At 39.7% G+C, this 57,671-nt stretch carries 47 protein-coding genes and 1 tRNA gene (2 of these 48 cut by a window edge); 18 read left to right on the forward strand and 30 right to left on the reverse strand.

Annotation, left to right across the window (positions count from 1 at the left end):
* Positions 1 to 20, forward strand: partial view of a 2-amino-4-hydroxy-6-hydroxymethyldihydropteridine diphosphokinase gene (folK, locus tag CVP05_RS03830; protein WP_100288260.1) — the end only. 466 nt of this gene lie to the left of the window's left edge; the window shows 20 of its 486 coding nt (coding positions 467-486); its start codon lies off the left edge, out of view; its stop codon occupies positions 18 to 20.
* 4 nt (positions 21 to 24) lie between these two features.
* On the opposite strand, the gene CVP05_RS03835 is transcribed toward folK, so the two are convergent.
* Positions 25 to 1,569, reverse strand: coding sequence for a peptide ABC transporter substrate-binding protein (locus CVP05_RS03835; RefSeq protein ID WP_100288261.1), 1,545 nt, complete (start codon positions 1,567 to 1,569; stop codon positions 25 to 27).
* Between the two features lie 112 nt (positions 1,570 to 1,681).
* On the opposite strand from CVP05_RS03835, the gene CVP05_RS03840 reads away from it, so the two are divergent.
* Positions 1,682 to 2,398: a YwiC-like family protein gene (locus tag CVP05_RS03840; protein WP_100288262.1), complete on the forward strand. Its 717-nt coding sequence runs from the start codon at positions 1,682 to 1,684 to the stop codon at positions 2,396 to 2,398.
* A 57-nt stretch (positions 2,399 to 2,455) separates the two neighbouring features.
* Here the strand turns inward: CVP05_RS03840 and pntB are convergent, their stop codons facing one another.
* Both pntB and pntA read right to left on the reverse strand, forming a co-directional pair.
* A complete protein-coding gene (pntB, locus tag CVP05_RS03845) occupies positions 2,456 to 3,880 on the reverse strand; it encodes a Re/Si-specific NAD(P)(+) transhydrogenase subunit beta (protein WP_100288263.1) in 1,425 nt (474 codons plus the stop codon).
* A 12-nt stretch (positions 3,881 to 3,892) separates the two neighbouring features.
* On the reverse strand, positions 3,893 to 5,425 hold the full coding sequence (gene pntA, locus CVP05_RS03850; protein ID WP_100288264.1) for a Re/Si-specific NAD(P)(+) transhydrogenase subunit alpha: 1,533 nt from the start codon (positions 5,423 to 5,425) through the stop codon (positions 3,893 to 3,895).
* Between the two features lie 245 nt (positions 5,426 to 5,670).
* Between pntA and sfsA the strand changes: the two genes are divergently transcribed.
* Positions 5,671 to 6,387: a DNA/RNA nuclease SfsA gene (gene sfsA, locus CVP05_RS03855; protein WP_100288265.1), complete on the forward strand. Its 717-nt coding sequence runs from the start codon at positions 5,671 to 5,673 to the stop codon at positions 6,385 to 6,387.
* Positions 6,388 to 6,522: 135 nt separating this feature from the next.
* Here sfsA and uvrB read toward each other — a convergent pair whose 3' ends face one another.
* Positions 6,523 to 8,559: an excinuclease ABC subunit UvrB gene (uvrB, locus tag CVP05_RS03860; protein ID WP_100288266.1), complete on the reverse strand. Its 2,037-nt coding sequence runs from the start codon at positions 8,557 to 8,559 to the stop codon at positions 6,523 to 6,525.
* 387 nt (positions 8,560 to 8,946) lie between these two features.
* Between uvrB and CVP05_RS03865 the strand changes: the two genes are divergently transcribed.
* Positions 8,947 to 9,022, forward strand: a tRNA-Asn gene (locus CVP05_RS03865).
* Between the two features lie 133 nt (positions 9,023 to 9,155).
* Positions 9,156 to 10,124, forward strand: a complete 969-nt coding sequence (locus CVP05_RS03870; RefSeq protein ID WP_100288267.1) for a calcium/sodium antiporter — start codon at positions 9,156 to 9,158, stop codon at positions 10,122 to 10,124.
* A 70-nt stretch (positions 10,125 to 10,194) separates the two neighbouring features.
* Here the strand turns inward: CVP05_RS03870 and yoaA are convergent, their stop codons facing one another.
* The 3 genes from yoaA to CVP05_RS03885 are packed head-to-tail and all read right to left on the reverse strand — an operon-like array spanning position 10,195 to position 14,657.
* Positions 10,195 to 12,114, reverse strand: a complete 1,920-nt coding sequence (gene yoaA / locus CVP05_RS03875; RefSeq protein WP_100288268.1) for a DNA repair helicase YoaA — start codon at positions 12,112 to 12,114, stop codon at positions 10,195 to 10,197.
* 54 nt (positions 12,115 to 12,168) lie between these two features.
* Positions 12,169 to 13,254: a lytic murein transglycosylase gene (locus CVP05_RS03880; RefSeq protein WP_100288269.1), complete on the reverse strand. Its 1,086-nt coding sequence runs from the start codon at positions 13,252 to 13,254 to the stop codon at positions 12,169 to 12,171.
* Positions 13,254 to 14,657, reverse strand: coding sequence for a YdgA family protein (locus CVP05_RS03885; RefSeq protein ID WP_165773118.1), 1,404 nt, complete (start codon positions 14,655 to 14,657; stop codon positions 13,254 to 13,256). Before CVP05_RS03885 ends, CVP05_RS03880 begins: the two co-directional genes overlap by 1 nt.
* A 250-nt stretch (positions 14,658 to 14,907) precedes the next feature.
* Here CVP05_RS03885 and dnaK point away from each other — a divergent pair, with 250 nt between their 5' ends.
* Together dnaK and dnaJ are read left to right on the forward strand one after the other, a co-directional pair.
* Complete coding sequence (dnaK, locus tag CVP05_RS03890; RefSeq protein WP_100288271.1) at positions 14,908 to 16,806, forward strand: molecular chaperone DnaK; 1,899 nt, start codon at positions 14,908 to 14,910, stop codon at positions 16,804 to 16,806.
* Between the two features lie 108 nt (positions 16,807 to 16,914).
* A complete protein-coding gene (dnaJ, locus tag CVP05_RS03895; protein WP_100288272.1) occupies positions 16,915 to 18,030 on the forward strand; it encodes a molecular chaperone DnaJ in 1,116 nt (371 codons plus the stop codon).
* Between the two features lie 214 nt (positions 18,031 to 18,244).
* Here the strand turns inward: dnaJ and CVP05_RS03900 are convergent, their stop codons facing one another.
* From CVP05_RS03900 to argR, 5 genes are all read right to left on the reverse strand, one after another.
* Complete coding sequence (locus CVP05_RS03900; protein WP_100288273.1) at positions 18,245 to 22,246, reverse strand: beta strand repeat-containing protein; 4,002 nt, start codon at positions 22,244 to 22,246, stop codon at positions 18,245 to 18,247.
* 117 nt (positions 22,247 to 22,363) lie between these two features.
* Positions 22,364 to 23,185: a hypothetical protein gene (locus CVP05_RS03905; RefSeq protein ID WP_100288274.1), complete on the reverse strand. Its 822-nt coding sequence runs from the start codon at positions 23,183 to 23,185 to the stop codon at positions 22,364 to 22,366.
* 36 nt (positions 23,186 to 23,221) lie between these two features.
* Positions 23,222 to 24,103: an OmpA family protein gene (locus CVP05_RS03910; protein ID WP_100288275.1), complete on the reverse strand. Its 882-nt coding sequence runs from the start codon at positions 24,101 to 24,103 to the stop codon at positions 23,222 to 23,224.
* 506 nt (positions 24,104 to 24,609) lie between these two features.
* The gene (locus CVP05_RS03915; protein WP_100288276.1) at positions 24,610 to 25,497 is read right to left on the reverse strand and encodes a TIGR01777 family oxidoreductase; all 888 of its coding nucleotides are present in this window, start codon (positions 25,495 to 25,497) and stop codon (positions 24,610 to 24,612) included.
* A 48-nt stretch (positions 25,498 to 25,545) separates the two neighbouring features.
* Complete coding sequence (gene argR / locus CVP05_RS03920; RefSeq protein WP_100288306.1) at positions 25,546 to 26,004, reverse strand: transcriptional regulator ArgR; 459 nt, start codon at positions 26,002 to 26,004, stop codon at positions 25,546 to 25,548.
* A gap of 226 nt (positions 26,005 to 26,230) precedes the next feature.
* Between argR and mdh the strand changes: the two genes are divergently transcribed.
* Positions 26,231 to 27,166 (forward strand): malate dehydrogenase, encoded by a 936-nt coding sequence (gene mdh, locus CVP05_RS03925; RefSeq protein ID WP_100288277.1) that lies wholly within the window; start codon positions 26,231 to 26,233, stop codon positions 27,164 to 27,166.
* Positions 27,167 to 27,217: 51 nt separating this feature from the next.
* Here mdh and rnm read toward each other — a convergent pair whose 3' ends face one another.
* The 4 genes from rnm to infC all read right to left on the reverse strand — a co-directional run bounded on the left by rnm (position 27,218) and on the right by infC (position 29,472).
* Positions 27,218 to 28,054 (reverse strand): RNase RNM, encoded by an 837-nt coding sequence (gene rnm, locus CVP05_RS03930; protein ID WP_100288278.1) that lies wholly within the window; start codon positions 28,052 to 28,054, stop codon positions 27,218 to 27,220.
* 142 nt (positions 28,055 to 28,196) lie between these two features.
* Positions 28,197 to 28,550: a 50S ribosomal protein L20 gene (rplT, locus tag CVP05_RS03935; RefSeq protein WP_005596075.1), complete on the reverse strand. Its 354-nt coding sequence runs from the start codon at positions 28,548 to 28,550 to the stop codon at positions 28,197 to 28,199.
* Between the two features lie 57 nt (positions 28,551 to 28,607).
* Entirely contained in the window at positions 28,608 to 28,805 is a 198-nt protein-coding gene (gene rpmI, locus CVP05_RS03940; RefSeq protein WP_005596065.1) for a 50S ribosomal protein L35, read from the reverse strand.
* 100 nt (positions 28,806 to 28,905) lie between these two features.
* Positions 28,906 to 29,472: a translation initiation factor IF-3 gene (gene infC / locus CVP05_RS03945; RefSeq protein ID WP_479928749.1), complete on the reverse strand. Its 567-nt coding sequence runs from the start codon at positions 29,470 to 29,472 to the stop codon at positions 28,906 to 28,908.
* Positions 29,473 to 29,688: 216 nt separating this feature from the next.
* On the opposite strand from infC, the gene CVP05_RS03950 reads away from it, so the two are divergent.
* Complete coding sequence (locus CVP05_RS03950) at positions 29,689 to 30,246, forward strand: DUF5358 family protein (RefSeq protein ID WP_100288280.1); 558 nt, start codon at positions 29,689 to 29,691, stop codon at positions 30,244 to 30,246.
* A 43-nt stretch (positions 30,247 to 30,289) separates the two neighbouring features.
* On the opposite strand, the gene CVP05_RS03955 is transcribed toward CVP05_RS03950, so the two are convergent.
* From CVP05_RS03955 to CVP05_RS03965, 3 genes are read right to left on the reverse strand one after another with little or no spacing between them, the layout of a single operon-like run.
* The gene (locus tag CVP05_RS03955; RefSeq protein WP_100288281.1) at positions 30,290 to 31,510 is read right to left on the reverse strand and encodes an HlyD family type I secretion periplasmic adaptor subunit; all 1,221 of its coding nucleotides are present in this window, start codon (positions 31,508 to 31,510) and stop codon (positions 30,290 to 30,292) included.
* Complete coding sequence (locus CVP05_RS03960) at positions 31,503 to 33,749, reverse strand: type I secretion system permease/ATPase (protein WP_100288282.1); 2,247 nt, start codon at positions 33,747 to 33,749, stop codon at positions 31,503 to 31,505. Before CVP05_RS03960 ends, CVP05_RS03955 begins: the two co-directional genes overlap by 8 nt.
* A gap of 8 nt (positions 33,750 to 33,757) precedes the next feature.
* On the reverse strand, positions 33,758 to 35,017 hold the full coding sequence (locus CVP05_RS03965) for a TolC family protein (RefSeq protein WP_100288283.1): 1,260 nt from the start codon (positions 35,015 to 35,017) through the stop codon (positions 33,758 to 33,760).
* Positions 35,018 to 35,373: 356 nt separating this feature from the next.
* On the opposite strand from CVP05_RS03965, the gene CVP05_RS03970 reads away from it, so the two are divergent.
* The 4 genes from CVP05_RS03970 to CVP05_RS03985 all read left to right on the forward strand — a co-directional run bounded on the left by CVP05_RS03970 (position 35,374) and on the right by CVP05_RS03985 (position 39,929).
* The gene (locus CVP05_RS03970; protein ID WP_100288284.1) at positions 35,374 to 36,969 is read left to right on the forward strand and encodes a lactate permease LctP family transporter; all 1,596 of its coding nucleotides are present in this window, start codon (positions 35,374 to 35,376) and stop codon (positions 36,967 to 36,969) included.
* A gap of 117 nt (positions 36,970 to 37,086) precedes the next feature.
* Positions 37,087 to 37,815 (forward strand): (Fe-S)-binding protein, encoded by a 729-nt coding sequence (locus tag CVP05_RS03975; RefSeq protein ID WP_100288285.1) that lies wholly within the window; start codon positions 37,087 to 37,089, stop codon positions 37,813 to 37,815.
* 3 nt (positions 37,816 to 37,818) lie between these two features.
* Positions 37,819 to 39,231 (forward strand): LutB/LldF family L-lactate oxidation iron-sulfur protein, encoded by a 1,413-nt coding sequence (locus tag CVP05_RS03980; RefSeq protein ID WP_100288286.1) that lies wholly within the window; start codon positions 37,819 to 37,821, stop codon positions 39,229 to 39,231.
* The gene (locus tag CVP05_RS03985; protein ID WP_100288287.1) at positions 39,231 to 39,929 is read left to right on the forward strand and encodes a LutC/YkgG family protein; all 699 of its coding nucleotides are present in this window, start codon (positions 39,231 to 39,233) and stop codon (positions 39,927 to 39,929) included. The genes CVP05_RS03980 and CVP05_RS03985 overlap by 1 nt, the downstream gene beginning before the upstream one ends.
* A 116-nt stretch (positions 39,930 to 40,045) precedes the next feature.
* On the opposite strand, the gene CVP05_RS03990 is transcribed toward CVP05_RS03985, so the two are convergent.
* The 3 genes from CVP05_RS03990 to CVP05_RS04000 form a co-directional block, all read right to left on the reverse strand.
* Positions 40,046 to 40,492 carry a YcgN family cysteine cluster protein gene (locus CVP05_RS03990; RefSeq protein ID WP_100288288.1) on the reverse strand — a complete coding sequence of 149 codons (447 nt, stop codon included), beginning with the start codon at positions 40,490 to 40,492 and terminating at the stop codon, positions 40,046 to 40,048.
* Positions 40,493 to 40,539: 47 nt separating this feature from the next.
* Positions 40,540 to 42,201: a glutamine--tRNA ligase gene (gene glnS, locus CVP05_RS03995; protein ID WP_100288289.1), complete on the reverse strand. Its 1,662-nt coding sequence runs from the start codon at positions 42,199 to 42,201 to the stop codon at positions 40,540 to 40,542.
* Positions 42,202 to 42,285: 84 nt separating this feature from the next.
* On the reverse strand, positions 42,286 to 43,494 hold the full coding sequence (locus CVP05_RS04000; protein WP_100288290.1) for an MFS transporter: 1,209 nt from the start codon (positions 43,492 to 43,494) through the stop codon (positions 42,286 to 42,288).
* Positions 43,495 to 43,749: 255 nt separating this feature from the next.
* Here CVP05_RS04000 and CVP05_RS04005 point away from each other — a divergent pair, with 255 nt between their 5' ends.
* The 3 genes from CVP05_RS04005 (at position 43,750) to tdeA (ending at position 48,401) form a co-directional block, all read left to right on the forward strand.
* The gene (locus CVP05_RS04005) at positions 43,750 to 44,925 is read left to right on the forward strand and encodes an efflux RND transporter periplasmic adaptor subunit (RefSeq protein ID WP_100288291.1); all 1,176 of its coding nucleotides are present in this window, start codon (positions 43,750 to 43,752) and stop codon (positions 44,923 to 44,925) included.
* Between the two features lie 17 nt (positions 44,926 to 44,942).
* Positions 44,943 to 46,874 carry a MacB family efflux pump subunit gene (locus CVP05_RS04010; protein ID WP_100288292.1) on the forward strand — a complete coding sequence of 644 codons (1,932 nt, stop codon included), beginning with the start codon at positions 44,943 to 44,945 and terminating at the stop codon, positions 46,872 to 46,874.
* A 129-nt stretch (positions 46,875 to 47,003) separates the two neighbouring features.
* Positions 47,004 to 48,401 (forward strand): toxin/drug exporter TdeA, encoded by a 1,398-nt coding sequence (tdeA, locus tag CVP05_RS04015; RefSeq protein ID WP_100288293.1) that lies wholly within the window; start codon positions 47,004 to 47,006, stop codon positions 48,399 to 48,401.
* Between the two features lie 56 nt (positions 48,402 to 48,457).
* Here tdeA and pheA read toward each other — a convergent pair whose 3' ends face one another.
* The 5 genes from pheA to CVP05_RS04040 form a co-directional block, all read right to left on the reverse strand.
* Entirely contained in the window at positions 48,458 to 49,618 is a 1,161-nt protein-coding gene (pheA, locus tag CVP05_RS04020) for a prephenate dehydratase (RefSeq protein ID WP_100288294.1), read from the reverse strand.
* 108 nt (positions 49,619 to 49,726) lie between these two features.
* Positions 49,727 to 50,047, reverse strand: coding sequence for a ribosome-associated translation inhibitor RaiA (raiA, locus tag CVP05_RS04025; protein WP_100288295.1), 321 nt, complete (start codon positions 50,045 to 50,047; stop codon positions 49,727 to 49,729).
* Positions 50,048 to 50,256: 209 nt separating this feature from the next.
* Positions 50,257 to 51,024 carry an amino acid ABC transporter ATP-binding protein gene (locus tag CVP05_RS04030; RefSeq protein ID WP_100288296.1) on the reverse strand — a complete coding sequence of 256 codons (768 nt, stop codon included), beginning with the start codon at positions 51,022 to 51,024 and terminating at the stop codon, positions 50,257 to 50,259.
* Between the two features lie 9 nt (positions 51,025 to 51,033).
* Positions 51,034 to 51,750, reverse strand: coding sequence for an amino acid ABC transporter permease (locus CVP05_RS04035; RefSeq protein WP_100288297.1), 717 nt, complete (start codon positions 51,748 to 51,750; stop codon positions 51,034 to 51,036).
* Positions 51,734 to 52,504, reverse strand: a complete 771-nt coding sequence (locus CVP05_RS04040; protein WP_100288298.1) for an amino acid ABC transporter substrate-binding protein — start codon at positions 52,502 to 52,504, stop codon at positions 51,734 to 51,736. Before CVP05_RS04040 ends, CVP05_RS04035 begins: the two co-directional genes overlap by 17 nt.
* 193 nt (positions 52,505 to 52,697) lie before the next feature.
* On the opposite strand from CVP05_RS04040, the gene hflK reads away from it, so the two are divergent.
* On the forward strand, positions 52,698 to 53,966 hold the full coding sequence (gene hflK, locus CVP05_RS04045; RefSeq protein ID WP_100288299.1) for an FtsH protease activity modulator HflK: 1,269 nt from the start codon (positions 52,698 to 52,700) through the stop codon (positions 53,964 to 53,966).
* A complete protein-coding gene (gene hflC / locus CVP05_RS04050) occupies positions 53,966 to 54,853 on the forward strand; it encodes a protease modulator HflC (RefSeq protein ID WP_100288300.1) in 888 nt (295 codons plus the stop codon). Before hflK ends, hflC begins: the two co-directional genes overlap by 1 nt.
* Before the next feature lie 420 nt (positions 54,854 to 55,273).
* On the opposite strand, the gene CVP05_RS04055 is transcribed toward hflC, so the two are convergent.
* The 3 genes in view from CVP05_RS04055 to CVP05_RS04065 are tightly spaced (at most 36 nt apart) and all read right to left on the reverse strand, a layout consistent with a single transcriptional unit that may run on beyond the window.
* A complete protein-coding gene (locus CVP05_RS04055) occupies positions 55,274 to 56,035 on the reverse strand; it encodes an OmpA family protein (RefSeq protein WP_100288301.1) in 762 nt (253 codons plus the stop codon).
* Positions 56,036 to 56,071: 36 nt separating this feature from the next.
* Positions 56,072 to 57,295 carry a glycosyltransferase gene (locus CVP05_RS04060; RefSeq protein ID WP_100288302.1) on the reverse strand — a complete coding sequence of 408 codons (1,224 nt, stop codon included), beginning with the start codon at positions 57,293 to 57,295 and terminating at the stop codon, positions 56,072 to 56,074.
* 17 nt (positions 57,296 to 57,312) lie between these two features.
* Positions 57,313 to 57,671, reverse strand: the 3' end of a protein-coding gene (locus CVP05_RS04065) for a hypothetical protein (RefSeq protein ID WP_100288303.1). The gene runs 727 nt beyond the window's last position; only the last 359 of its 1,086 coding nucleotides appear in the window; the start codon falls outside the window, past its right edge; it ends in the stop codon at positions 57,313 to 57,315.

Raw genomic sequence — 57,671 nt, forward strand, 5'->3', positions numbered from 1 at the left:
AAAAGTGCGGTGAATTTTAAACCTTTATTTTTGACGATAGAGATCTTTACTATATATAATTTGGGTAGGATTTTGTAACTTATAGCCTCCTACACTCGGATCAATATAGACGGGCAAGCGATATTGAAAAATCGGCAAAAAGACATAATCATTTTGTACCAATTGTTCAAGCTGCTGATAAACATTCATTCGCTGCTCCGACGTGAGGTTTGCTTCAAGGCTTTGTTCTAATAATTTATCTGCAATATCATTTTGATAACCCATTTTATTATCTGGGCTACGTGAATAAAGTAGATTCAAAAATGCAGAAGGATCATTATAATCCGCACACCAACCTGAACGAATAACCTGAAAATCGCCTTTATTTCGCTTTTCTTGTAGCTGTTGCCAGCTTACTGGTTCGGCGTTGACACGAATCATATCTGATTGTGACCACATACGAATAATACGCTGAGCAATATTACTATGCATGCCTTGAGTATCATAGGTTAAGCGCAATTGTAATGGTTTGGTTTCACTCACGCCTTGTTGTTGTAATAGCTGTTCTACGACAGTAGGATTCCAACTTTCTTCATTTTCTTGTTGTAAGTTATAGGGTAAAAAATGTCCATCTGCTCGCCCATTGATGCCTTCATTTTGCACAATAGCCGAAGGCGAAATGAGTGAAACTAACGCGTTTCGAACCCCTCTTTCTTTTAACATGGGATCACGAAAGTTAAACTCATAATAATAGGTGCATAGTTGGGGGAAATACTGCGTATTTTCACTGTCTTGAGAAGGAGAAAACAGTAAATCAATCTCTGTGAATAAACTATTCAAGGCCAATTTCTGATAAAAAACCTGCTCAAAATGCACCGCACTTTTTGCCCAATAGTAGGGATTTTGCTGTAATAGAATCTGAGCACCTTCCTGATGTTCGACCCTATAAGCCCCATTACTGATAAAAGCGCCCTCAGAATTATCCAAGTACTGAGGCAATAACGCAACATGGGCCAACATATCGGGTAAATATGGCACTGCTTTATCCAGCTCTATTTGTAAAGTGCGGTCATTTTTTGCTGAAATTCCAAGCTGCTCCACAGGCAATTCATGGGCAATAACCGCTTGGGCATTACGCAAATTGATAAAAGGCAAATAGGCTTTTAACGGACTATCGGATAATGCTAACTGCTGCCAACTGCGTACAAAATCATGTGCAGTTACCGCCTCACCATTTGACCATTTTGCCTCTTGACGTAAAGTAAAAAACCATGTTTTTTTATCTGTACTTTGCCATGCTTCAGCTACGCCAGCCTGAACCTTACCTTCAGTATCCACAATGACCAAGCCTTCAAACAAATCGCGTAAAAACTGAAATTGAGCTTGGCTCTTCGCTTGATATAAATTTGTCGTTAAATCATCGTACACACCACGTGTTAACTTCGTTTCATTCGGTGTTGATGTATCAGCATCAAGGGTAGGTGACGGTGTATGAGGTATAGGTTGAGCCATCTCACTTTGAGGCTCACACCCTGTCAACCCTAACCAAATGGCAGCAAATATCACCGCACTTTTCTTTTTTACTCCCATGAACAGATTAGCCTTATATTATTCGATATTTGTTTATTCTTTATCAATTATACCAATTTCTCACAAAAACAGATAAAATTTCCTAAAATTGATGTACTCATCACGAGGCTATATGAAATTATTAATCTCAAATCAACATGGGGCTATTGTCATGGCTCTCATGCCATTTTTATATGGCATGCTCTCTACAACATTCGTTTGGCAACATATTGCGTTATTATTTGCTTGGTTCTCTCTTTATCTCATGACCTACCCTTTTTTTAATTTATTCAAGGGACGAAACTTGGCTTTATACCAAAAATGGACATGGATATATGGTGTCGCAGCCTTTGTTTTTTCACTTCCAGCCTTATTCTATAACTGGACAATATTATATTTTTTAGTGGCAATGCTTCCTTTTGCCCTTATGCATATTTATTATACGAAAAAGAAAAATGAGCGAGCGCTTCTCAACGATTTTGCAGCCATCGCGATTTTCTCTCTAGCCGGTATGGCCGCCTATTATTTCTCTGCGCAACGCTTTGATCAACAAATTTGGCTTGTTGCTATCTATCCTGCTCTCTTTTTTATTGGCACAACACTCTATGTCAAATCCGTGTTAAGAGAGCGTAAAAATAAGTGGTATTTACGTATTTCCCTTATTTTTCACCTAACCTGCGTGATAGTATTAGTTGCCATATCCCAATATGGATTAGCCGCTACCTTTTTCCCTGCTCTACTGCGTGCATTTTTTATTCCACAACAAAAACTGTCGGCAAAACAAATCGGTTTTATTGAAATTGGGATTTCATTATTATTTTTTATTATGCTGGTTTACTTTTCGGTCTAATCAAATTAAATTGAAAAGATGATAAAAAAGGTGGGCATTGCCCACCTGTATATTGACTTACAGCGCTTTCAAAATACTGTCCACGCTCTCTTTAGCATCACCGAGTAACATCTGAGTATTCTCTTTAAAGAATAACGGATTTTGTACCCCAGCATAACCTACCCCCATAGAGCGTTTAAACACAATCACATTTTGAGCTTTCCACACTTCTAGTACAGGCATACCTGCAATTGGGCTGCTAGGATCTTCCATTGCGGCAGGGTTAACCGTGTCATTTGCACCAATTACCAAGACCACATCCGTATCCGCAAAATCATCATTGATTTCGTCCATTTCCAATACCACATCATACGGCACTTTTGCTTCCGCAAGTAATACATTCATATGACCCGGCAAACGTCCTGCTACTGGATGAATACCAAAACGAACATTCACACCACGCTCACGTAATTTTTGCGTAATTTCTGCAACTGGATATTGAGCTTGTGCCACAGCCATGCCATATCCAGGCGTAATAATCACTGAGCTCGCATTTTTCAACATTTCTGCCGTTTCTTCTGCGGTTGTCTCACGGTGTTCGCCATAATCTAGATCACTTGAAGCCTGTACATCATTACCAAAACCACCCGCAATCACACTAATAAATGAGCGGTTCATCGCTTTACACATGATGTAAGATAAGATTGCCCCTGATGAACCTACCAGCGCGCCTGTTACGATTAATAAACTATTATTAAGCATAAAGCCCGCAGCCGCAGCCGCCCAGCCTGAATAAGAGTTCAACATAGAAACCACTACCGGCATATCCGCTCCACCGATAGAAGCAACTAAGTGCCAACCAAACGCAAGGGCAATGGCCGTCATCACCAACACTGGGAAAATATTGTCAGGATTACGCATAAAAGCAATCATTAATAAAGCCGAAATCACTAATGCAGCCAAATTCAACTTATGGCGATGTGGCAACATTAAGGCTTTTGAATTAATAATCCCACGTAATTTACCAAATGCCACAACTGAACCGGTAAATGTGACAGCACCAATAAAGATCCCTAAAAAGACCTCTGCATTATGAATATTGGCTAATACATTTTGCTCTGCCACAAAAGCGGCTTGTGCAGCTGCATCAAGATGTTCAGGTACAGCAACTGCATGATGTAGGCCATAACTGTTAAAACCCACTAATACAGCCGCAAGACCAACAAAGCTATGCAAAATGGCCACAAGCTCCGGCATTTCAGTCATTTCAACTTTTAATGCACGATGAATACCAATTGCACCACCAATTATCATCGCTAAAATAATCCAAAATGTCCCGTTTGATTCTGGGCCAAAAATAGTCGCGACTAATGCAATTGCCATACCGACAATACCGTAAAGGCAGCCAGCCTTAGCCGTTTCATGTTTAGAAAGCCCTGCTAAACTCATAATAAAAAGTAATGCAGCAATAATATACGCAGCATTAACTAGACTCATAGACATCGCTTTCTCTCCTTACCCTTTCTTAAACATTGCTAACATACGCTGCGTTACTTTAAAGCCACCAAAAATATTGATGCTCGCAACTAAAATCGCAATAAATGCTAATACACTAATAAAGAAGTTATCTTTACCAATTTGGACTAATGCCCCAACAACAATAATCCCTGAAATCGCATTCGTAACCGCCATAAGTGGGGTATGTAATGCATGGCTGACATTCCAAACCACATAGTAACCAATGACACACGATAATACGAATACGGTGAATAGAGACAAGAAAGAAGCCGGAGCCACAGACGCTAACCACAAGAAAGCTAAACCGCCTGCTGTCATTAATCCATATTTCACTTTCGGATTCACAGGTTTTTCTTCTTTTTTGACCGCACTTTCTACTTTAGGAGCGGCTTTAGGCTGGGCAGATACTTGAATTGGTGGTGCAGGCCATGTCACTTCACCCTCTTTGATTACCGTCACACCGCGTAAAACCACATCGTCAAAATCAATATTGATATTGCCGTCTTTTTCTTTACATAACAATTTCAATAAATTCACCAAGTTTGTGCCGTAAAGTTGAGAAGACTGGGTTGGTAAACGGCTTGGCAAATCCGTATAGCCAATAATTTTGACTTGGTTATCTGTAGTGACCACTTCGCCTGCTTTGGATAATTCACAGTTACCGCCGGTTGCCGCAGCTAAATCCACAATAACTGAGCCAGGTTTCATGCTGTCTACCATTTCTTTGGTAATTAAACGCGGCGCAGGTTTGCCTGGAATTAATGCTGTGGTAATAATAATATCCACTTCTTTCGCTTGTTCAGCATAAAGCTCTAAAGCTTTACGGTTAAATTCGTCGGACATGACTTTAGCATAGCCATCGCCACTTCCACCTTCCTCTTTAAAATCAATTTCAAGGAAAGAAGCGCCCATAGATTCCACCTGCTCTTTAACTTCAGGGCGAGAATCAAACGCACGCACAATTGCACCAAGACTATTTGCCGCACCAATTGCCGCCAAACCCGCCACCCCAGCACCGATAATAAGCACTTTTGCTGGTGGTACTTTACCTGCTGCCGTAATTTGTCCGGTAAAAAAGCTGCCAAATTCATGAGCCGCTTCAACGACCGCACGATAACCGGCAATATTCGCCATTGAGGATAATGCATCTAAAGCTTGAGCACGAGAAATTCGCGGAACCGCATCCATTGCCAAAACATTAATTTTTTTGGCAGACAATTTCGCCATTAATTCTGGATTTTGCGCAGGCCAAATAAAACTCACAAGGGTTGCGCCCTCTTTGATCAACGCAATTTCATCTTCTGTCGGCGCATTAACTTTGAAAATAATATCCGATTGCCACACTTCTTGAGTTGAGACGACCTGTGCGCCAGCTTGCACAAATGCCTGATCTTCAAAACTGGCTTTAAATCCTGCACCTTGTTCAACACTAACATCAAAACCTAATTTCAAAATCTGCTGAACAGTCTTAGGCGTTGCCGCCACTCGACATTCGTTATCCAGCAGTTCCTTAGGGATACCAATTCGCATAATGAGAATTCCTTATAGACTTGTTGGTGAATAATTGAGGTTTGCCCTCGTCCTAGAGAATCTAAATTAAGACCAAGTTCAATTTACCACTAAATTTATGAAAATAAAAAAGGTATTTTCGATTAATTAAACAGTTAGCATCTTGGATCAATTTTTTGCAAAAGCGCGGTCACTTTTTGGAAAACTTTACATCACCATATGAAATCTTCTAACATAATCGTTTTTATTTATGACAAGGAAATACTATGCAACTGCCAGCATTACAATCCGCCAAATTAATTCGACGTTATAAACGTTTTATGGCTGACGTAGAATTATCTGATCATTCTCTTCTCACTCTGCATTGTGCCAATACTGGCGCAATGACTGGTTGTGGAGAACAAGGGGATACCGTTTGGTACTCTGACTCAAAAAGTACAACACGTAAATACCCTCATTCTTGGGAACTCACGCAACTTGCCAATGGGCAGTTAGTTTGTATTAATACACAGCGCTCTAACCAGCTAACCCTTGAAGCTTTACAACAAAAAAAGATTGTAGAACTTGCCGACTATGATGATATTCAGGCAGAGGTAAAATATGGTGAAGAAAATAGCCGCATTGATTTCTTGCTGAAAGGCCCAAATTTACCGGATTGTTATGTAGAAGTGAAATCCGTCACCTTAGTAAAAGCCAATATGGGGATGTTTCCTGATGCGGTAACAACACGGGGACAAAAACATTTGCGCGAATTAATCGCCATGAAAAAGCAAGGCCATAGAGCAGTTATTTTTTTTGCGGGCTTACACAATGGTTTTAATCATTTTAAAGTAGCTGAATATATCGATCCTGAATATGCCAAACTCCTTACTTTAGCGCAACAAGAAGGGGTTGAAGTCTATTGTTATGGCTGTGAATTTCAATATCAAGATGGCGTACCGATTACCCTCACGTTAACACATAGCATCGAGATTCAGTCTTAATGTAAATAAGTGTAAATAAATTTGCATACATTAATGATAATAATTATCATCTTCAACACAAAAATAAACATAAATAGATAATCACTCCAACATTTAGCGCCTCTTTCCCCCACAAACAGAGGCGCTTTTTTTTATCTACTCTCCAGTCAACATAAAACGTTCACGTAATTCATGTAATTGATCGCGTAATTTCGCTGCCAATTCAAATTCCAAATCCTGTGCAGCTTTATACATTTGTTGTTCCAATTGTTTAATCTGTTTTTGGTACTCTTTCGGCGTTTGTGGTGCGTGATAAGCTGCTGGCGACTCAGCCACGCTTTTGCCACGTTGTTTACTTTTAGCTTTATAATTCGCGCCTTGTCCAATATCTAGCAGTTCACCTACCTTTTTATTCAACGCCTGTGGCACAATGCCATGTTCTGCATTATAGGCCATTTGTTTTTCTCTGCGACGTTGAGTTTCATTGATCGCTTTTTCCATTGATTTTGTGATGGTATCGCCGTATAAAATCGCCTTACCATGCAAATTTCGTGCTGCACGCCCAATCGTTTGAATTAACGAACGTTCAGAACGTAAAAAACCTTCTTTATCCGCATCTAAAATCGCCACCAACGACACTTCTGGCATGTCTAAACCTTCTCTCAACAAGTTAATTCCCACCAGAACATCAAACTCGCCTAAACGCAAATCACGAATAATTTCCACTCGCTCCACAGTATCAATATCTGAATGTAAATAGCGCACTCGCACGCCATGTTCATTAAGATAATCCGTTAAGTCTTCGGCCATACGCTTCGTTAAGGTAGTCACTAAAACTCGCTCATTTTTGACCGCTCTTTGGCGAATTTCTGACAATAAATCATCAACTTGTGTCATAACCGGGCGGACTTCAATTTCAGGATCCAGTAACCCAGTCGGGCGCACAACCTGATCAATGACTTCTTCCCCTGATTTTTCCAATTCATAAGGACCTGGTGTTGCCGATACATAAATCGTTTGTGGCGCTAAGCGTTCAAATTCCTCAAAACGTAACGGACGATTATCTAAAGCTGATGGCAAGCGAAAACCATATTCAACTAAGGTTTCTTTACGCGAACGGTCACCACGATACATACCTCCGATTTGCGGCACGGTGACATGGCTTTCATCAATAATCAATAGCGCATCTGACGGCATATAATCAAAAAGTGTTGGTGGTGGCTCTCCCTCATTACGACCAGATAAGTAGCGAGAATAATTTTCAATCCCTGAGCAATATCCTAGCTCGTTCATCATTTCGATATCAAATTGGGTACGCTGCGTAATACGCTGTTCTTCCAATAATTTATTATTGGCTAATAAATATTGTTTTCGTTCTGCCAATTCCGCTTTAATTTTTTCAATGGCATCTAAGATCCGTTCTCGTGGAGTAACATAGTGAGTTTTCGGATAAACCGTATAGCGTGGCACAGTCCCAAAATTCGCACCAGTCAGGGGATCAAATAAACTGAGGCGTTCAACTTCTTCATCAAATAACTCAACACGTAAAGCGCGATCATCGGATTCCGCAGGGAAAATATCAATCACTTCCCCACGTACGCGAAACGTACCACGCTGAAAAGCTTGATCATTGCGAGTATATTGCAACTCAGCTAATTGCGCCAAAATTTGGCGTTGATTAATAATCGCCCCTTGCTGCAAATGCAACATCATTTTGAGGTAAGAATCAGGATCACCCAAACCATAAATGGCTGATACTGAAGCAACCACAATAGTGTCTCGTCGCTCTAAAAATGATTTAGTCGCAGATAAACGCATTTGTTCAATTTGATCGTTAATTGATGCGTCTTTCTCTATAAAGGTATCGCTTGATGGTACATAAGCTTCAGGTTGATAATAATCATAATAAGAAACGAAATATTCCACCGCATTTTCAGGAAAAAATGTTTTCATTTCTGCATAGAGCTGCGCGGCAAGGGTTTTATTTGGCGCTAATAACATCGCTGGGCGATTTAATTTCGCCACGACATTCGCCATAGTAAAGGTTTTTCCTGAACCAGTTACCCCAAGCAGCGTTTGATGTGCCAAACCATCATTCAAATTTTCGATAATCTTAGCAATCGCTTGTGGCTGATCGCCTGAAGGCTGAAATTCAGAATGTAGAATAAAAGGCTTTGAATGTTTTTCGTTCATAAGAGATAGGCATTTATTTAAAAATTTTAAATTATTTTAGCACAAAAAGTGCGGTGAATTTTGATAAAAAATTTTAAGTTTTACACAGACTTATCATTGTCAAGATTTTCACTTCACATTTTCGAAAAAAAAAAATTAAAAAATTTACTGGAAAAATATTAACTTATTGATAAATAAGGAAATGTCATTTTACAACCAAATACATATGGATCGCCTCTCAAGCCTTTTAGGATCAGGCTTTATCACTTTGTAAAAAAAATTAATTCACAGAGTTATCCACAGGCATTGTGGATAGAAAATATTTTAAAATTTTTTTTCATGAAGAGTTGACAAATATCATGAAGATCACTATTATGCGCACCTCACTTAAATGATTAACGAATTTATTCCTCCTTAGTTCAGTCGGTAGAACGGCGGACTGTTAATCCGTATGTCGCTGGTTCAAGTCCAGCAGGAGGAGCCAATTTCTTTATTTTTCTTTTAGTGAGTTTTTATTTGTCTCCTTTTATAAAAACTCTAAGTGACTAAAAGATTTTAGCCCATGGCCTGAAATATGGCTATGGGCTTTGTTTTATAAAAACAGTAAGGAATTCCATATGCTTGAAGCCGTTCTTGCCATTGTTGGTGGACTTATTTTATTAATTTGGAGCGCTGATCGTTTTATTGATGGTGCCGCTATTACCGCAAAACACTTCGGTATGCCACAATTACTTATCGGTATCGTCATCATTGGCTTCGGTACATCAGCCCCTGAAATCATCGTATCTACCATTTCAGCCCTAAATGGTAATCCCGGTATCGCGTTGGGTAATGCTTATGGCTCGAATATCACCAATATTGCATTAATTCTAGGATTAACGGCTCTGATTAGCCCGATTATTGTTCATTCACAAGTGCTAAAAAAAGAACTACCGGTTCTTGCCGTAATCACTTTATTATCCGCTGGTTTATTGTATGATGCCACAGTCTCACGCCTTGATGCGACTATCTTATTAGCGCTTTTTACTGTTTATATGATTTGGACGATTTATTCTGGCATGCGTCATCAAAATGACGACTTAGCTCATGATGTGCAAGATGAATTAGCTCAAAAGAAAATGTCGCTCAAAATGGCGATTTTTTGGATTTTTATTGGCTTAGCCTTATTAATCGTGAGTTCACAATTACTGGTGTGGGGAGCTGTCGAAGTTGCCCAATATTTTGGAGTCAGTGATTTAATTATTGGTTTAACCATTGTTGCGGTTGGGACATCTTTGCCCGAACTCGCTTCGTCTTTAATTGCAGCTAAAAAAGGTGAACATGATCTTGCGGTGGGTAACATCATCGGTTCTAACTTATTTAATACTCTCGCTGTTGTCGGTTTGGCAGGTGTCATTCAGCCAATGGAAGTGGATCATGCTATCTTTAATCGTGATATGTTAACGATGACGGCACTGACATTCTCGCTTTTTCTCTTTGGCTACGGGTTTAAAAAGCGTCAAGGACGAATTAACCGTATTGAAGGCGCAATCCTCCTCTTGGCTTATATCGCCTATAACAGTTATTTATTCTACACCGCTATTTAGTCATTATTTATGTCAGATGATGGCAGACAACTGTCTCATCTGACTTCTTCCATTGTTAGTCATCTTAGTATCACGATTTGATCATCTTTAAAAAATCTATCACACGATTTAAATCGCGTGTGCGCTTCGCTGAGGGGAGGCTTTTAAGAAAAGTTTCGCCATAATTGCGCATCACTAAACGATTATCACAAATAATCACCACACCGCGATCTGTGACATCACGGATTAAACGACCGACACCTTGTTTTAAGGTAATAACCGCTTCCGGAATTTGAATATCATTAAACGGCTCCCCACCCTGTAATTTACAATCTTCAATCCGTGCTTTTAATAAGGGTTCATCTGGTGCGGTAAATGGTAATTTATCAATAATAACTAATGATAAGGCCTCGCCTCTTACATCCACCCCTTCCCAAAAACTTGAAGTCGCAACTAAGACACTATTATTTTCACTAATAAATTGCTCTAATAATTTTGTTTTCGCTGTTTCGCCTTGCAATAAAATCGTCAACTCGCTATGCTCACGAAAATATTCTGCCAATCCTCGCATCATGGCATATGATGTACATAACACAAAACAGCGCCCTTGATTTGCTTCAATGACTGGCAATAACAGTTTTCCTAATTGCATTGCCGTTGACTGTTGATTTAAAGACGGCAAATAACGTGGCACACATAAAAGTGCCTGTTCTCCATAATTAAATGGGCTATGTAAAATTTTCTCCTCTGCTCGCTCAATCCCTAAACGCTGAGAAAAATGCTGAAATGTTCCGCCTACCTCCAAAGTAGCAGAGGTAAAAATCCATGCAGCCTCATGGGTTTTAAGTTGTTCACCAAACTTGTCTGCTACAGTCAATGGCGTAATATGTAAACCAAATTGTCTTCCTATGGCTTCATACCAGTAACAATAACCTGTCACATATGTCTCACACAAACGCTGTAACAAGGCTTTTATCACTACAATACGCTCAAAAATACTATCCAAACTCTGTGAACGGCCAAGCACCAATTTAATGACTTCTGAAACAAATTCTAAGCGTTGTTGCAAATTTTCTACGCCTTTTTTAACCGCACTTTGCTGCAACAACTCACGCCAATTTCCCCGCACATTTCCGTCCCCTAATAGCAGTCGGAAATCCTGTACGGCTTTCAGCAAATGATCTGAGGCTGCGCCTAACTGCGCCATATCTTTGACTTCTGTGCGATAAACTATGGTGATATCTTTACAAATATCGGTCAGTTGGCGACCCGTTAAAGATTGACCAAAATACTGACTTGCTATATCGGGTAATTGATGAGCCTCATCAAAAATAATGACTTCAGCCTCAGGAATTAACTCACCAAACCCACTTTCCTTGACCGCCATATCTGCAAAAAATAAGTGATGATTCACAACGACTAAATCTGCTGCCAATGCGCGTTTGCGAGCCAATGCTACATAACAATCGCCATAATTCGGACAATCAGACCCAAGACAACTTTCTGTTGTGCTAGTTAATTGTGGCAAAATCGGACTATCTTCCGCCAATTCAACACATTCACTCAAATCCCCTGTTTTAGTTCCATTATTCCATTTACGCACTTTAGAAAGATCCGCCAAAACACTACGATCCCCTAACACTCCCTGCGCAATTAATTGTTCTAAACGCTCCAAGCACAAATAATTGGCTCGCCCTTTTAATAAAGCAATTTTGCCCGTATAGTTCAGTGCATTTTTAATGGTTGGTAAATCGCGATTAAATAATTGATCTTGAAGATTTTTTGAACCGGTAGAAACAATGGTTTTCTTTTTAGCGATTAATGCTGGAGCAAGATAAGCAAAGGTTTTCCCCGTCCCAGTTCCGGCTTCAACGATCAATTTTCCTTTCGTTTCAATCGCATTTTCTACCGCACAAGCCATTTCGATTTGTTCGTTTCGAGGGTGAAATCCTTTGATATTTGCGCTTAATGCACCATTAGCTGAAAAAATTGTGCGAATGTGATTTGTCATATTAATAATACGCTAATGGGCGGTTAAACGCCGCCCATTGATTTAGAAGATAATTTATTTTGTGCCTACTTGCTGTTGAATTCGGTCAGCAAACATACCGATACTCACAGCAAAATAATTGGAACGATTCCAGTTCAATAAAGTACGATAATTGTTAGAAACCAAGAACGCGCGCCCCGCTTCTTTATCTGGACGTACTAGCCATAGATCCGCATTTTGGGAAGAAAGAGCGGTTAATTTTTCCAATTCTTTTGCACTATTATGTTTCAGTGCTACTCCTTTATTTTGCCAATCTCGCCATTTGCGTTTTTTATTATTTTCAATGCCTGATTCATTTAGATCCATAGGCTGAATTAAAGTGACTTCGACTCCCCAAGGAAGTTTATCGTCCCAGCCAACAGTGGACAAATAGGTCGCAATAGAGGCGAACACATCATAATGGTTTTTCCAAATATCTTTTTCTCCATCATTATTACCATCAGCAGCATAAGTGAGATATGACGTTGGCATAAATTGCGTTTGTCCCATTGCGCCAGCCCATGAACCTAACATTTTTTCGCGTTGAATATGGTCTCGCTCTAGCATTTTCATAGCATTGATAAATTCTTTACTAAATAGCGCCTCACGACGACCATCAAAAGCTAAGGTAGCCAATACCGATAACACATCATAATTACCTTGATAATAGCCAAAACTACTTTCCATGCCCCACAAGGCCATTAGGTAAGATTTTTGTACACCTAATTTTTTACTCGCATTTTCTAAAGCGGGTAATTGTTCCCAATAACGTCGTTCTGCAACATCCACCTTATTTTGAGTCAACACCCGATTGAGGTAATTCGTTACCCCATTTGGATTGATAACCGGTGGTTTACTTGGGTCACGTCGTGCCGCTCGTCCAGCTTGTTGACGATCCAAATCCACCGCTTTTTGAATATAGCGAATATTATTTTGACGATTTAAAGTACTTGCCGATACGCCTTGCCCAGCCGCTTTAGCCTTAAGAAATTGTACATAATCGTCAAAATTATGTAATTGACGAGGTTTATCATAAGTGGCATTTTCATTTAATGCGAATTGTTGTGTCGATGAACAGCCTGCTAATATCATGCAAGCCAATAAAACTGCTTTATTCATCATTAATTTCCCATACTCCCTAAACTCATCATTAACACAAATAACATCATTTGTAATTCACTATCACTCAAAGTGCGGTCATTAATTTGCAATTTATTCTCTTTAACTTGCACATTCAAGGCTAATTGATTCCCTTTATCTTGCACAATAGACTGTGACACCAGCCCTTTTAGCACATCTTCTGAACCCTCAACATACAGTTGTCTTGCTTGCTCTTGTGGCATATTGCCAAATTGCATCATCATTTTGGTGACCAATCGTTCCAATATGTTTTTGTCCGATTCAATATTGATATCCAAATGTTTAAAAATACTCAACGGCTGTTTTTCAACTTGAGCCATATCACCAATCTGCAGATCAAAATTCAATTTTGCTGATGCATTCTCTTTGTTATCGAGATCCATTTTAATCACAAAGTGCGGTTGATTTTGCAAAAGTTTTTGCGTTGCCGCCTCTGCTTCGGCTTCCATTGGATTATGCCCATTTTCGTCCATTAAGGTCGCAGCTGTAATTAACGTATTCAAGGCGGCCATATCAATATGTTGAAAATGCACCAAAGACTTCACTAGCGCATCAAAAGCCATATTATGTGCGTTATCATCCATTTTTAACGCCAATAAGCCGTCTTTTTCACTCACTCGATAGTCAAACTTCCAATCTTTATAAGTCGATTTATCCTGATACTGATCCGTTTCATAATTTAGCCAATATTCATCAGCTGTGCCATTTAATTGGCCTAACTTAATATATTGATATGGCGTATCCTGCCATTGTAATTTTGCTTTGAACTGATTAAAACCCAAATCCACAGCTTTCAATTCAGCATCCATGTTCCAATCTACATTTTGTAATTTCAACGATAGCTGATTTAAATCCCAATCCAGATACTTTTGTGTACCATCAAGCTCATAGGTTAATGAGCCTTTGTCCCACGCGAGTACAGCATTATCTTCCTCAATCTTCGCAGGATTAAAGGTTAATTTTACCTTTGTATTTCCACTGTAGCTCACCGTAGTATCACTATTTAATGGCACTTTCCCCTGCGCATAATCAAACCATTTTTGTGTATTTTCATTTTTCGCAACATCCATCACTTTAGAAAATACGGCAGGAGAAAAATCAAAACTCGCCAAGTGGTTCAATGGTAATGGGCCATGATATAATTTACCGACAAAAGGGATTGCAGTATCGTCAAAGATTAGGGAATAGCTTACATCAGAACTAAACACACCTCGTTCAAATGTTGCATTCTCAATTTGAATTTCATAAGGCTTTAATTGCTCATTAACTTGCGCCAAATAAGTTTGGTATTCTGCTTCGGCTTTTTTACCGGTATACCATGCACCACCAGACCAAACAGCCCCCAATACCACAATAACACTTAATGCAAGCGTTGATTTTTTCATAAAATCTCCATTACCATAACCAAAAATTTCGCCATAAATTAACATAAAGTCCTTTTTTTAACAAAAAATTTTCAATTCCCCCCTTGAACTTCATTGTCTTGACCTTATTTACAAAAACAAGCACGGATTTGACCGCACTTTTTAAGTATCAACAGGAAAGAGGCAAACAAAAATTTTTGTTCTTCCCTTGAAAATAAAAATCAAATCCTCATCTTAGAAACATAACAGAATTTACTTAGGAGAATAAAAAATGGGAAAAATTATTGGTATTGACTTAGGTACAACAAACTCATGTGTTGCTGTAATGGATGGTGATAAACCACGTGTCATTGAAAACGCAGAAGGCGATCGCACCACTCCGTCAATTATTGCTTACACAAATGATGGCGAAACCCTAGTCGGCCAACCAGCAAAACGTCAAGCCGTAACGAACCCGAAAAATACGTTATTTGCAATTAAACGTTTAATCGGTCGTCGTTATGAAGATCAAGAAGTTCAGCGTGATATCGGCATTATGCCATTTGAAATCACTAAAGCGGACAATGGCGATGCGTGGGTGTCAGTAAAAGGTGACAAATTAGCTCCGCCACAAATTTCTGCAGAAGTGTTGAAGAAAATGAAGAAAACGGCTGAGGATTTCTTGGGCGAAACCGTCACAGAAGCGGTTATTACTGTGCCAGCATACTTCAACGATGCACAACGCCAAGCAACTAAAGATGCGGGTCGTATCGCTGGTCTTGATGTAAAACGTATTATCAACGAACCAACCGCTGCAGCATTAGCTTACGGTTTAGACAAAGGCACTGGTAATAATACTATCGCAGTATATGACTTGGGTGGTGGTACATTCGACTTATCAATTATTGAAATTGATGAAGTGAGCGGTGAAAAAACCTTTGAAGTATTAGCGACTAACGGAGATACTCACTTAGGTGGTGAAGACTTTGATAACCGTGTAATTAACTACTTGGTAGATGAGTTCAAAAAAGAACAAGGCGTCGATTTACGTAATGACCCACTTGCAATGCAACGTTTAAAAGAAGCGGGTGAAAAAGCGAAGATTGAACTTTCTTCTGCGCAACAAACTGATGTGAATTTGCCATATATTACGGCTGATGCAACGGGGCCAAAACACTTAAACATTAAATTAACTCGTGCAAAATTAGAATCATTAGTTGAAGATTTAGTGGCGCGTTCATTAGAACCAGTAAAAGTTGCTTTACAAGATGCTGGCTTAAGTGTGTCTGAAATTGACGATGTGATTTTAGTCGGTGGTCAAACTCGTATGCCATTAGTTCAGAAGAAAGTGGCTGAATTCTTTGGTAAAGAAGCGCGTAAAGATGTGAACCCTGACGAAGCTGTTGCTATTGGTGCTGCGGTACAAGGTGGTGTTTTAGCGGGTGATGTAACCGATGTGTTATTATTAGATGTTACCCCACTTTCTTTGGGTATCGAAACAATGGGTGGCGTGATGACAACGTTGATCGAGAAAAATACCACGATCCCAACGAAAAAATCACAGGTTTTCTCGACAGCGGAAGACAACCAAAGTGCAGTAACTATCCATGTGTTACAAGGTGAGCGTAAACAAGCTTCATTAAATAAATCATTGGGTCAATTCAACTTAGAGGGCATTAATCCTGCACCACGCGGTATGCCACAAATTGAAGTAACCTTTGATATCGATGCAAATGGTATTATTAATGTTTCGGCTAAAGATAAAAATACCGGCAAAGAACAACAAATTAAGATTCAAGCATCATCTGGTTTAAGTGATGAAGAAATCGAAAAAATGGTACGTGATGCAGAAGCGAATGCTGAAGCAGACCGTAAATTTGAAGAATTAGTGCAAGCGCGTAACCAAGCGGATCACTTAGTTCACTCTACTCGTAAGCAGTTAGAAGAAGTAGGAGATAAATTATCTGCTGAAGATAAAGCGCCTATTGAAGCAGCAGTGAATGAACTAGAAACCGCTGCGAAAGGCGAAGATAAAGCAGAAATTGATGCCAAAGTTCAAGTATTAATTCAAGTATCTGAAAAGTTAATGCAAGCGGCTCAACCACAAGCAGATAACGCTCAACAAGCTCAAAGCGGAAAACCAAATGATGACGTGGTTGATGCTGAGTTTGAAGAAGTAAAAGATAAATAATCTTGGCTAAAGTGCGGTAAAAATATTGAAAAATTTGACCGCACTTCATTCTAAAGGGCGTTATCGCCCTTTTGGCGTATTAAATAAATAGAGAATGTTGGAATAATAATGGCAAAACGTGATTATTATGAAGTGCTAGGGATCTCTCGCAATGCCGATGAAAAGGAAATTAAAAAAGCCTATAAACGTCTTGCGATGAAATATCACCCTGACCGCACTAAAGGCGATAAAGAGAGCGAAGAAAAATTCAAAGAAGTCAATGAAGCCTATGAAATTCTAGCCGATAAAGAAAAACGAGCCAATTATGACCAATATGGTCATGCCGCCTTTGAACAAGGTGGGGCCGGTGGATTTGGTGGTGGCTTTGGCGGCTTCGGTGGATTTGAAGATATTTTCAGTGAAATGTTCGGTGGCGGTCGTGGCCGTCAACGTGTGGTGCGAGGCGAAGATCTGCGCTATGATTTAGAGATTAGCCTAGAAGAAGCTGTGCGTGGAACAACTAAAGATATTCAAATCAATACATTAGCACAATGTGAAAGCTGTCATGGTTCTGGCGCGGAAAAAGATAGCAAGGTAGAAACCTGCCCAACCTGTCATGGTTCTGGTCGTATTCGTCGCCAACAAGGTTTCTTCATGACAGAACAAGCCTGTCCACACTGTCACGGAAGTGGTAAAAAAATCGAAAAACCATGTCATAGCTGCCATGGCGATGGACGTGTACACAAAAAGAAAAATTTATCAGTCAAAATTCCACCAGGTGTCGATACTGGCAACCAACTGCGTTTATCAGGTGAAGGCGCGGCAGGAGAAAATAACGCCCCTCCAGGCGATTTATATGTTGTGATTCATGTCAAAGATCACCATATTTTTGAACGTGATGGTTCGACTTTATATTGTGAAGTACCAATTAGCTTCACGATGGCGGCTCTCGGGGGCGAAATTGAAGTACCTACTTTAGATGGTAGAGTTAAACTGAAAATTCCAGAAGGGACACAAACTGGCAAACTATTCCGCATGCGCGGTAAAGGCGTTCAAGCAAGAAATGGTTATGCGGGCGATTTAATTTGCAAAGTCATTGTGGAAACACCGGTTCATCTCAATAGTGAGCAAAAAGAATTATTGAGCAAATTAGAAGAAAGTTTGGAAGGACAAAGCAAACAGCGTCCAAAATCCTCTAGCTTCTTTGATGGTGTAAAAAAATTCTTTGATGATTTAACAAAATAAAATTTTTATATTATTCAGTATGGGCGTAAATGCGCTGCCTTAAAAGTTGATAAACTCAACATCAACTTAATTAGATGCAGAACATTTCACGCCCTTTTTACTGGGTATAATGGCCAAAACAAAAGGATTGATTCCCAACGAAGAATCAATCCTTTATTTTTAATCAGCTGCCCATTTTGATAGAAGCAGCTTAATTTATTATCTAATCTAACAATTAGATTACTGTGATACCATCTTGGATGTAGACAGTGGAAGTGCCGCCCGTCCAAATGTTATAGCTAACGCCATCTTCTGTGGTTGAGCCTGTATTGGTGAACGAACCAGTATTTTCTCCTAGCAAGTTCTGAGGACCCAAGTTCACACGATCACCTGCATTACCTTTGATGTGCAAGTTGTTATTGTTAGCTAGGTTCTCACTGGTTACATTAGTCAGGGTGTTGTTACCAGCCGTTAGGTCAATCACATCCATATTTTTCAATCGTTCCAGACTAATAGTTCGATTGCTGTTACCAGTCAGCTCAAGGATGTCTGTGCCAGCACCGCCAACAATTTGCCCCGACGTCATTGCACCAGCCAGTTTTACCGTATTGACATCGCTAGCTGTGTCGGTATTGTTGTCGTTACCTAGGCTAGTGCCTGTCTGATACGTATCAAGATACTCATCAGGTCTTACGCCACTACCTAAATCAATCAGACCGTCAAAGCCACTATTTAGGGTTACTGTGTCGCTGCCGCTGCCAGTATAGATTTTAGCAGCGCTAGAAACAAGGCCACCAACAGTAATCTCATCATTGCCTGCTTCGCCATAGATGTTACCATCAAGTCCTCCACTCAGTCTGTATATATCATTACCTTCACCTAGATACACAGAAGCATTGATACCCTGATAGCCTTTAACCCATAACACATCATCGCCTTGAGCCAAGTCAACCGTTGTGCGGTTGTTGTTATCATCAGTCAAGCGACCGTTTGCGCCATTGCTGATATAAAGCAGCGAAGATATATTACCCGCACCAGAGCTCTCTGTACCACTTTGATAATAGCCCAGATAAACCACATCATCATAATTGGTGAGGAACACTGGCGCCTGACCATTAAATATGACACCCGCTGGGAACTGACCCGCGTTAGTTGGGTTGGTCATAGCCATAATTGCTTCGGTTGGACCAACTTCTAGCGACCAGTCAAGCGTCAATTGGTTCAATGCTTTTGGATCATTATCAATGATAGTTCCCTGCGCAATGCTAGCACCTGTCGCTGGCGTATAACCGTTAGTTGCAGCAGTAATTGTCGCATGTACAGTTTCATCTGGCTCGCCACCAAATGTATCGCTCAGCCCATTAATAGACTCTTCTGTAAACGGATTCACCTTGAATGTCGCAGAAGTCTGACCCGCAGGGATCGTGATTGTCAACGTATTACCAGAAAGCGTGATATTATCCGTAGTTGATAACACATAATCGCCGTTTGTTGGTTGCGCCTGATTGATTGCGCTTGGTACGCTAGCATCATGTACAGTATCATCTTCAGTTTGGCGCAACACGACAGTGACTACTGTATCTGTTGTTGCCACTTTATTTAGCGTGACAGTGAAATCCATGGTCTCGTTACCTTTTTCTTGAACCACTGGATTGGTTACAGAGATAGAAACTGTTGGTGGCACGTCTGTTCCTGCATTGACCGGAGTCGCATCAGCAGTTGCTTTTTGATCGTCAGTACCTTTGGCATTGACAGGCGAGCCGTCTTTCACTGCGTCTTGTGGAATGGTTACCACACCAGTGTCTTTATCAACGGTTGCACCAGTGCCATCTGCATCAGTGATTTCCCATTCGCCAGTTGTCGGATTTTTGGTAACCGTTACAGTCTTAGGCTGCTCATCTTCACCTGTGAAAGTAATGTCTACTTTCTCGTTATCATCACCTGGCTTCACAGTTACAGAGCCGTCGGTATCGCTTGCAGTGATAACTGGTTTGTCAGCTGTGTTTGTTGCAGGTGGTGTTGGCGTGCTGTCAGTCCCCGCATTGACCGGAGTCGCATCAGCAATTGCACCTTGATCGTCCGTACCTTTAGCGTTGACAGGCGAGCCGTCTTTTACGTCATCTTGTGGAATAGTTACCACACCAGTGTCTTTATCAACGGTTGCTCCTGTACCACCTGCATCAGTAATTGTCCATTCGCCAGTTGTCGGATTTTTGGTAACCGTTACAGTCTTAGGCTGATCATCTTCACCTGTGAAAGTAATGTCTACTTTCTCGTTATCATCACCTGGCTTCACTGCTACCGAACCATCAGTCGTGCTTGCAGTGATTTCTGGTTTGTCAGCTGTGTTAGGAGTAGGTGGTGTAGACGCTCCGTCAGTTCCTGCATTTTTCGGATCTGCATCAGCCGTTGCACCTTGTTCGTCCGTACCTGTCGCGTTCACTTCAGAACCGTCTTTTACTGAATTTTCAGGAATGGTAACAACCCCTGTCGTATGATCAACCGTTGCACCACTGTTATCAGGGTCATTGATAACCCATAAATTTGAAGTTGGATCTTTAAAGATAGTAACAGTCTTAGGCTGATCATCCTCACCGATGAACTTAATTTCTACTGTTTCATTATCAGTACCTGGAGTCACCTTAACAGACCCATCAGTCGTACTCGGCGTAATGATTGGTTTGTCTGCAGTATTCGCAGGTGGTGTAGGTGTACTGTCAGTACCAGCATTTACCGGAGTCGCCTCTGCGGTATTGTCAACGTCGTCAGTACCCGTCGCAGTCACTGGAGAACCATCTTTCACGTCATCTTGTGGAATAGTTACCACACCAGTGTCTTTATCAACGGTTGCACCAGTGCCATCTGCATTAGTGATTTCCCATTCGCCAGTTGTCGGATTTTTGGTAACCGTTACAGTCTTAGGCTGATCGTTTTCATCAGTGAACGTGATGTCTACTTTTTCGTTATCATCACCTGGCTTCACAGTTACAGAGCCGTCAGTATCGCTTGCAGTGATGACTGGTTTGTCAGCAAACTTGATTGTTGTGTCATCAGAACCTGATACTGATGTGTTATCTGGCTTAGTAGTGATGGTTGCAGTTACGGTTGCAGGGCCATCAGTCGCTTCTGGCGTCCATGGTACGGTAATTGAACCATTGTCAATATCAGCTTGAGTTAAAGGACGATCTAGTAATACGTTGCCTTTGTCATCAACGATCTTAATGGTATCACCCGCTTCATAACCAGCATCTTTAGGGAAGTCAACAGTAACATTTACCTCACCTTTTGGCATATCATTAGCAGTGATTGTACCATCACCGCCATCATTAATTGTAACGATTGGCGCTTTTAATGACGGGGTTGGTGTTGGAGTTGGCGTAACTGGTGCCGTAGATGTATCATTAATCGTCGCTTCATTACCCGCAACACCGCCAACGGTGTATTTCACGGTTTCCGCACCTTCAGTGACCGTATCTGCTTTTACTGGTGTCGTAATAGTAAAGCTCGTTACACCGACTGGGACGTTCAATGTACCATCTGCATTGCGCGTTACTCCATCTGAGTAGGTAGTCGCAGTGTCATCAAAATCATCATTATTTGCACTGTCTGTAGAGCGAAGAACTGGTAAGTTATTCACACCGTTATTATTGGTGAGTTTCACTGTAGTTACGATGTTTTCGCCTTCATTCACGGACGGTGTGGTACTCACTCCACCATTCGGATCGACTGCTGCAGGAGCGGTATTAAGGGTATTCGCGCTATCATCAGTTGCTTTTACCTTGCCGTCGTTTGCCGTAGCTTCGACACTAATTGGGCCATCTGCTAATTCAGACAAATCCGCAGTTGTTTCATAAGTTCCATCAGACTTAATGGTTGCTGTTTTTTGTACTTCCTTACCATCTTTATCTTTAATGGTAATGGTTATCACCGTACCTTCTGGTAACTGAGTGCTAGTTCCGTTGATTGGAGCATTACTAACATTGGTTTTATCAATGTTATCGACCAAATCCACAGTCAACGTGGCAGGATCCATCAAATCTGCAATGCCGTCGCCGTCTTTATCGGTGATTGTGCCTGAGTTTTCGTCAGATTCGTCGCCATCGGTGATGCCGTCGCCGTCGCTGTCTTCGTCGCCATCAGGCGTGCCATCACCATCGCTGTCTGTATTTTTCGGATCAGTACCGTTGGCTTTTTCGTCTTCATTGTTAACGCCGTCATTGTCATCATCAGTATCCAATTCGGTGCCTGGTGGTACTTTTGTTGGATCTGAGTCATGATCAGGTTTACCATCACCATCAAAATCATCATAATCAGGCGTGGTGACAGTGGCCGGTGTAGAATCCGGTTTACCATCTTATTTACCCACGACACTCACTTCCTCTCCGTCAGCTAAAGCATCAGGTGTAAATGTAACAGTACCCGTCGTTGGATCAATGCTAACACCATCTGGTGTATTATCTAATGTCCAGTTACCATTAGCATCTTTGGTCGCAGTGATAGTATGCTCAACACCCTTTTCGTCCTTAAAGGTGATAGTCACTGCGTTATTACCTGCTGCAGGAGTAACTTGCGCACCACCTGTTTGATTACCATTAACTGCGGTCAACTCGACTGTCGGTTGATTAGCCGCTGTTGCTGGAGTTGGTGTAGGTGTTGGAGTAGGCGTAGGTGCAGGCGTATTATTGTCGCCACCACCACTGCTGCCACCGGCTAAAAGTGCAGCAGCACCCGCGATTGGAATTAATGCTAATAACCACCATGGGCTAAATACCCATAATCCACTAATTTCATCACCACCTAATGCTTGTGGAGCAGCATCACCGGCATCTAACATACTCACAGCATCCGGTACTTGACCTGATTCTGGAACATAAGCGTATATTTTGCCGTTTTCGTGCTGACCAACTAATAAGTTAGTGACATCTTCTGGTTTCTCAGCTGAACCATAATAGTTTTTGATGATAATATCCGGTAAAGTATCACCATCTTCTAAAATCACTTGGAGATTATTGCCATCACGTTTTGCAATAATATTTTGTGGACCTAAGCCTGTACTATTATCTACAAGCTGATAATTAACTTTATCTTGCGCATCAATAATTAATGCTTGCCCCTTCTGAACTTGATAACTTGCGATTTCAGTTTTCGCATCTAACACTTTTAAAGTTGCACTCATTCTCTTTTTCCTATGTATCTTAAATTAACGAACAAATTATTTACCATAAAGTGTAATTTCTACACGGCGGTTTGGTAAATTACATTCTGTCTTGGCCGCGACATTATGTGGATGTAATGCTTCGCAGTTTGAAACCACTAATTCTCTTTTACCTAAACCAACAGCCTTAATCGGCAGTGTCACACCTTCTTGTTCAAGCGCATGTTTTACAGTTTCAGCACGCTTTTGTGACAATACTTGGTTATAAGCATCAGAGGCGACCGGATCCGTATGCCCACTAACTGTGATGCTACCGAGTTTACTTTTATCCATCGCATTAACTCTCTGTGCAAACTCTGCGATTTCAGCACGACCTTGTGGCAAAATATCGTTATAATCCGATTTATTAATCGCAAACAAGGCGTTAGCTGAAAGAGACTCGCTTTCTAACACCGGTGTACCACAATTTTCTGCCGGTTTTACGCGGGATAAATTTTGTGTTGCGGTAGCTAAACCGGCAATCTCTTGCTCTGCAATCGCCGGTTCTACACGAGTGAGCATGGTTTTACCTGTATTATCTTGCGCAACCTTGATATAGGTAATTTGTTTTGCAGGTAATGTAAATTTAGCCCCCCCATGACGTTGGCCAAATTCAGTATTTGAAACAAAGGAAGAACTAAATTGATGTCTATCTGCACATAAGGTAACAGGACTAATTGAACTAGGGAAAAGGGCGGCATGATAATCGCCATCAACAAAGATTTCGACATTTGGCCCAGCCACATCGCCTTGACGATAAAATACGGTAAGTGCCTGATTGTCTTTTAATGTGTTTACGTTAACAGATGATGACGCAAAATTGGTCCAATGTTCATGAGTTCCCGTTGTACAAGCAGCTAGACCTAATACTAACGATAAGCTCAATAAAGTTTTTTTCATAAATCAGCTCTCCTGACATAAAGCTTAACTAAGAATGATTCATAAAACGATTTGATTTAACTGCCACTCCTTGTACAACCATCAAACAGCTTTACAAAATAATGCATTAGCTATTTATCCATAGCTAAAGTTGCATTTTGATAGGCCAATATTTTTACTATAACTGGTCTATCCTGCTGCCTCATTATAACTTAGTACATTTTTTTGCCAACTATCAAAAATTTAACATCATGTTAAATTATCTTTTAAAATAAACATATGAAAATTATTGTAAGCAAAGCTTCATTTGGTCATTCAACAACACTTATTTCTCCACGCAAAAAAAAAAAGCATTTCAATGACTTAATCACAAGTCAATAACTTAATTTATAATAAAAAAATGAAACAGGAGAGAGAAAAAAAAAAAGATAAAATACATAAATGTAAAATAATGAAAATATTTTAACGAAAATGCAATTCAGTAGAAATAAATTGTTAACGAAATGTTAGAACTAGATGAGAAATATCTAGCTCACTACAGCGTGTAATGCTGTTTGAATTTGAGGATGTTGAAATTGAAAACCGGCTTCTTGCAATCCAGTAGGTAGGATTTTTTGACTATCTAAAACTAATTGCGCCCGCTCCCCCAATACCCATTTTAATGCAAATGCTGGTACAGTAAAAACAGTAGGACGTTTTAATACTTGCCCTAAAGTGCGGTTAAATTCTTGGTTTTTTATAGGAGTCGGCGCGACCAAATTAAACGCACCTTGACAGTGATGGTTATGCAACAAAAAAAGCAATCCATTTACCATATCTTCAAGATGAATCCATGCCCAATATTGCTGCCCATTTCCAATCTTTCCACCTAATCCTAAACGATAAAGAGGTAATATTTTTTGCATCGCGCCTCCCAAATGGGACAGAACAATACCTGTACGCGACACACAAACACGGGTATTCGCAGCAAAAGCAGCCTGTTCCCATTGTAAACAAAGCTGCGCAGGAAATTGAGAACCTGCTGGATGCGTTTCATGGATTTCTTGTTCTCCGCAGTCTCCATAATATCCGGTTGCAGAACCTGAAATAAAAGTATGAGGGGGATGGCTACTCTGATTAATCAACGTTGTGAGTGTTTTGGTTATCTGTAAACGGCTTTGAATGAGTTTCTGTTTTTGCTCTACGCTCCATGCATGATCAAAAATAGGCTCTCCTGCCAAATTAATTACCGCATCAAATTCATTGAAATCTGTTAACATCTCTAAGGAAGGAATAATATTCACTGCAAACGGTAAACGTTCCCTTGCTTTTTCAGGAAAGCGACTTAACACAGTAACCTCATGTGATTGTGCTAACAATGCTTGTGTTAATGCCGAACCGATTAGCCCTGTTGCACCGGTGATAAAAATCTTCATCGCTCCTCCTGTCGCCACATTGAAATCTACTATTCGAAATAAAAAATCTTATAATGATGTTTCAAAGAGTTGCTGAATATTTTTCATCAGCTGCTCTATTTCTACTCCTTTGGTTGGGGTGATAAAAATTGTATCATCTCCTGCTATTGTACCTAAAATACCATCACTTTTACCCAACGAATCCAGCAAACGAGCGATTAACTGTGCAGCGCCCGGACTCGTTCGAATCACAATCAACATGGCATTATGATCAATATCCAGTACCAAATTTTTTACAGGGCTAGCGGTATTCGGCACACTGAACTCATTAGGCAAACAATAAACCATTTCCATACGTGTATTACGTGTACGCACCGCCCCAAATTTACTCAGCATACGTGAAACTTTTGATTGATTAACTTGAGTAAATCCTAATTCTTGCAAAGCCGTGACGATTTCACTTTGGGAACCAAATCGTTCTTGCGCAAGTAATTCCTTAAATGCACTATATAAATTATCTGGTGTCATAGTATCCTTGAGTTTACCTTTATTATTTTTGAATAAATTCTGCATAAAAATTCAATTAAAATCAATTATTATTTAATTATCTAGAAACTTAACCGCACTTTATGTCAGATTTTTTCTAAAAAAATTTGCTCTAGATCTCAATATTGAATTTATCTCATTGAATTTATTTTGCTAAAAGCATACACTCTACCCCATTAATGTTAATTGATTAATTAAGGAGTATTCCATGAAAGTTGCAGTTTTAGGTGCCGCTGGTGGTATTGGTCAAGCATTAGCCTTGTTATTAAAATTACAGCTACCCGCAGGTTCAGAATTATCTCTATATGATATCGCGCCTGTCACACCAGGTGTTGCTGCTGACGTCAGCCATATCCCAACGGCCGTTAAAGTACAAGGATTTGGAGGAGAAGACCCAACCCCTGCTTTAGAAGGTGCGGATGTAGTATTAATCTCTGCCGGTGTAGCGCGTAAGCCTGGCATGGATCGCTCCGACTTATTTAATATTAATGCGGGTATTGTTCGCAATTTAATTGAAAAAGTTGCTGCAACCTGCCCAACAGCCTGTATTGGTATTATTACCAATCCTGTCAACACCACTGTGGCTATTGCTGCTGAAGTGCTGAAAAAAGCAGGTGTATACGACAAGCGTAAATTATTTGGGGTAACAACCTTAGATGTATTACGTTCTGAAACATTCGTAGCTGAATTAAAAGGTTTAGATATTGATAGTATCAATGTGCCTGTTATTGGTGGGCATTCTGGTGTCACAATTTTACCATTATTATCACAAGTTAATTATGCTGATTGGAAAGCGGACGAAATCGCGCCATTAACTAAACGTATCCAAAATGCCGGTACTGAAGTCGTTGAAGCTAAAGCCGGTGGCGGTTCTGCAACTCTATCTATGGCGCAAGCTGCAGCGCGTTTCGCTCGCGCTCTTGTAAAAGGATTAAGTGGAGAATCCGTTATTGAGTGTACCTATGTAGAAGGCGATGGTAAATATGCTCGATTCTTTGCACAACCTGTCCGTTTAGGCCCTGAAGGTGTAGAGGAAATTTTACCAATTGGTCAATTAAGTGACTTTGAACAAAACGCGTTAGAATCAATGTTAGAAACATTACGTGCAGACATTGAATTAGGTGAGAAGTTTGTCAATCAATAATGCTTCAACCTTTAGTAGGGCGTATACTCACGCCCTACTGTTATCCTAACTCTATCGACTTTCTAATACGAATCGACACCCCTCTGGCAACCATAATGATTTTCCCAATTCAATCCATCCACATGGGAAATGAAAATCAGATCCCATAGAAGCCATTAGCCCATATTCATTTGCCCAACGGGCTAATACTTGACGCTGATCTTTCGTCTGGCCACAGCCTGCAACTTCCATTGCATCTCCTCCCCATGACTTAAAATCTGCAATTAATTTTTTAATCCAACGATTTGTCATTGTGTAACGTAAAGGGTGAGCTAACACAGCCAACCCACCAGCTTGATGAATCACATCTATAGCTGTTTTAATATCACACCATTGTGATTTAACATAAGCTGGTTTGCCTTGTGATAAGTATTTTTTAAATGCCTGCTGTTCATTAGACACCTTACCAATTTGCACTAAGTAACGAGCATAATGCGCTCTTGTTACCTCCCCGGTGGCTAAACTCTTCGCGCCTTCAAATGCGCCAACCAAGCCCATAGCTGCTAATTTTTCACCTATTTGTAAAGCTCTTTGATAGCGTAACTCTGCTTGCTCTGCTAAAAGTGCGGTCATTTTTGGCGAAGTTTCATCAAAATCCAACCCTACAATATGAATACCCCGATTCTCCCATTGCGTTGAGATTTCAACCCCGTTAATCAGTCGAATTCCTGCAGCTTGAGCCGCTAGTTTCGCTTCTTCAAGTCCTGCGATACTATCATGATCTGTCAAAGCTAAAACATCGACACCATTTTCTAAAGCTCTGTTGATCAATGCGGTAGGAGATAATACCCCATCTGAAGCAGTACTATGGCAGTGAAGATCATATTTTAAAGGCGGGATTATATTCATTGTATGCTCAATCTTTATTTTATACTCTAGACTTAGCGCGTATCACCAATCTAAAACAGAAAATTTCATTTTTCAGCTCAAGATAACATTTTTAGTACATATGAAAAAGGGAGCCTAAGCTCCCATTTTCACACTCTAACAATTAAAGTGCAGATTTTGCTTTTTCAACTAAGGCCGCAAAAGCTACCTTGTCAAATACTGCAATATCAGCAAGAATCTTACGATCGATCTCAACTGATGCTTTTTTCAAGCCGTTGATGAACTTGCTGTATGATAAACCGTTTTGACGGGCTGCTGCGTTAATACGAGCAATCCATAATTGACGGAATTGACGTTTACGTTGACGACGGTCACGGTAAGCATATTGACCAGCTTTAATTACCGCTTGGAAAGCAACGCGATACACGCGTGAACGCGCACCATAATAACCTTTAGCAGCCTTAAGAACTTTCTTATGGCGTGCTCTTGCAATAACACCACGTTTTACACGAGCCATTATCTAATCTCCTATTGATATCTTAAACTAAAATTGAACTAATCGTACGACTCATGCTTACGCGTATGGTAAACATGCTACAACTAAAACTTGGTCAGCTTTTGCCACCATAGATTTATGACGTAAATGACGTTTACGTTTAGTTGTTTTTTTAGTCAAAATATGACGTAAGTGAGATTGTTTACGTTTGAAACCGCCAGAAGCCGTCTTTTTAAAACGCTTAGCAGCACCACGTACTGTTTTAATTTTAGGCATTGTTTAATAACTCCGCATTGTTTAAGTTAATACATAATAATTAGGCGAATTAATATAGACAAAACGTGTTCTGTCCGTATAAATTACTTGCTAGCGCTAATTATTTCTTTTTCGGGGCGAGTACCATAACTGCTTGGCGACCTTCCAGTTTACCCGGTGCTGATTCAACAACGGAAATATCTGCAAGGTCATTCTTTACACGCTCTAACACGTCTAGACCAATGTCTTGGTGGGCCATTTCACGTCCGCGAAAACGAACAGTGATTTTGGCTTTATCCCCATCTTCTAAGAAGCGAATCAGGCTGCGTAGTTTTACCTGATAGTCGCCTTCATCTGTACCAGGACGGAATTTAATTTCCTTCACTTGCACAACTTTTTGCTTTTTCTTCTGCTCTTTTGCTGCTTTATCTTTTTCATAAAGGAATTTACCGTAGTTCATAATACGACATACGGGTGGCTCCGCATTTGGGCTAATTTCAACAAGATCCAAATCAGCATCTTCTGCTTTTTGTAATGCTTCCTGAATAGATACGATACCTGCTTGATCACCATTTTGGTCAATTAAGCGGACTTCTTTCACTCGAATTTCTTCATTAATACGATTCGGGCGATTAGTAACTGGGGCACGTTTTGCGGTTTTAATAGTCTTTTCCTCTATAATGATTATAAGCTATGCCAGAACACAATAAAGTCTAAAATAGGCTCTCGGTTTCAAGCAGTCGAAAATGTTGCCTTTCTATATGACAAAACGCATGAATTTTAAAGAAAAATATGCCACTTGGCAAGGATATTTTTTCATCTATTGGCTGATATGACTAAATTTGACGAAATTAATTTTCAAATTAAAATAGTCAGTATCATTTTTTATTATTAAAGGCTTACTATGTGCAATAAAGGATTTCTTTTTATTACGCTATTATCTCTAACGGCTTGTACTTTTTCAGATAATTCTCAATCCCCTATCCCTGCACAATTTGCAGGCGCAGATTATCAATTATCCGATCAAGATGCTAAGCGTTGGGTAATTGCCGGTAATCAAGTAGAACAATGTGTTTATCCCAATTTAACCCGTATTCAACAAGAACATTTTTCTCAAGAAGACTCATTTATCTACTCCCAATATGTTTTTTTCTATCCTCTAGAAGACATTGTTGGTCGAGATAATTTACAGATCATTAAGAACGATCAAAAGTCGATGGATTACGTTACTTACCAACGTAAAAAATTCAAAGATATAAAAGCGAAACCATTAGATGAAGAAAAATGTGCCATACTCCAAAAACAAGCACGAGATGATCTTGCGGTTGTAAAAGGTGAGTATCGTAATGCGATGGTTGAAGAAGATAAGCATGAAAATAAAACCGATAATGGTAAAAACCTTGAAAAAAGTCGCTTCTCTTTTGATATTTTAAAATGGGGAATCGGCTTAATGCTATTGTGATAATAACAAAAATGACATAAGGGCGAATATGCCCCTATATTAATTAACGTTCTTGTAACGCTTGTTTCATTCGCGTAATAGGTTTAATTAAATATTCAAACACGGTTTTTTCACCGGTTTTAATATCAACAGAAGCAATCATACCCGGAATAATCGGCATAGAATTACCGTTCTTATCCACTAGAGTATTATTATCTGTGCGAACAAGTACACGATAATAAGCTTCACTTGGGTCAAGTTTTAAATCACTCGGACGCTTTTGATCTTGCAAGGTATCTGGGCTCAGCAAAGTAACAATCCCATCTAATCCACCATATATAGCATAATCATAAGCCGTCAATTTTACCACTGCAGGCATACCCGGTCGAACATAAGCTACGTCACTTGGGCTAATATAAGCTTCAACGAGAAGATTATCTTCGATTGGTACAATTTCCATAATGTCTTGTCCTGCACTAATTACCCCGCCGATAGTATTAATACGAATATTTTTAATAATACCTTTAAGTGGCGCGCGAATGAGTGAACGTTCAACAGGATCTGCTCGGGCGGCCATATTTTCCCTTGCCTGGGACAATTCTGTTTCAACTTTCGTTAATTCGGTACTTGCTTCAGTAATATAGCGATTTTGGCGTTCAATAATCTGAAGTTGCAAATCACTCGCCTCTCGCTTCATACGCAATAATTCTACTTCTGACATTGCACCGCGAGCAACCATCGGCGTGGTCATTCTGATTTCACGTTCAAGTAACGCTTTACTATTTTCTAAAGTTTTTACCGCTTGCTCTAAAGACTCACGCCGTGATTTATAAATAGACGTTTCTTGTTCTTTCAGTTTAGTTGGTATATTTTCAGGAAAACTCAAAGTTTGTCCATAAGCTTCGGCCTTTAATCGAGCAGATAGCGCCTCTAAACTTTCCACTTTTGCTTGGCTTTCACGTAACACAGCCGAGCTTCGCGTATCATCTAGCTTTAATAATACTTGTCCTTTCTCTACGGTATCCCCTTCTTTTACCAACATCTCGCTAATAATGCCGGGATCCAAACTTTGAATCACTTGTTCACGGCTATTTGGGATAATACTGCCCTGCCCTCTTGTCACCTCTTCAACAGGGCTATTATATGCCCATACAACAAACGTCACTAAAAAAACAAATAACGCAATAATCCCAATAAAAGCGCCTTTATGGTTTTCCTGCTGTAAAGCTGCATTTAAATCCGTTAATAACTGAATATCTTTTTGACTAAGTTGCTTTTTACTCATGGTCTTTATCCACCTGTTGAGTCTCTGGTGCGGAATCTTGTTCTGCTGTTTGATTGTTTTTGTTATTCATTTCTTCTAACTGTTTTTTTCTCGCCAGTTGTTGCGCCTCTTGAAATTTCGCTTCATTTTGTGCTAATTGTTTTAATACCTCATCACGAGGTCCGTCCATCAACACTTTACCTTCCTCAACAACAATAATACGATTCACGATCTGTAATACTTGAGGACGATGAGTCACAACAAGTAAAGTACGATGTCTCGCCCAATCAGCAATAGCACGTAATGCCTGAATTTCAGAGCCTTGATCTAAGCCTGTTGTAGGCTCATCTAAAAGCACAACTTTCGGATTTCGAATGGTCATTCTCGCCAACGCGATCACTTGTTTTTGCCCTCCGGACAAGCCAAGCCCACCCTCACCAATTTGCATATCAAGCCCTTTCGGGTGATTGCGAATCATTTTATCTAATCCAAAGCGTGACAATGCTCTAATTAAATCTTGATCATTAGAAAAACCATCTTGGCGAGCTAAATCGAGATTTTCTCGTAATGTGCCTAAAAATAAGCGAGGATTTTGTTCTAATAGAAGCATTTGATTACGCACAAAATGCGGATCAATTTGACGAATATCAACATCATCAAGGGTCACACTTCCTTTTTTGGGCTCATAAAGTCCCATCGCCAATTTTAATGCTGTCGATTTACCACTACCGATACGTCCTAAAATCCCGACTTTTTCTCCTGGATTAATGGTCAAGGATAAATCCTGTATCACCGAAGCGCTATCTTTTTGATAGGCAAATTCTGCATGATTGAACTGAATTTTCCCTGCCACTTGCTTCAGCGTAATGTATTTTCGGGTTGACTCTCGGTCGACATTACGTTCGATAATTCCGTTCACGCCTTTTAACGCAAGCCATGCCTGCTGAAAACGCACAGCAAGCCCTGCTATTTGTCCCAGTGGAGAAAGCGCACGTCCAGAAAGGATAACTGATGCAATTAATGCCCCCATCGTAATTTTGCTAGCGGGATCATCACTATGGATCAAATACGTTCCTACCACAACAAGAAAAACGGTATTTAACTGCTGCATCATGGTTGCGAAACTGACAACAAAATTACTCGTATCTTTTACTTTAATAGAAGAAGCCGCCGCTTTTGCGGTATAAAAATCCCAACGTTTTTGCGCCCAATTCATTGCGTTATTGGTTTTTAAGGTTTCAATCCCCTCCAAAGCTTCCACTACAAGGCCTTGTCTTTGCGAAGATTCTTTCATTGATTCATTAATTGAACGAGAAAGCGGAATCTGTGCTAATAACCCAACTATAATCACAATTGGAATAATGACCATTGGCACTAATGCTAATTTACCCGCAATCAGCCACATCACACCTAAGAATAAAAATAGGAAAGGGATATCAACTAAGGTCAATAGACTGGCACTGGTCATAAATTCACGCACTGATTCAAATTCACGTAAATTATTTGCATAAGAACCTGATGAAACCGGACGTTCAGAGAGTTTTAATCCTAACACTCGACGAAATAGCGCCGAACTAATAATTAAATCTGCCTTTTTGCCTGCAATATCAGTCAATCGCCCTCGAATTAACTTTGCAATAAACTCAAAACTGATCGCCAAAAATACCCCAATACTTAACACCCATAAGGTTTGATAAGATTTATTTGGAATCACCCGGTCATATACATTCATCACATAAAGCGAACTTACTAGAGCAAGGAAATTGATAATAAAGGTGGCTACAATCACTTGATAATAATAACGTTTAAAACGCCAGATTACTTTGAAAAACCACGCTTTTGGCATTTCATATTCTGGTAATTCTGAACGTACATCAGCCTGTTCTTTTGCTTTAATAAACCAACAATAGCCTAAATATTTAGAGGCTAATTCCTCCTCGGGTACCCATTGTGACAATCCATCAAATTGCTGAATCTTATATTGGCGTACACCCTCAGCATCTTCTTGAATTTCAGTCACCACTGCGCCTTCTTGATTCTGTAAAATCAAGACCACAGGCATTGCCAAAGAAGGAATATCGGATAAATCTCGCTGTGAAATGGTGTTTTCAAAACCTTCTGTTTTTAAATATTCCACCAATGAACCAAGATCCACCCCCATATTTTGAGTGCGAATTGTGTGTGCCATTAAGGAAGCTGTCGACAGTTCTGAGCCTAATAATTGTGTAGCTAACGACACACTTTCGATAATTAACTTCATATTTATTCCTAAAACGTTACTTTATTTTCTACACCAGCCCATGTCGCTAACATGCCTTGTGATTGTAAAAAATCTAATGTTGCCAAACGAAGATCATATTGTGTTCTCGCATAAGCTAATTCAACTGCAGATAAATCTCTTTCCGCGTTTAATACGTCAAGTAAACTACGTCGAGCAATTTCAAATTGTAATTGATAAAAATCCACCACTTTTTTTGACGCACTAATTTGAGATTTCAATGTTTTCAGCTGTACATTACTTTCTTCAATACCCACAATGGCCAATCGAGCTTGTTCATCTAAATCACGATTGATACGGTCTAATCGTTCGTAAGCTGCAGCCATATTACTTGCTTTCTCACGAACGGAATAACTAGACGCCACATTTAAAATATCCCAAGTCACACCTACACCAATTTCACGATCTTCGGTCGTGGCTGAACCTGTTAAATTAATACGAGGAAGGCGTTTTCTTTCTTCTGCTTTAAGTTCTAATTGACGAGCTTCAAGCTCCGCTTTACTTGCAAGATATGCCGCATTTTGGCCTTTATCTTGCGCAGTATATTTTTTATATAATGTATCTGCAGGTAAATTTATAAATGGATTCACCAAATCTTTCTCTGTAACCGGCTTTTTCGTGTATTTAGATAAGGTACTCAGTGTTAATTCCATTTGTCGACGATAGGTATTAATCTCTTGCTCTACCATTAAACGACGTGACTGTGCTTGTACATATTCTGACTCACGCCCTTCATCACTACTCACAATTGTCGTTAAATTTCTTAAAATACGATCATGGCGAGCAAGGCTATTTTTAGCCACCGCAATAGATTCTTTCGCTGCTAACGCTTTCAAATAAAGATCTGCTACAGTATAAGCTACAGTGTCTCTTGTTTGATTATAACGATGGGTATATTGCTCTTGTTCTTTACGACTTTTTTCAACATCCGCTTCAATCGCCCCAAAGGAATATAAATTCACTTCGCCTCTCACACCCGGCACTATTTTTTGGGTTTTGTAGTTACTTTGATTTTCATGATATTGGCTTAATGTACGATTTCCAATCACACTCACAATCGGCCAATGTTGTGCTTTTGCCTGTTCTGTTCGATTCACAGATGATTCAATATCCGCACTCGCTTCTTTCATCTCTGGTGCATTAGTTAATGAATATTGAATAATTGATTTCAAGTCTTGTGCTTGTGCCGCACTTATCGTCAATAATAATGCAGAAAACACCGTGCTATGCTTCACAAGATACTTAAACATACTTTAATCCTCTATCTAACACTGTCATTTACGGTGATAACAATCTAAAAATTTTCATTTTTTTCACCGCTCTTTTTTTTAAAATCGCAAAATTATATAACAAAATTGAGGCTATCACAGCAAAATTCTGCTTGCCTCTTCTTGATTTAAGTTAAAAATATTTTATTTTTTAAACAAATTCTAGATTTTTTTTTGATACACCTCTCACAATTAAACAAAATTATTATCCTTTTTTACAAAAAATTAATAAAATAATGGCAATTTAGGGGCATGACATCGTTATCTACCATACCCGCAATAACATATCTTATGTCTCCTATATTTAGTCAACACTCCGTTTTTATTGAGGAATTATCATGGCTTTTATTTTAAGTGTTTTTCCAATTATCTTGTTAATTTACTTAATGGTAAAACGTAATGCTCTCCCCTCCTATGTTGCATTACCTTGGATCGCTGCTTTAGTATTATCCATTCAACTTTTCTATTTTGGTACAGATATTTCAACGATTAGTGCCAACATCGCAGCAGCGATTGTCGATGTTCAAACCCCTATTACCGTTATTTTTGGTGCGATTTTGTTTAATCGTTTTTCCGAAATCTCAGGCGTCACCGATGTATTACGTAAATGGTTAGGTAACATAAACCCTAACCCTGTGGCACAATTAATGATTATTGGTTGGGCATTTGCCTTTATGATTGAAGGTGCTAGTGGCTTCGGAACACCTGCAGCTATCGCCGCGCCAATTCTAGTGGGCTTAGGTTTTAATCCTATTAAAGTCGCTATTCTTGCACTTATTATGAACTCTGTTCCAGTCTCATTTGGTGCAGTTGGAACACCGACTTGGTTCGGTTTTGGCCCATTACAACTTGCTGAAGATCAAATCTTACAAATTGGCGCAATCACCGCTTTTATCCATAGTATCGCGGCATTAATTATTCCCGTCCTTGCCCTACGTGTGCTTGTCAGCTGGAATGATATTCGCAAAAATCTGCTCTTCATTTATATCAGTATTTTTGCTTGCGTGATACCTTATTTCTTATTAGCTCAAGTTAACTATGAATTCCCATCATTAGTTGGTGGCGCCATTGGTCTACTTGCTTCTATTTTTGTTGCAAACCGTAACATTGGTTTAGAAAAGGTTGAAAATAACCTAGATAAGAATGCGGTAACTAAAGGTCAAGTCATCAAAGCATTATTCCCAACAGGTATGTTAATTGCCATTTTGATTGTGACCCGTATTCACCAATTAGGCTTAAAACAACTCATGAACGATGCAACAACATGGTTTTCTACCCAATTAGGTTCTCTTGGGCAATTTGAAATTAGCTACGGGCTAATCTTCAGCTTAAAAGAAATTTTTGGCACCAATGTTAGTGCAAGTTATAAATTATTATATGTCCCCGCTCTAATCCCATTTGTGATTACTGTATTAATTGCTATCCCAATTTTTGCGCTGTCAGCAAACAAAGTGAAAGATATTTTTAGCGGTAGCTTTAAACAAAGTAAAAATCCATTTTTCGCTTTAGTTGGCGCATTGATCATGGTTAAACTCATGCTGGTTGGGGGCGATCATTCTATGGTAAAAATCATTGGCCAAAACTTTGCACAAGCTACCGGTGAATATTGGACCTTCTTCTCTTCTTATTTAGGTGCGGTAGGTTCATTCTTTTCTGGTTCAAATACCGTATCCAACTTAACTTTTGGTAGTGTTCAGCTTTCCACTGCGGAAACAACCGGTTTATCCGTTTCTCTCATTCTTGCACTCCAATCCGTTGGTGGGGCTATGGGGAATATGGTCTGTATTAATAATATCGTTGCGGTTAACTCGGTGTTAAATATAGCCAATAAAGAGGGTGAAATTATCAAAACAACCATCGTACCAATGATTATTTATGGCATTATTGCTGCACTCTGTGCAATCTTCCTTGTTCCGTTGTTCTTTACCCTTTAAAATGAGACTACAAAATGTAGGGCGAATCTGCTCGCCCTACAAAAGAGGTTTAGAGTAAATCCAATATGATTTACTCAAACAACTATAATGAATGTCGTTCTATCTTTGGGAGTGATTATGAACGTAAATATTTATGTCACTTGTATTGCTGATGTTGTAAAAAGCGGAGTTGCTAAAAATACTGTGCTTTTACTGGAAAAATTAGGCTGCAATGTGATTTTTCTTGAAAAACAAGGTTGTTGTGGGCAACCTGCACTAAACAGCGGCTACACTAAACAGGCTCTTGCTGGAATGAAAAACTTAGTAGAAACCTTTGAGGCCAATGACTATCCTATCGTTGCGCCAGCAGGCTCTTGTGTCTACGCAATTAAAAATTATGCTGAAGTATTCCAGCGTGAAGGTGAAAGCCAATGGGCTGCACGAGCTGAAAAAGTCGCAAATCGTTTCCATGATCTTACTGATTTTATTGTGAATGTACTGGGTGTCACGAATGTTGGCGCCGCACTACCTGGTCGTGCTGTTTATCACCCATCATGCAGCCTCTTCCGCAAACTAGGTATTGTTAATGAACCTATCACTTTGCTTGAAAATGTTAAAGGCTTACAACTTTTACCTATTCACAATCAACAAACTTGTTGTGGATTTGGCGGCACATTTTCCGTAAAAATGGCGGAAATCTCTGGCGAAATGGTCAAAGAAAAAGTCGAGCATATTAACGAAGCTGAACCTGAATATTTAATTGGTGCGGATGTAAGTTGCTTAATCAATATCGGTGGACGTCTCCATCGTGAGGGAAGCAAAATTAAAGTCATGCACATTGCCGAAGTCTTGATGCAGGGGGAATAAGCGATGTCATTAAAAACAAGTAACCTGTCTTTTAAAGATCGCGTAGACCATGAGGTCAATAATGATATTATGCGCAAAGCTGTCATCAAGGCACAAGAAACCATCGGTACCAACCGTCAAAAAATGGTCGATGAGCTTGGTCATTGGGAAGAATGGCGCGATTTAGCTAAACAAATCCGTAACCATGTATTACAAAATATTGATGCATACTTATATCAATTAAGTGAAAAAGTCACAGAAAATGGTGGTCATGTCTACTTTGCTGAAACCGCAGAACAAGCGACCGAATATATCCGCAAAGTCGCATTAGACAAAAATGCCAAAAAAATTGTCAAATCGAAATCTATGGTGACTGAAGAAATCGGCCTCAATCATGTTCTTGAACAAGAAGGCATGCAGGTAATTGAAACCGATTTAGGAGAATATTTATTACAAGTTTCAGGAGATAAACCTTCTCATATCGTTGTACCCGCTATTCACAAAGATCGTCATCAAATTCGTAAAGACTTACATGAAAAACTCGGTTACGATGGCCCGGAAACACCTGAAGATATCACGTTATTTGTACGCAAAAAAATTCGTCAAGATTTTTTAGAAGCTGATATTGGTATTAGTGGTTGTAATTTTGCCGTTGCTGAAACTGGTAGTGTCTGTTTAGTGACCAATGAGGGGAATTTACGTTTAGCCACGACAGTCCCAAAAACGCATATTGCGGTGATGGGCATGGAGCGCCTTGCTCCAACCTTTGAAGAAGTCGATGTGTTAATTACCATGTTAGCGCGCAGCGCGGTTGGTGCCAAATTAACCAGTTATAATACTTGGTTAACTGGCCCACGCCTCGAAGGGGAAACTGACGGGCCAGAAGAATTTCACTTAGTTATCGTTGATAACGGTCGGTCTGATATCATAGCCTCCGAGTTTAAAGAAGTGTTACGCTGTATTCGTTGTGGTGCTTGTTTAAATACTTGTCCTGCTTATCGCCAAATTGGGGGACATGGCTATGGTTCTATTTATCCAGGCCCAATTGGCTCTGTTATTTCACCATTATTAGGTGGCTATGATGAATTTAAAGAACTCCCTTATGCATGTTCTTTATGTACCGCATGTAATTCAGTGTGCCCGGTAAAAATTCCTCTCGCACAACTTATTCTAAAACACCGAGAAGTGATGGCTCAAACAGGCAAAACACCCGCTATTGAACGTTTATCAATCTTCGGTTTTGGCCTGGCTAACTCGAATCCAGCATTATGGAAAATTGGAGTGAATGTTGGAGCAAAAGTCGCGAGTAAATTTATCAAAAATGGGAAAGCGCCTATTTCCATTGGTGCATTAGGAGAATGGACAAAAGCACGTGATTTACCACAACCTGATGGCGAAAGCTTCCGTCAATGGTTTAAAAATCGGGAGGCAAAATAATGAATCAACAAAATCGCGAAGACTTTTTAAATAAACTGGCTCAAAAGATGGGAAAAACGCGCTCTACAGTGCCAGAACCATTGACCGATCTTGTCAATCACTATCCAGCAGAACGACTGACTCATCTCAGTCCTGCAGAGCTTTGCGAACAATTCGTAAACTCAGCGAAGACTGTTGGTGTCGACGTATTAGAAGCAACGGAACAAAATGTTGCTGAGAAATTACTTGAGTTATGTGAGAAGTACGGTGGAGGCGATATTATAATCAATCAGGACTCTCGCCTAGATGCGCTCGGTTTAACTCAAGCAGTCCAAAACCAGTACACCTGCTATATTTGGTCCCCACAAGCAGGTTACGCCAATATACAAGCGGCTGAAAAAGCAAATATTGGCATTGTACATGCTGAATATGGATTAACGGAGTCAGGAGGTTTTGTTCTATTCTCCCAAAAAGAATATGGCCGTTCTGTTAGCTTGCTACCAGAAAAATCTATTGTAATTCTGCGGAAAAGCCAAGTTGTTCCTCGTGTGGCTCAGGTAGCAAAAGTTCTACATGACAAAGCACAACAAGGTGAGCGCATGCCGTCCTGTATAAATATCATCTCAGGGCCAAGTTCTACTGCTGACATTGAATTAATTAAAGTCGTTGGAGTACATGGTCCTGTGGCACAAATTTATTTATTGATCGACGATCTATAATCTTACATACGGGTACATAGCCACATAGATTCATTTTGAGACAAAAGCAACGAACTTGAAAATGTCACAAAATGAATTTAACGGCATATTACCCGTATCTTTTTAAACGTCATTTATCATTTTTCAACATCAATGACAAATTCAAACCAATCAATAACCTCTTTTTCATGAATACCGTTAGAAATCATGATATTGGCTTGCTTTACAGAATGTGTATTATGCGTGATTAAGGGGTGCCATTCAGGTAATGGTTTCCCTTCATATAATAGACGATAAGCGCAAGTAGTCGGTAACCAGCGAAAATCGGGCAAATTCTTTTTCGTTAATTTGGTACAATCCGGCTCAAGTTGAAAACGTTTCGAATATTGACCGCACTTTCCTGTTTCTAAATCCAATAAATTACAGGCAATACGCGTATAATATAATTTTTGCCGCTTTCCTCGCCCCTCTATATATTTACGATAACAGCATTTTCCACAACCGTCACAAAGCGCTTCCCACTCTGCCTCGTTCATCTCTAACAAGGATTTATGTTGCCAAAAATAAGGTTCTAAATCTGCCATAAAATAAAATGGGCGTATACACGCCCGCCTTAAAATAAAAATTGAGATTAAAAGCCCTCTTTCAGGCTCACTGTCAAGTTAAAGACCAAATGCTCAGGTCGGCTATCACGATTATCCGCGCAATAATATCCCTCTCTCTCAAACTGATAAGCTTGTTCAGGCTGAGCATTTGCCAAACTCTGCTCCACTATCCCATGCTTCACAATTAAAGATTCTGGATTAATCGCTGCCAAAATATCGTCTTCCGCGCCAGGATTTGCCATATTAAACAGACGGCTGTAAATACGGAATTCCGCTGGTAAATTGTCTGACGCTGATACCCATTGAATCACGCCTTTGACCTTACGGCCATCGGCAGGATTCTTGCCTAATGTATCCGGATCGTAAGTACAATATACACATACGATATTTCCATCTTGATCTTTTTCCACTCGCTCAGCCTTAATCACATAAGCATTACGCAAACGCACTTCTTTGCCTAAGACTAAACGTTTATATTGTTTATTCGCTTCTTCACGGAAATCAGCCTGATCAATAAAAATTTCGCGGCTAAACGGTAATTGTCGCTCACCTAACTCAGGGCGATTTGGGTGATTTGGCGCAGTAAGTATTTCCTTGTCACCAAAATTTTCAATCACGACTTTCAATGGGTTTAACACGGCCATCGCACGTGGCGCATTCTGATTTAAATCATCACGTATACAAGATTCTAACGCACTAAACTCCACGACATTATCTTGTTTAGTCACGCCAATACGACGACAAAACTCACGTAAGGAAGCCGGAGTATAGCCACGGCGACGTAAACCTGAAATCGTTGGCATACGCGGATCGTTCCAACCATCTACAACGCCCTCTTCGACTAACTTCAACAACTTACGCTTAGATGTCAGAGTGCCTTCTAAGTTTAAACGTGAAAACTCATATTGATGTGGAAGTGGTCGTTCAATAGAAATATTATCTAACACCCAATCGTATAAACGGCGATTATCTTGGAATTCCAAAGTACATAAAGAATGAGTGATTCGCTCAATGGCATCAGAAATACAATGGGTAAAGTCATACATTGGATAAATGCACCATTTATCCCCCGTTTGATGGTGGCTCGCAAATTTAATACGATAAATGACAGGATCTCGCATAACCATAAACGGCGAAGCCATATCAATCTTCGCGCGTAGGCTCATTTTCCCTTCTTCCACTTCACCATTTTTCATTTTCTCAAATAAGGCTAAGTTTTCTTCTATGGAACGATCACGATATGGGCTGTTTTTACCTGGTTCCGTTAATGTGCCACGATATTCCCGCATTTGCTCAGGAGATAACTCATCAACATAAGCCAAACCTTTCTCAATTAATTCAATGGCATAGCCATATAGTTGGTCGAAGTAATCAGAGGCATAACGCGGCTCCCCCTCCCATTTAAAACCTAACCATTCCACATCGGCTTTAATTGAATCTACATATTCCACATCTTCTTTTACAGGATTCGTATCATCAAAGCGTAAATTACATTTGCCCTCATAATCTTGAGCAATCCCAAAATTCAAGCAAATAGATTTAGCATGACCAATATGTAAATAGCCGTTTGGCTCAGGCGGGAAACGAGTATAGACATTTTGATGCTTGCCAGAGACAAGATCTTCATCAATAATTTGGCGAATAAAATTTGTCGGTTTATGCTCAATTTCAACAGATTCAGTAGTCATTTTTCTTTTCATCTCTTATTTTAATTTATTTTTCTCATTCTACACTGTTTGGGCTAATAACAAAAGTGCGGTCAGTTTTATCCATTAATTTCGTACAACTTTGGCCTCTTTGACGAATAAATGACAAATAGCCGCAAAAAAGGCGAGAACACAATCTAAGTACCACATATAAGTATAATCTCCTGTTTCTACCATACTTAAACCACCCCAATAAGCACCAAAGAAAGCGCCAATTTGATGGCTCAACAAAGTCAGTCCAAACAAAGTACCAAGATAACGTACACCAAAAGATTTAGCAATTAATGCAGCGGTTGGGGGGACTGTTGCTAACCAACTCAAGCCTAAACCAATAGCAAATAAATAAAATGTCAATTCTGTTTTAGGCATGAGTAAATACACAATATTTAATATTCCCCGTGAAGCATACATCCAAAATAAGATATAAGTACTACGCCAACGACCGACACACCACCCCACCACTAAACTGCCAATGACATTTGCGATCCCTATAATCGCTAACGTCCATGCAGCGACCTCAGCTGTTAATCCCTGTAAAGACACTTCCATAGGTAAATGAGTAACTAAAAATGCCACATGGAAACCGCAAGTTGCAAAACTCAAATGTAACAAAATATAAGTACGGGAACGAAAAGCCATCAATATTGTTTGTTTAAAGCTTTGTTCTCCTGACATTGACGTGTCAAAGTGCGGTTGAAATTTCACATTTTTTGTCAGATATTTCCCCAAAGGCAAAGTAGCAAATGCTGTCAATGCCAGCATATATAATGCACCTATCCAGCCAAACATGGGGGAATGGATAAATGCCTGAGTAAAAGGAGAAAAAATAAATTGGCCAAATGATCCGCCTGCGTTTAAAATTCCAGAAGCCGTGCCGCGTTGTTGTAAACTAGTTTGCTGGGCGACCTGTCCCATTAATACAGAAAAACTCCCAGCTCCAGCCCCAAAAGCGACCATCAGCCCCAGTGTTAAAATAATCCCCCATGAGCTCAGTAAAAACGGCGTTATGACTAACCCGATAACTAATAACATACCTCCCCAACAAATAACTTTCCATGCACCATAACGATCGGCTATAGCTCCTGTAATGGGCTGTGACACGCCCCACATTAACTGCATAGTTGCCATGGCCAAACTGACATCTACAATATTTAATCCAGCTTCTGTCAAAGGCGAAACAAATAATCCCATCGACATTCGAATACCTGATGTAATCATTAAAATAAGGGCTGCGGCAAATACAATGCTCCAAACCTTACGCTGAATTAGTCCCATACTTTCTTTATTTCCCGATAAAAATTTTGTAAAAATGACCGCTCTTTAGAGCGATTAAAAGCTTGCTCACTCTTATCCTTATCTTAATGTAAGAAAATGAAAAGATGAATGTTTAAAGTAGTATTTTTCCTATTTAATGCTAAAATCACCGCAAAATGAACGTTCATTCATTTTTCATGATATATCATTAATATTTTATTAAGGAAAGCAATATAATCTCGTCAGCATTCAGCATGACGGAATTTCGGGGATTTTATGAAGAAAAAAGGTTTATTACTCTTGGTTGCACTCATCGTGTTAATCGGTGGTGGCTTTTACTATTTCAACCAAAATAATGACCAAACACCCACATTTTTAACTGAAGATGTGTTACGTGGTGATGTAGAAAAATCAGTTATCGCCACAGGTTCTATAGAAAGCTCTAATAAAGTTGATGTTGGCGCACAAGTCTCTGGTAAAATTACCAAACTCTATGTCAAGCTTGGACAAGAAGTTAAAGCGGGCGATATGATCGCTGAAATTGACTCAACCACACAAACCAACAATTTAAACACAGCTAAAGCTACGCTTGCCAGCTATCAGGCGCAATTAAAAGCGAAACAAACCGCATATAATATTGCTCAATCAAGCTACAATCGTTTAAATCAACTCTACAAACAACGGGCGACCACACTCGATAGCCTCAATTCTGCTAAAAATACCCTAGATTCAGCTAAGGCGGAAATGGATGCGTTAACAGAAGACATTAAACGCGCAGAAATTGAAGTCAACACCGCTGAGACTAATGTCAATTATACTAAAATCACCTCGCCAATCGACGGGACAATTATCTCTACCCCAATTTCAGAAGGGCAAACGGTCAATTCTAACCAAACTTCACCGACAATTGTCACAGTGGCTAATTTAGATAAAATGCTAATTAAACCGGAAATATCTGAGGGCGATATTACTAAAGTACAAGCGGGACAAGCCGTAAGCTTTACGATTTTATCTGACAACTCAACCCGCTATGAAGCGATTATTGATAGTGTGGATCCAGCAACAACGAGTATTACCGATGGCACAACAACGAGTTCAAGCAACACTTCCTCCCCGACTAACGCGGTTTATTATTATGCCAATATGTATGTCGATAATCCAAAACGCGTGTTACGTATTGGCATGACGACTGAAAACACCATCAAAATAGCACAAGCGAAAGATGTATTAACCGTCTCGAATATGGCCTTACAACAACGTGATGGTCAGTATTTTGTCAATGTGCTTAATGCAAAGAATCAAGTTGAATATCGCCCCGTTGAAATTGGGGTCCAAGATGATTTTAAAACAGAGATCAAATCAGGCTTAGTTGAAGGCGAAAAAGCAATTCTTTCACAAGTGGCACAAGGCGAACGCGTTGGCACTCAAATGCGTGGTCCAAGAATTCTCTAAAAGTGCGGTGAATTTTGATGAATATTATTGAAATAAAGAACCTTAACCGCTACTTTGGCGAAGGGCAAAATCAAGTTCATATTTTAAAAGATATTTCATTAAATATCGAAAAAGGCGATTTCGTTGCCATTATTGGTGCTTCTGGCTCCGGAAAATCGACGTTAATGAATATTATCGGCTGCCTAGATACGGCAAGTAGTGGCTCCTATAAAATAGATGGTCGCGAAACCATTGAACTCAATACCGATCAATTATCCGATTTACGCAGCCAAAAATTTGGTTTCATTTTTCAACGTTATAATTTACTGGCTTCACTTAGCGCCGAAGAAAATGTGGCATTACCTGCTATTTATGCTGGAAAAAACCAAAAAGAGCGGTTAGAAAGAGCAAATATTTTACTGAGTAAACTCGGTTTAGCCGATAAAGCTCGAAATAAACCTAATGAACTTTCTGGCGGTCAACAACAGCGTGTTAGTATTGCGCGAGCATTAATGAATGGTGGGGACATTATTCTAGCAGATGAACCGACAGGCGCCCTTGATTCCCACAGTGGTGAAAATGTAATGGAAATTTTACGCCAATTACACCAAGAAGGACACACCATTATCATGGTAACTCATGATAAAGACATTGCAGCCAGTGCTAACCGAGTTATCGAAATAAAAGATGGAGAAATTATCGGAGATACACAAAAAACTGCCGTATCTCCGGTTAATTCCCGCCCAACAGAGAAAAAGTCTCGATTTGGATTTAGCAAGGACCAACTATTTGAAGCCTTTAAAATGTCAGTCAGTGCCATTGTTGCTCATAAAATGCGTTCGCTATTGACCATGTTAGGGATCATTATTGGTATTACATCTGTGGTTTCTGTCGTGGCGTTGGGTAATGGTTCACAACAAAAAATCCTATCCAATATCAATGGATTAGGCACAAACACCATGACCATTTTTAATGGTACTGGCTTTGGAGATCGCCGGGCCGCTCAAATGCAGAACTTAACCGTAGGCGATGCCAATGCCCTCGCTCGACAAAGCTATGTGCAAAGTGTTACACCGAATAGTGCAAGTAGTGGGCTTCTCGTTTATGGCAATCAATCTTTTAGCTCCACCAACTTACGTGGTGTAGGTGAACAATATTTTGATGTGGAAGGACTCAAATTACAACAAGGACGACTAATTAGCGCCCAAGAAGTTGCAGATAGCGCAGCTGTAGCCGTTTTAGACGAAAGTGCGAAAAAAGCGATTTTTGCTGATGAAGATCCCATTGGTAAAGTTGTGATGTTCGCTAAACGCCCATTACGTATTATCGGTGTTGTATCCGATCGTCAAATGGGTAGCGCAAGTAGCTCATTAAACCTCTACGCACCTTATACCACAGTGATGAATAAAGTGACGGGAGGGAATAAAATTAGCTCCATTACCGTAAAAATTACGGATAATGTTAACACAACTGTCGCAGAAAAAAGTATCACAGAATATTTAACCATGCGACATGGTAAAAAAGACTTTTTTATCATGAACAGTGACACCATAAAACAAACCATTGAAAGTACAACCGGGACAATGAAATTGCTCATCTCTTCGATTGCATTTATCTCCCTGATTGTGGGTGGTATTGGCGTTATGAATATTATGTTAGTATCTGTCACCGAACGGACAAAAGAAATTGGTGTGCGTATGGCGATTGGGGCGCGCAAGAACAATATTTTGCAACAATTTCTCATTGAAGCCATTTTAATTTGTGTGATTGGAGGCGTTTCAGGCATTTTATTATCCTTAACCATCGGGGCAATATTCAATCTCTTTATCAGCGATTTTCCGATGTCCTTTTCGACATTTTCTATCGTTGCCGCCGTGATGTGTTCAACCTTAATTGGGGTAATATTTGGTTATATGCCAGCTAAAAATGCCGCGCAACTAAACCCAATCACAGCGTTAGCACGTGAATAATTTTATGAAAAATGAGATTTTGTTATAATTTAAACAAATTAGTCGTATAAAAGTGCAATAAATTCTTAATCATTGACCGCACTTTTATACCTGTAATGATTTATCCACTAAAAAAATAGAGAATAATTTATGAACTTAAATAAAATTACCGTAGCAGTATTGCTCTCTGTTGCCCTTGTAGGTTGTGCAAATATTGATGACTCCTACCGAACAACAGAAGAAAACTTCCAACAATATGAAGCGATTACCAAACAATATAATGTTAATGAAGATTGGTGGACACTCTATCGTGATCCAACTCTTAACCGCCTTGTTGAGCAAGCTTTATTAAATAACAAAGATCTTGCAAAAGCTGCCATTGCTGTTAATCGTGCCTTATATAACGCTAATTTACTTGGCGCCAATTTAGTACCAGCTTTTAATGGTTCTACTCGTTCCTCTGCAAGTAAAAATCTGAATGATAATGGCACATCGCCAGGCAGTTCACAGGGCACATCAACCATTTCTCATTCTGCGACTTTAGGAGTTAGCTATACTTTAGATCTCTGGCGCCGTCTAGCCGATGCCGCAAACGCAGGAGCATGGGAACATAAAGCCACATTAGAAGATTTATCTGCCGCGCGTTTATCATTAATTAACAGCGTAATCACCACATATTATCAGCTGGCTTATTTGAATGATGCTATCAAAGCAACTCAAGACAGCATTAAATACTACAGTGATATTAACAATGTTATGCAAAATAAATTACGCTATGGCGTAGCAGATGCAGCAAGTACAGATCAAGCTCAACAGGCTGTTCTTTCTGCTCGTAATAATTTAATCAGCTTACAAACACAACAAAAAACCGCTGAACAAACGTTACGTGATTTATTAAATTTAAAACCTAATGATGCATTAGCGGTGACATATCCAAATATTTTGAATGTCAAACCGGCAGGGGTAAATTTAAATGTTCCAGTATCGACGATTGCTAACCGACCAGATGTAAAAGCCTATGAATATCGTTTAAGAAGTGCATTTAAAGATGCCAAAGCCATGCAAAAAAGCTGGTTCCCAAGCATTACACTTGGCGGCTCGTTAAGCTCAGCAGGCAATAAGGTCAGCAATGCATTTAACACCCCTATTATGGGAGGAACCATTGATATTTCATTACCATTCTTAAACTGGAATACCGTAAAATGGAATGTCAAAATTTCTGAAGCGGCTTATGAAACTGCAAAATTAAACTTTGAGCAATCAATCACAAAATCCCTAAACGAGATTGATACGAATTATTTTGCTTATACGCAAGCAGAACAAAACTTTGCTAACCTACAACAGAAATATAACTATGACAGACGTATTAGCCAATACTACAAAAATCGCTATGATGCGGGGGTCTCTGAACTAAGAGAATGGTTAACTGCGCTTAATACGGAAAAAACATCACAGCTGTCGATTTTAAATGCCAAATATAATCTTATTCAGGCTGAAAATGCGGTATATAGTGCAATGGGTGGATATCACTCCGCTATCACTCGTTAATTAAATAATTTGGGGCGTATACTACGCCCCAATAGCCTGCTTTGCTCATTTGAATCTTATGATATTTCCACAGGTTTCACAATCTCACTAGGATAACACCCTAATACTTTCAAAAATGTACTATATTCTTTTAATTCCGCTAGAACCTGTTGCGTATCTGGATCATTAGTATTCGCTTCAATTTCTAAATAGAACATTTCTTCCCAAGGTTTACCATAAATAGGACGAGACTCAAGTTTAGTCATAATAACATTATGCTTCTTAAACACGGTCAAAGCATCGACTAACGCCCCTGCTTGCTGAGTTGTTTTCATGAGTAATAAGGTTTTAGTATGAATCTGTGGCGAAACAGCAACCGCATTTTTGGCAACCACAATAAAGCGAGTAATATTATTTTCCTGATTGGCGATACCGCTTTTCAATACGCGTAAACCATATAAATTCCCCCCATCTTCATTCCCTAATGCTGCAATATTTGGCTTGTTCAAGCCCGCAACCAACTGCATAGCATGAGAACTGCTTTCACAATATTCAATATGTACGCGATCAAGGGTCTGAATAAACTGACTACATTGCTGAATAACTTGTGGGTGGCTATATAAGGTATCAATCTTACTTAAATCTTCTTGCTCGGACACTAATACACAATGTTTAATCGGATAGGCCAGTTCTCCAACAATAAATAAATCCGTATGCTGTAATAAATCATATACTTCATTAATCGAACCAGATGTCGTGTTTTCTAGTGGCAAAACACCATAATCCGCTTCTCCGTTTTGAACGCGCTCAAAAACTTGTTGAAATGATTCACAACTTAATTCCACTAATTGTTCTTGATAACGTGTCGCATAATTACGGGAGGCTAAGTGAGAATAAGATCCTCTTTTACCTAAAAAAGCAATATGAATATTCTGTTCTCGTTCGGCATTTAATTTTTTTTGTAAATAAACTTGTTGAGTTAAAACCGAATCTTCAATAATTTTTTGAAAAATTTGGGTAATATATTGGGCTTCTAGTTGATAATTCTCATTTTCCGCAAACTGAACCAATTCTTGTAATAATTGTTGTTCACGCTCAACATCGCGCAGTGGTTTTTGTGTGAGCTCTTTACTACGAACCACATCAAAAGCCAAACGATGTCTCTCCGACAATAATTTTAATAAACTACGATCAATCTGTGTAATTTGTTGGCGTATTTCGATCAAATCCAAAGACATAGTGTTTTCCTAAAAATAAATCTATAATCGCATTGTAGGGGCTTCAATCAAAATACTCAAGCAGAAAAAAGCCCGAATAATCGGGCTTAATCTAATAATAATCTATTATTATTCAAAAGAATCCTTTAAACGCTCATTAGCGCGACGAGACTCACCTTTATGCTGTAATTTATTGAGTTGTCGCTCTAACTTATCTTCAACATCGTTGATCGCTTTATACATATCTTCGCCCTCTGCGCTGGCAAATAAATCACCTAATGGTGTACCTATTGCAGCCTCTACTGCGAAACCTTTTGGCGTTTTATTCAAAATAAAATGGGGATTAATTAGTTGAGTTTGCCATTTCTCCAATTTGGCTAGACGCTCCTCAATATGAGTGCGGATTGCTGGGGTAATATCCATTTGTTTACTTGTAATATTTAGAGTCATAGTATTTACCTCTTAAGTTAGTGAACAGCTATATCACTGTTCTATTTAATCCTTAATTACAACATAGTCATCTGAATCCAACTTTTCAACCCCTTTTTATGAAAAATTTAATAAATATGATCTATCTTCCAGAATTTAAAAAAAGCCCTTTTCTTCTTATTTAAACATGTTATATTTGAAAGGATATCAACCGCCACACAATGACATAATCAGATACAATAATCTTCAAATTCCACCGCTTTCGTCTGCATCAAAAACTGCTTTGTACGTTCCTGCTGAGGCCGATCAAAAAAATCTTTTGCATTATTTTTTTCAACCACAACCCCACCATCCATAAACACTATCGTATCCGCAACATCTTTCGCAAACTGCATTTCATGAGTAACAATAATCATTGTCCACCCTTCTGCAGCCAACATTTTCAATACCTGCAACACCTCACCAACCCATTCAGGATCTAAGGCAGAAGTTGGCTCATCTAATAAAATCAAATCCGGTTCAACGGCTAATGCTCGCGCAATTCCTACGCGCTGCTGCTGACCGCCAGATAGCTGTGAAGGATATAAATCGGCTTTATCTTGTAATCCAACTTTGGCCAATAATTTTAATGCACGCTCACGAACCTCCGCAACGCTCTTCTTCTGTACCACAACCGGGCCTTCCATGACATTTTCTAACGCAGTGCGATGAGGAAACAGATTATATTGCTGGAATACCATAGAAGAGCGACGGCGTAATTGAAGCTCTTTAGCTTTAGTTATTTTTTCCGCAAAATTAATATCCAAACTCCCATCCGTAAAATGTAGCGCGCCTTGATCAGGTTGCTCCAATAAATTTAAACAGCGCAAAAAAGTGGTTTTGCCAGAACCAGACGGACCTAAAATCGCGACAACCTCGCCTTTTTCAATCGATAAATCAATCCCTTTAAGTACTTCATTACCTTTAAAATGCTTATGAATATTTTTAATGTCTAACATAATACAATCCTAAATATGGCGAGATAAACGCACTTCTAAACGTTCTTGCAACAAGGACAATACAAAGCATACAATCCAATAAATTAAAGCGGCTTCACCATATACCAAAATAAATTCATAACTGGTCGCAGAAATATTTTGTGCCACCCGAAATAAATCCGTCACCAACACCAATGAAGCCAACGAAGTATCTTTAACGGTACTAATAAAACTGTTTGCTAATGGAGGAACAGAAACACGCATTGCTTGCGGCATAATAGTCCGTACAAATGCTTGACGATAATTCATACCTATCGCATAAGAGGCTTCCCATTGCCCTTTCGGAATAGACAAAATTGCCGCACGAATTGTTTCTGAAGCATATGCCCCGATATTTAATGAAAACGCAATAATCGCTGTTGGGAAAGAATCGAGGGTTAGCCCCAAACTTGGCAAGCCATAAAATATAATAAAGATTTGAACTAAAAGTGGCGTGCCTCGAATAATGGACACATAAACGCGACAAAATCCCACCAAAACTCGGTGCAAAAACGATTTCGACGGCATGGTTCGAACCAGCGCTACTAAGGTCGCAATCACCAATCCTCCCATAAAAGACAATACCGCCAACGGAATAGTGTTAACGATAGTCGCCTCCAACATAGGCCAAAACGAGCTGATCGCTAGATCAGCTCGCTCTTCGGTCATAAAAGGGAGTTGTGCCAATAAATTATTGAGTGATGTCATCGCCAAACCACTTAATAGAAAGAGCTTTTAAAGTACCGTCAGCACGCATATCGGCAAGGGCTTTGCTAAATTGCTCAGCAACATCTTCATTACCTTGTAAGAAAGTGAAAACTGAACCGATGGTCTCATCATTTTTCACTGCAATTTTTAACCCTGCATTCGGATGCTTTTTGAAATAATCTAAAACCGCAATTTGTTCATTTACAGTTGCCTCTACTCGGCCTTGTTTAACTAATTCTAAGTTCTGCGCAAGACTATCAACAATCACTAATTCTGCACCATTTTTCTTAGCCAATTCTGTATAGTTACTCGTCGCTGACTGAGCAGATTTTACCCCTTTTAAATCAGCAAAGGTGTTAATTTTATTATTATCTTCACGAGTAACAATGACCGCGCGTGATACATTGTATGGTTCAGAAAAGGTATATTTTTTAGCACGCTCAGGTGTTGCACTCACTTGATTTGCAATCACATCAAAACGTTTCGCATTCAAACCAGCAAACATACCGTCCCACAAGGTTTCCTGATATACCACCGTTAAACCTAAACGTTTTGCCACTTCATTAGTCACATCAATATCATATCCTGTTAATTTTCCACTCTCATCATGAAAAGTAAAAGGCGCATAAGTGCCTTCCGTCCCCACACGAATTGTCTTTGTTTTTGCTAAACTATCAGCCAAAGCAGAAGCGTGGGCTGCCTGCGCGCCAAATACCACTGCCGCGCTTAATAATAATGTTTTTAATAATTTCATAGTCGTTCCTTTTGTTAAAATCATGTAAAAGTGCGGTCATTATAAGAGGATTTTTTCATAATAGGCAATAATAATCCGACATGATTTATAACCTTTTATTATAACCTCTTGAAATCACATACAATCGCCCCAAAATACCGTTAGACTTACATTAAGATTTTGTTTAAACTCTGTAACAAACTGTCTTTAATCAATGGAGAACAATATGTCAGATCAAGATCCTTGGGGCAAGCCGGGACAAAGTGGTGGGCACTCGCCAAACTCAAATAACAATAACAACGATTCAAATCGCGATTCGGGTAAACAAAATACCCAAGATAGTTGGGGAAATAACAACCAAAATAACCAACAAAATCGCAATGAACAAAATCCACCTGATTTAGAAGAAGTCTTTAGTAGCTTATTAAAAAAATTAGGTGGCAACAATAACAATGGCAATAAAAAAGGCAGTACTCCGGTAGGGTTTAAAAAATTATTACCTATTGCTGCCGTCATTGGTGCAATCGTTTGGGGTGTGAGTGGACTTTATACGGTAAAAGAAGCCGAGCGTGGTGTCGTCATGCGTTTTGGTGATTTACACTCTATTGTTCAACCCGGCTTAAACTGGAAACCAACCTTTATTGACACGGTAATCCCCGTTAACGTCGAACAAGTCAAAGAGTTAAGAACACAAGGCGCAATGTTGACACAAGATGAAAACATGGTGAAAGTGGAAATGACCGTACAATACCGTGTTAACGATCCGGCGAAATATCTATTTAGTGTCACCAATGCCGACGACAGCTTAAACCAAGCAACAGACAGTGCGTTGCGCTATGTCATTGGTCACATGTCTATGGATGATATTTTAACAACAGGACGTTCCGTCGTGCGTGAAGATACCTGGAAAGCACTCAATCAAATTATAGAACCTTATGATATGGGACTTGAAGTGATTGATGTAAACTTCCAATCAGCCCGCCCGCCTGAAGAAGTGAAAGACGCTTTTGATGATGCTATTAAAGCACAAGAAGACGAACAACGTTATATCCGTGAAGCAGAAGCCTATGCTCGTGAGCGTGAGCCTATCGCACGTGGTGAAGCACAACGTATGATTGAACAAGCAACTGCTTATAAAGATCAAGTTGTCCTAGATGCTCAAGGGGAAGTAGAACGTTTCCAACGTATACTACCAGAATTCCGTGCAGCGCCAGAAATAACCCGTGAACGTTTGTATATTCAAACGATGGAAAAAGTCATGGCAAATACACCAAAAGTCATGATGGATTCAGGTAATGGCAATAATTTAACTGTTTTACCGTTAGAGCAAATTTTACGTGGTAAAACACCTGCGCCACAAACAGAACCAGAATCAACACCACAACCACCGAAAACCATAGAACGGAAAACGGAGGCTTCTACTTATCAACCACACACCACTGAAAATAATACAAGCAATGGTCGTCAAGGGAGATTTAACTAATGCGTAAATTTTTATTCCCAGTTATTTTAGTTATTATCGCTATTTTATATTCCAGTATCGTGGTGGTTTATGAAGGATCACGTGGTATCATGCTTCGTTTTGGCAAAGTTCATCGTGATGCGGATAACAAAGTCGTTGTTTATGAACCGGGTTTACACTTTAAAATTCCATTTATTGACGGTATAAAAGTATTAGATGCGCGTATCCGCACCCTTGACGGACAAGCCGATCGCTTTGTAACTGTTGAGAAAAAAGATCTCTTAGTGGATTCTTATGTCAAATGGCGTATTAGCGATTTTGGCCGTTTCTATACCGCAACTGGCGGCGGCGATTATACCCAAGCTTCCAATCTATTACGCCGTAAAGTCAACGATCGCCTACGTTCTGAAATTGGTTCGAGAACCATTAAAGATATCGTATCTGGTACGCGTGGCGAATTAATGGCGGGCGCAAGACGTGCTTTAAATACCGGACAAGACAGCACATCGGAATTAGGTATTGAGGTAATTGATGTTCGCGTGAAACAAATCAACTTACCAGATGAAGTTTCATCATCTATTTACCAACGTATGCGTGCGGAACGTGATGCGGTAGCACGTGAACATCGCTCACAAGGTAAAGAAAAAGCCGCCTTTATTCAAGCTGATGTTGACCGTAAAGTCACCCTTATTCTTGCTAATGCAAATAAAACCTCACAAGAACTACGAGGTACAGGTGATGCTGCTGCGGCGAAGGTTTATGCAGATGCATTTAGTCAAGAGCCTGAATTCTATAGCTTCATTCGTAGCCTAAAAGCTTATGAGAATAGCTTTGCCAACGGTGATAATATGATGCTATTAAAGCCAAACAGCGAATTCTTCCGCTTTATGCAAGCACCGAAGAACTAAATAAGAGGCATTAGGGGCGTATGCAATACGCCCCTACACCATATAACCAATTGATTTTAAACGGAATTTTTAATTTCCTTGTAGGGGCGTATTGCATACGCCCCCCAATCCAAATACGGCAAACCTGCCTACGATCCAAATACCACCAATTTTCCCACGATCCGAATATGGCAAACCTCTCCCTGTCGTCCGGGCACGATAAGCCGTACCTGGTTACGTATAGAAATTAGGGGCGTATGCAATACGCCCCAATCCAAATATGGCAAACCTCTCCCTATCGTCCGGGCACGGCAAGCCGTACCCGGTTACGCATGGTTCAGCCGCTTTGCGGCTGGGGTTAGGGAGGGAAATTAGGGGCGTATTGCATACGTCCCACAATCCAAATATGGCAAACCTGCCCTACAAGATTTTCTACTTAAATTACAATACTGACAACGCAACACGGCGATTTGGGCGTAAACAATCTTTTAGCGCTTGTCCTTGCTGATGTTCACAGGCAATAACTTGTTTTTCCTTGCCACGCCCTACTGCTATGATTTGTGAGTCTTTCATGCCTTTTTGCATAAAATACATTTTCACCGCATCTGCTCGGCGCTGGGATAAACGTCGATTATATGCATCGCTGCCTAAACGGTCTGTAAATCCTTCTACCATCACCGTTTTATCCTGTAAATGTAAATTATTCACCATACTATCTAGCACCATTCGCCCTTGTTCACTCAAACTTGCCGAATTAAAATCAAATAAAAAATCGCCAGATAGTTCATAGCGCCCTACTCCCGTGTTATCACCTGACTGACGACAGCCGGCCGGTTTCCAATAAAAACTTTGTGCATTCATATCATGGTCAAATAACACTTTAAACTGACAAATTTTATGTTCGCCTTTCTCACGATAATTAAACACATAATTCCATTCTCGTACGGCAAACATTCCCTCGTTATAATGTGGCTCACCCAGTAAATAATAAAGTTGGGCTTTATTCATACCTTTTTCAATTTGATTCACATTATCCCAATTTGGCCAAATCCCTTCTTGAGTACCACTCTGATTAATCCCCGCCGATTCAATTGTCGGCCAAACCGGATTATCCGTTGTGCCATCTTGCTTCACTTGACTTAAATTTCCACAGCCTGTTAATACAATGGCAAAAAGTGCGGTCAATATATTTATTTTTTTCATAAGTTTGTCCTTAGTTAATTAATTTCATTCATCACATCATTCAAGATATTGACTAAAATAGTTCAGCAACAACTGCTGGCTTGTCGAAGGATTAGGTGGCAATACCCGCTGTATATTAGCAAGTAACTGTTGTACATTTTCCCGACTATCTTCGGCAGCATGCTGTTTATAAAATTTCAAATTACTGATTGTGGTCTGGGCAATATTATTAGGTGGATTATTCGCCAATACATGCTTACAACATTGATAGCCTAAGGCAAAATCCTGCACATAATACGCGCAAATCGATAATTCATAATCGATCCAAAAATGATAAATACGGCTTTTGACAAATAATACGTCCTCCTCAGGATAAGGTGTCGCTTTGGCTAACTTAGCAAGCTGATAGCCCAAGCGGCAGTGTCCATGCTGTCTTAAGTGTTTTACAGCAAAATACAAACACTCTATCCGCGTTGGGTCGTAGTCATAACCTTTTAGCCAGGTCATCAAGGCTTTATCTTCCAGATTTAAATCCGCATAACATTGGCCAAGGTTTTCATAAGCACAAGTGACTTCCTCACGCCATTGTCCCAATTGAATTCGTGTTAAATACCATTTGGCTGCCTGCTCATAATGCCCTGCATCTCGATAAGATTGCGCACAATAAAAGGCATAGCGTGGTTTTAAATCTTCATCATCCGGCCCCTCAAAGGCTTTTTTCAAAATATGGGCATCTTGCAAATATTTATTCGCCTGTTGGCTACGGGCACCAAACCGTCCCGACACCACCACATAATCCCCTTTGATATAACCGATATTCATATCCCCTGATTGGCGGAGAGCTAAAAATTCATGCAGCACCCCGCGCCAATACCATTGCCCATGATTTTTCACTAACAACGCGCGATAATAAGTCACATGCCCACCACCGCCATTACTCAACTGTAAATAATACATATCATGGCTTAATGTCGGTAACTCCATATGCCCTTCGAAACGGTCATCAGCATCAAATATCAATACATAATCGCTCTTTCCCACGCAACGCTGCAAAGCCAAATTACGATTATGGGCAAAATCCTGCCAATCATCTTGATGTAATTCACCCGGAATTTGCCGTGCTGTAAAAAAATCGACGATTTCTTCTCTCGTATTATCTGTTGAACCCGTATCACAAATGACCCAATAATCCAGAGGGATATGCGCAAGTATATTGTTCAGCGTTTCGCGAATAATCCCCCCTTCATTCTTAACTATCATATTTAAACAAATACGCGTCATAACACACTCCTTAGCATTTAGCGTGTTTTAGTAATCAGTTGTTTTTGTTTATCTGGCGTAATCACCGTAATCACTGCGGGCGGTTGTTGCTGGCGATGTAAGATCGCCACTAAATTATCCAGTTTGGCAATTTTTTGGAAACGACCATCAAACTCATATTGGTTCACATCCACGCCTTGTTCAAACACTAAAAACGTACTGATTTTCGTACTTTTTATGGCTTCTAACCGTAATGCTTTCTTGTCTGGCACAACATAAATAGGCTGCGCGCGTCGGGTATATTGCGCAATCAATTTGGCATCTTGGCTCACTTTTAGAATGTCCTCGATCCCTTTTTGCTCCTTAGCCCGTTGTTCTGGGCTTAGGTTAGACACAG

The sequence above is a fragment of the Conservatibacter flavescens genome (genome assembly GCF_002795425.1).
Taxonomy (GTDB): domain Bacteria; phylum Pseudomonadota; class Gammaproteobacteria; order Enterobacterales; family Pasteurellaceae; genus Conservatibacter; species Conservatibacter flavescens.

Bases quoted from the DNA above. Each gene is read 5' to 3' on its own strand.
- CVP05_RS03835 (WP_100288261.1), bottom strand. From the start codon at position 1,569: ATGGGAGTAAAAAAGAAAAGTGCGGTGATATTTGCTGCCATTTGGTTA.
- CVP05_RS03840 (WP_100288262.1), top strand. From the start codon at position 1,682: ATGAAATTATTAATCTCAAATCAACATGGGGCTATTGTCATGGCTCTC.
- pntB (WP_100288263.1), bottom strand. From the start codon at position 3,880: ATGTCTATGAGTCTAGTTAATGCTGCGTATATTATTGCTGCATTACTT.
- pntA (WP_100288264.1), bottom strand. From the start codon at position 5,425: ATGCGAATTGGTATCCCTAAGGAACTGCTGGATAACGAATGTCGAGTG.
- sfsA (WP_100288265.1), top strand. From the start codon at position 5,671: ATGCAACTGCCAGCATTACAATCCGCCAAATTAATTCGACGTTATAAA.
- uvrB (WP_100288266.1), bottom strand. From the start codon at position 8,559: ATGAACGAAAAACATTCAAAGCCTTTTATTCTACATTCTGAATTTCAG.
- CVP05_RS03870 (WP_100288267.1), top strand. From the start codon at position 9,156: ATGCTTGAAGCCGTTCTTGCCATTGTTGGTGGACTTATTTTATTAATT.
- yoaA (WP_100288268.1), bottom strand. From the start codon at position 12,114: ATGACAAATCACATTCGCACAATTTTTTCAGCTAATGGTGCATTAAGC.
- CVP05_RS03880 (WP_100288269.1), bottom strand. From the start codon at position 13,254: ATGATGAATAAAGCAGTTTTATTGGCTTGCATGATATTAGCAGGCTGT.
- CVP05_RS03885 (WP_165773118.1), bottom strand. From the start codon at position 14,657: ATGAAAAAATCAACGCTTGCATTAAGTGTTATTGTGGTATTGGGGGCT.
- dnaK (WP_100288271.1), top strand. From the start codon at position 14,908: ATGGGAAAAATTATTGGTATTGACTTAGGTACAACAAACTCATGTGTT.
- dnaJ (WP_100288272.1), top strand. From the start codon at position 16,915: ATGGCAAAACGTGATTATTATGAAGTGCTAGGGATCTCTCGCAATGCC.
- CVP05_RS03905 (WP_100288274.1), bottom strand. From the start codon at position 23,185: ATGAGTGCAACTTTAAAAGTGTTAGATGCGAAAACTGAAATCGCAAGT.
- CVP05_RS03910 (WP_100288275.1), bottom strand. From the start codon at position 24,103: ATGAAAAAAACTTTATTGAGCTTATCGTTAGTATTAGGTCTAGCTGCT.
- CVP05_RS03915 (WP_100288276.1), bottom strand. From the start codon at position 25,497: ATGAAGATTTTTATCACCGGTGCAACAGGGCTAATCGGTTCGGCATTA.
- argR (WP_100288306.1), bottom strand. From the start codon at position 26,004: ATGACACCAGATAATTTATATAGTGCATTTAAGGAATTACTTGCGCAA.
- mdh (WP_100288277.1), top strand. From the start codon at position 26,231: ATGAAAGTTGCAGTTTTAGGTGCCGCTGGTGGTATTGGTCAAGCATTA.
- rnm (WP_100288278.1), bottom strand. From the start codon at position 28,054: ATGAATATAATCCCGCCTTTAAAATATGATCTTCACTGCCATAGTACT.
- rplT (WP_005596075.1), bottom strand. From the start codon at position 28,550: ATGGCTCGTGTAAAACGTGGTGTTATTGCAAGAGCACGCCATAAGAAA.
- rpmI (WP_005596065.1), bottom strand. From the start codon at position 28,805: ATGCCTAAAATTAAAACAGTACGTGGTGCTGCTAAGCGTTTTAAAAAG.
- CVP05_RS03950 (WP_100288280.1), top strand. From the start codon at position 29,689: ATGTGCAATAAAGGATTTCTTTTTATTACGCTATTATCTCTAACGGCT.
- CVP05_RS03955 (WP_100288281.1), bottom strand. From the start codon at position 31,510: ATGAGTAAAAAGCAACTTAGTCAAAAAGATATTCAGTTATTAACGGAT.
- CVP05_RS03960 (WP_100288282.1), bottom strand. From the start codon at position 33,749: ATGAAGTTAATTATCGAAAGTGTGTCGTTAGCTACACAATTATTAGGC.
- CVP05_RS03965 (WP_100288283.1), bottom strand. From the start codon at position 35,017: ATGTTTAAGTATCTTGTGAAGCATAGCACGGTGTTTTCTGCATTATTA.
- CVP05_RS03970 (WP_100288284.1), top strand. From the start codon at position 35,374: ATGGCTTTTATTTTAAGTGTTTTTCCAATTATCTTGTTAATTTACTTA.
- CVP05_RS03975 (WP_100288285.1), top strand. From the start codon at position 37,087: ATGAACGTAAATATTTATGTCACTTGTATTGCTGATGTTGTAAAAAGC.
- CVP05_RS03980 (WP_100288286.1), top strand. From the start codon at position 37,819: ATGTCATTAAAAACAAGTAACCTGTCTTTTAAAGATCGCGTAGACCAT.
- CVP05_RS03985 (WP_100288287.1), top strand. From the start codon at position 39,231: ATGAATCAACAAAATCGCGAAGACTTTTTAAATAAACTGGCTCAAAAG.
- CVP05_RS03990 (WP_100288288.1), bottom strand. From the start codon at position 40,492: ATGGCAGATTTAGAACCTTATTTTTGGCAACATAAATCCTTGTTAGAG.
- glnS (WP_100288289.1), bottom strand. From the start codon at position 42,201: ATGACTACTGAATCTGTTGAAATTGAGCATAAACCGACAAATTTTATT.
- CVP05_RS04000 (WP_100288290.1), bottom strand. From the start codon at position 43,494: ATGGGACTAATTCAGCGTAAGGTTTGGAGCATTGTATTTGCCGCAGCC.
- CVP05_RS04005 (WP_100288291.1), top strand. From the start codon at position 43,750: ATGAAGAAAAAAGGTTTATTACTCTTGGTTGCACTCATCGTGTTAATC.
- CVP05_RS04010 (WP_100288292.1), top strand. From the start codon at position 44,943: ATGAATATTATTGAAATAAAGAACCTTAACCGCTACTTTGGCGAAGGG.
- tdeA (WP_100288293.1), top strand. From the start codon at position 47,004: ATGAACTTAAATAAAATTACCGTAGCAGTATTGCTCTCTGTTGCCCTT.
- pheA (WP_100288294.1), bottom strand. From the start codon at position 49,618: ATGTCTTTGGATTTGATCGAAATACGCCAACAAATTACACAGATTGAT.
- raiA (WP_100288295.1), bottom strand. From the start codon at position 50,047: ATGACTCTAAATATTACAAGTAAACAAATGGATATTACCCCAGCAATC.
- CVP05_RS04030 (WP_100288296.1), bottom strand. From the start codon at position 51,024: ATGTTAGACATTAAAAATATTCATAAGCATTTTAAAGGTAATGAAGTA.
- CVP05_RS04035 (WP_100288297.1), bottom strand. From the start codon at position 51,750: ATGACATCACTCAATAATTTATTGGCACAACTCCCTTTTATGACCGAA.
- CVP05_RS04040 (WP_100288298.1), bottom strand. From the start codon at position 52,504: ATGAAATTATTAAAAACATTATTATTAAGCGCGGCAGTGGTATTTGGC.
- hflK (WP_100288299.1), top strand. From the start codon at position 52,698: ATGGAGAACAATATGTCAGATCAAGATCCTTGGGGCAAGCCGGGACAA.
- hflC (WP_100288300.1), top strand. From the start codon at position 53,966: ATGCGTAAATTTTTATTCCCAGTTATTTTAGTTATTATCGCTATTTTA.
- CVP05_RS04055 (WP_100288301.1), bottom strand. From the start codon at position 56,035: ATGAAAAAAATAAATATATTGACCGCACTTTTTGCCATTGTATTAACA.
- CVP05_RS04060 (WP_100288302.1), bottom strand. From the start codon at position 57,295: ATGACGCGTATTTGTTTAAATATGATAGTTAAGAATGAAGGGGGGATT.